The sequence below is a fragment of the Pseudomonas vancouverensis genome (genome assembly GCF_004348895.1).
Lineage (GTDB): Bacteria > Pseudomonadota > Gammaproteobacteria > Pseudomonadales > Pseudomonadaceae > Aquipseudomonas > Aquipseudomonas vancouverensis.
In genome coordinates this window covers 1-50,046 of the sequence record NZ_RRZK01000005.1, presented here as the reverse complement: position 1 = coordinate 50,046, position 50,046 = coordinate 1, and the positions used below count along the sequence as shown (strand labels likewise).

General features: G+C 57.2%; 78 protein-coding genes (1 of these 78 only partly in view). 50 read left to right on the top strand and 28 right to left on the bottom strand.

Going from position 1 to position 50,046, the window contains the following annotated elements:
• The 13 genes from EIY72_RS04035 to EIY72_RS03980 all read right to left on the bottom strand — a co-directional run.
• A protein-coding gene (locus EIY72_RS04035) for an Lcl C-terminal domain-containing protein (protein WP_093218106.1) crosses the window boundary here: on the bottom strand, positions 1-575 show its 5' portion. Its footprint begins 46 nt before the window's first position; only the first 575 of its 621 coding nucleotides appear in the window; it begins with the start codon at positions 573-575; the stop codon falls past the left edge of the window.
• A gap of 78 nt (positions 576-653) precedes the next feature.
• Positions 654-1,256, bottom strand: a complete 603-nt coding sequence (locus tag EIY72_RS04030) for an Lcl C-terminal domain-containing protein (RefSeq protein ID WP_093218108.1) — start codon at positions 1,254-1,256, stop codon at positions 654-656.
• A 22-nt stretch (positions 1,257-1,278) separates the two neighbouring features.
• A complete protein-coding gene (locus EIY72_RS04025) occupies positions 1,279-1,590 on the bottom strand; it encodes a hypothetical protein (protein ID WP_093218111.1) in 312 nt (103 codons plus the stop codon).
• A gap of 81 nt (positions 1,591-1,671) precedes the next feature.
• Positions 1,672-2,028: a hypothetical protein gene (locus EIY72_RS04020; protein ID WP_093218113.1), complete on the bottom strand. Its 357-nt coding sequence runs from the start codon at positions 2,026-2,028 to the stop codon at positions 1,672-1,674.
• A 1-nt stretch (position 2,029) separates the two neighbouring features.
• A complete protein-coding gene (locus EIY72_RS04015) occupies positions 2,030-2,464 on the bottom strand; it encodes a hypothetical protein (RefSeq protein WP_093218115.1) in 435 nt (144 codons plus the stop codon).
• A 7-nt stretch (positions 2,465-2,471) separates the two neighbouring features.
• A complete protein-coding gene (locus EIY72_RS04010) occupies positions 2,472-3,035 on the bottom strand; it encodes a siphovirus Gp157 family protein (protein ID WP_093218117.1) in 564 nt (187 codons plus the stop codon).
• Entirely contained in the window at positions 3,032-3,769 is a 738-nt protein-coding gene (locus EIY72_RS04005; RefSeq protein WP_093218119.1) for a hypothetical protein, read from the bottom strand. Before EIY72_RS04005 ends, EIY72_RS04010 begins: the two co-directional genes overlap by 4 nt.
• A 13-nt stretch (positions 3,770-3,782) precedes the next feature.
• Positions 3,783-4,088 carry a hypothetical protein gene (locus EIY72_RS04000; protein ID WP_093218121.1) on the bottom strand — a complete coding sequence of 102 codons (306 nt, stop codon included), beginning with the start codon at positions 4,086-4,088 and terminating at the stop codon, positions 3,783-3,785.
• Between the two features lie 400 nt (positions 4,089-4,488).
• Complete coding sequence (locus EIY72_RS30200) at positions 4,489-4,623, bottom strand: hypothetical protein (RefSeq protein ID WP_269457297.1); 135 nt, start codon at positions 4,621-4,623, stop codon at positions 4,489-4,491.
• Positions 4,620-4,847: a hypothetical protein gene (locus tag EIY72_RS03995; protein WP_093218123.1), complete on the bottom strand. Its 228-nt coding sequence runs from the start codon at positions 4,845-4,847 to the stop codon at positions 4,620-4,622. Before EIY72_RS03995 ends, EIY72_RS30200 begins: the two co-directional genes overlap by 4 nt.
• Positions 4,844-5,194 (bottom strand): hypothetical protein, encoded by a 351-nt coding sequence (locus EIY72_RS03990; protein WP_132680108.1) that lies wholly within the window; start codon positions 5,192-5,194, stop codon positions 4,844-4,846. Before EIY72_RS03990 ends, EIY72_RS03995 begins: the two co-directional genes overlap by 4 nt.
• A 207-nt stretch (positions 5,195-5,401) precedes the next feature.
• Positions 5,402-5,599 carry a hypothetical protein gene (locus EIY72_RS03985; protein WP_093218128.1) on the bottom strand — a complete coding sequence of 66 codons (198 nt, stop codon included), beginning with the start codon at positions 5,597-5,599 and terminating at the stop codon, positions 5,402-5,404.
• Positions 5,600-6,308: 709 nt separating this feature from the next.
• Positions 6,309-7,016: an XRE family transcriptional regulator gene (locus EIY72_RS03980; RefSeq protein WP_093218130.1), complete on the bottom strand. Its 708-nt coding sequence runs from the start codon at positions 7,014-7,016 to the stop codon at positions 6,309-6,311.
• A 106-nt stretch (positions 7,017-7,122) separates the two neighbouring features.
• Here EIY72_RS03980 and EIY72_RS03975 point away from each other — a divergent pair, with 106 nt between their 5' ends.
• From EIY72_RS03975 to EIY72_RS03965, 3 genes are read left to right on the top strand one after another with little or no spacing between them, the layout of a single operon-like run.
• A complete protein-coding gene (locus EIY72_RS03975) occupies positions 7,123-7,326 on the top strand; it encodes a transcriptional regulator (protein WP_093218132.1) in 204 nt (67 codons plus the stop codon).
• A gap of 30 nt (positions 7,327-7,356) precedes the next feature.
• Positions 7,357-7,560, top strand: coding sequence for a hypothetical protein (locus EIY72_RS03970; RefSeq protein ID WP_093218134.1), 204 nt, complete (start codon positions 7,357-7,359; stop codon positions 7,558-7,560).
• Positions 7,561-7,579: 19 nt separating this feature from the next.
• Positions 7,580-7,783 (top strand): hypothetical protein, encoded by a 204-nt coding sequence (locus EIY72_RS03965; RefSeq protein WP_093218136.1) that lies wholly within the window; start codon positions 7,580-7,582, stop codon positions 7,781-7,783.
• Between the two features lie 172 nt (positions 7,784-7,955).
• On the opposite strand, the gene EIY72_RS03960 is transcribed toward EIY72_RS03965, so the two are convergent.
• A complete protein-coding gene (locus tag EIY72_RS03960; RefSeq protein ID WP_093218138.1) occupies positions 7,956-8,156 on the bottom strand; it encodes a hypothetical protein in 201 nt (66 codons plus the stop codon).
• 138 nt (positions 8,157-8,294) lie between these two features.
• On the opposite strand from EIY72_RS03960, the gene EIY72_RS03955 reads away from it, so the two are divergent.
• The 38 genes from EIY72_RS03955 to EIY72_RS03770 all read left to right on the top strand — a co-directional run bounded on the left by EIY72_RS03955 (position 8,295) and on the right by EIY72_RS03770 (position 35,621).
• The gene (locus EIY72_RS03955; protein WP_093218140.1) at positions 8,295-9,164 is read left to right on the top strand and encodes a replication protein; all 870 of its coding nucleotides are present in this window, start codon (positions 8,295-8,297) and stop codon (positions 9,162-9,164) included.
• Complete coding sequence (locus EIY72_RS03950) at positions 9,154-9,960, top strand: ATP-binding protein (RefSeq protein WP_093218142.1); 807 nt, start codon at positions 9,154-9,156, stop codon at positions 9,958-9,960. Before EIY72_RS03955 ends, EIY72_RS03950 begins: the two co-directional genes overlap by 11 nt.
• The gene (locus EIY72_RS03945) at positions 9,960-10,178 is read left to right on the top strand and encodes a hypothetical protein (RefSeq protein ID WP_093218144.1); all 219 of its coding nucleotides are present in this window, start codon (positions 9,960-9,962) and stop codon (positions 10,176-10,178) included. Before EIY72_RS03950 ends, EIY72_RS03945 begins: the two co-directional genes overlap by 1 nt.
• A 91-nt stretch (positions 10,179-10,269) precedes the next feature.
• The gene (locus EIY72_RS03940) at positions 10,270-10,770 is read left to right on the top strand and encodes a hypothetical protein (RefSeq protein WP_093218146.1); all 501 of its coding nucleotides are present in this window, start codon (positions 10,270-10,272) and stop codon (positions 10,768-10,770) included.
• A complete protein-coding gene (locus EIY72_RS03935) occupies positions 10,767-11,333 on the top strand; it encodes a hypothetical protein (RefSeq protein ID WP_093218148.1) in 567 nt (188 codons plus the stop codon). Before EIY72_RS03940 ends, EIY72_RS03935 begins: the two co-directional genes overlap by 4 nt.
• Positions 11,330-11,731 (top strand): recombination protein NinB, encoded by a 402-nt coding sequence (locus tag EIY72_RS03930; protein ID WP_093218150.1) that lies wholly within the window; start codon positions 11,330-11,332, stop codon positions 11,729-11,731. Before EIY72_RS03935 ends, EIY72_RS03930 begins: the two co-directional genes overlap by 4 nt.
• Positions 11,731-12,312, top strand: coding sequence for a recombination protein NinG (locus tag EIY72_RS03925; protein WP_093218153.1), 582 nt, complete (start codon positions 11,731-11,733; stop codon positions 12,310-12,312). Before EIY72_RS03930 ends, EIY72_RS03925 begins: the two co-directional genes overlap by 1 nt.
• On the top strand, positions 12,309-12,911 hold the full coding sequence (locus EIY72_RS03920) for a hypothetical protein (protein WP_231985539.1): 603 nt from the start codon (positions 12,309-12,311) through the stop codon (positions 12,909-12,911). The genes EIY72_RS03925 and EIY72_RS03920 overlap by 4 nt, the downstream gene beginning before the upstream one ends.
• A gap of 220 nt (positions 12,912-13,131) precedes the next feature.
• Positions 13,132-13,371: a hypothetical protein gene (locus EIY72_RS03915; RefSeq protein ID WP_093218155.1), complete on the top strand. Its 240-nt coding sequence runs from the start codon at positions 13,132-13,134 to the stop codon at positions 13,369-13,371.
• A 124-nt stretch (positions 13,372-13,495) separates the two neighbouring features.
• A complete protein-coding gene (locus tag EIY72_RS03910; RefSeq protein ID WP_093218157.1) occupies positions 13,496-13,819 on the top strand; it encodes a peptidase M48, Ste24p in 324 nt (107 codons plus the stop codon).
• Position 13,820: 1 nt separating this feature from the next.
• Complete coding sequence (locus EIY72_RS03905) at positions 13,821-14,162, top strand: hypothetical protein (protein WP_093218159.1); 342 nt, start codon at positions 13,821-13,823, stop codon at positions 14,160-14,162.
• Positions 14,163-14,215: 53 nt separating this feature from the next.
• Positions 14,216-14,839: a putative metallopeptidase gene (locus EIY72_RS03900; protein WP_197678826.1), complete on the top strand. Its 624-nt coding sequence runs from the start codon at positions 14,216-14,218 to the stop codon at positions 14,837-14,839.
• Between the two features lie 31 nt (positions 14,840-14,870).
• On the top strand, positions 14,871-15,347 hold the full coding sequence (locus EIY72_RS03895) for a DUF2280 domain-containing protein (RefSeq protein WP_093218164.1): 477 nt from the start codon (positions 14,871-14,873) through the stop codon (positions 15,345-15,347).
• Positions 15,347-16,897 carry a phage terminase large subunit gene (terL, locus tag EIY72_RS03890; RefSeq protein ID WP_093218167.1) on the top strand — a complete coding sequence of 517 codons (1,551 nt, stop codon included), beginning with the start codon at positions 15,347-15,349 and terminating at the stop codon, positions 16,895-16,897. Before EIY72_RS03895 ends, terL begins: the two co-directional genes overlap by 1 nt.
• A 34-nt stretch (positions 16,898-16,931) precedes the next feature.
• Positions 16,932-18,290 carry a DUF1073 domain-containing protein gene (locus EIY72_RS03885; protein ID WP_231985540.1) on the top strand — a complete coding sequence of 453 codons (1,359 nt, stop codon included), beginning with the start codon at positions 16,932-16,934 and terminating at the stop codon, positions 18,288-18,290.
• 3 nt (positions 18,291-18,293) lie between these two features.
• The gene (locus EIY72_RS03880; RefSeq protein WP_093218172.1) at positions 18,294-19,109 is read left to right on the top strand and encodes a phage head morphogenesis protein; all 816 of its coding nucleotides are present in this window, start codon (positions 18,294-18,296) and stop codon (positions 19,107-19,109) included.
• Positions 19,110-19,134: 25 nt separating this feature from the next.
• Entirely contained in the window at positions 19,135-20,292 is a 1,158-nt protein-coding gene (locus EIY72_RS03875; protein WP_093218175.1) for a DUF2213 domain-containing protein, read from the top strand.
• 2 nt (positions 20,293-20,294) lie between these two features.
• A complete protein-coding gene (locus tag EIY72_RS03870; RefSeq protein ID WP_132680107.1) occupies positions 20,295-20,789 on the top strand; it encodes a structural cement protein Gp24 in 495 nt (164 codons plus the stop codon).
• 5 nt (positions 20,790-20,794) lie between these two features.
• Positions 20,795-21,823, top strand: a complete 1,029-nt coding sequence (locus EIY72_RS03865) for a DUF2184 domain-containing protein (protein WP_093218182.1) — start codon at positions 20,795-20,797, stop codon at positions 21,821-21,823.
• A gap of 11 nt (positions 21,824-21,834) precedes the next feature.
• Positions 21,835-22,221, top strand: coding sequence for a hypothetical protein (locus EIY72_RS03860; protein WP_231985541.1), 387 nt, complete (start codon positions 21,835-21,837; stop codon positions 22,219-22,221).
• Between the two features lie 42 nt (positions 22,222-22,263).
• Complete coding sequence (locus EIY72_RS03855) at positions 22,264-22,683, top strand: DUF4054 domain-containing protein (RefSeq protein WP_093218187.1); 420 nt, start codon at positions 22,264-22,266, stop codon at positions 22,681-22,683.
• On the top strand, positions 22,684-23,283 hold the full coding sequence (locus EIY72_RS03850; protein ID WP_093218190.1) for a hypothetical protein: 600 nt from the start codon (positions 22,684-22,686) through the stop codon (positions 23,281-23,283).
• A gap of 8 nt (positions 23,284-23,291) precedes the next feature.
• A complete protein-coding gene (locus EIY72_RS03845; RefSeq protein ID WP_093218193.1) occupies positions 23,292-23,651 on the top strand; it encodes a hypothetical protein in 360 nt (119 codons plus the stop codon).
• Entirely contained in the window at positions 23,648-24,193 is a 546-nt protein-coding gene (locus tag EIY72_RS03840) for a phage neck terminator protein (protein WP_093218196.1), read from the top strand. The genes EIY72_RS03845 and EIY72_RS03840 overlap by 4 nt, the downstream gene beginning before the upstream one ends.
• Before the next feature lie 17 nt (positions 24,194-24,210).
• Complete coding sequence (locus EIY72_RS03835; RefSeq protein ID WP_093218199.1) at positions 24,211-25,353, top strand: DUF3383 family protein; 1,143 nt, start codon at positions 24,211-24,213, stop codon at positions 25,351-25,353.
• 12 nt (positions 25,354-25,365) lie between these two features.
• Positions 25,366-25,773 carry a hypothetical protein gene (locus EIY72_RS03830; protein WP_093218202.1) on the top strand — a complete coding sequence of 136 codons (408 nt, stop codon included), beginning with the start codon at positions 25,366-25,368 and terminating at the stop codon, positions 25,771-25,773.
• Between the two features lie 3 nt (positions 25,774-25,776).
• Positions 25,777-26,178, top strand: coding sequence for a hypothetical protein (locus EIY72_RS03825; RefSeq protein ID WP_093218205.1), 402 nt, complete (start codon positions 25,777-25,779; stop codon positions 26,176-26,178).
• A gap of 156 nt (positions 26,179-26,334) precedes the next feature.
• On the top strand, positions 26,335-27,786 hold the full coding sequence (locus tag EIY72_RS03820) for a phage tail tape measure protein (protein WP_093218208.1): 1,452 nt from the start codon (positions 26,335-26,337) through the stop codon (positions 27,784-27,786).
• Positions 27,787-27,788: 2 nt separating this feature from the next.
• Positions 27,789-28,445, top strand: a complete 657-nt coding sequence (locus EIY72_RS03815; RefSeq protein ID WP_093218210.1) for a phage baseplate protein — start codon at positions 27,789-27,791, stop codon at positions 28,443-28,445.
• A complete protein-coding gene (locus tag EIY72_RS03810) occupies positions 28,445-28,753 on the top strand; it encodes a phage baseplate plug family protein (protein WP_093218213.1) in 309 nt (102 codons plus the stop codon). The genes EIY72_RS03815 and EIY72_RS03810 overlap by 1 nt, the downstream gene beginning before the upstream one ends.
• An 8-nt stretch (positions 28,754-28,761) precedes the next feature.
• Positions 28,762-30,165, top strand: coding sequence for a baseplate hub protein (locus EIY72_RS03805; protein WP_231985542.1), 1,404 nt, complete (start codon positions 28,762-28,764; stop codon positions 30,163-30,165).
• A gap of 94 nt (positions 30,166-30,259) precedes the next feature.
• Positions 30,260-30,868, top strand: coding sequence for a hypothetical protein (locus EIY72_RS03800; RefSeq protein ID WP_093218218.1), 609 nt, complete (start codon positions 30,260-30,262; stop codon positions 30,866-30,868).
• Positions 30,869-30,957: 89 nt separating this feature from the next.
• Positions 30,958-31,665, top strand: coding sequence for a Gp138 family membrane-puncturing spike protein (locus EIY72_RS03795; RefSeq protein WP_093218220.1), 708 nt, complete (start codon positions 30,958-30,960; stop codon positions 31,663-31,665).
• Complete coding sequence (locus EIY72_RS03790) at positions 31,662-32,009, top strand: contractile injection system sheath initiator (RefSeq protein ID WP_093218223.1); 348 nt, start codon at positions 31,662-31,664, stop codon at positions 32,007-32,009. Before EIY72_RS03795 ends, EIY72_RS03790 begins: the two co-directional genes overlap by 4 nt.
• The gene (locus EIY72_RS03785) at positions 32,002-33,222 is read left to right on the top strand and encodes a baseplate J/gp47 family protein (protein WP_093218226.1); all 1,221 of its coding nucleotides are present in this window, start codon (positions 32,002-32,004) and stop codon (positions 33,220-33,222) included. The genes EIY72_RS03790 and EIY72_RS03785 overlap by 8 nt, the downstream gene beginning before the upstream one ends.
• Positions 33,222-33,863 carry a baseplate wedge 1 family protein gene (locus EIY72_RS03780; protein WP_093218229.1) on the top strand — a complete coding sequence of 214 codons (642 nt, stop codon included), beginning with the start codon at positions 33,222-33,224 and terminating at the stop codon, positions 33,861-33,863. Before EIY72_RS03785 ends, EIY72_RS03780 begins: the two co-directional genes overlap by 1 nt.
• A gap of 1 nt (position 33,864) precedes the next feature.
• Positions 33,865-35,160 (top strand): hypothetical protein, encoded by a 1,296-nt coding sequence (locus EIY72_RS03775; protein ID WP_093218231.1) that lies wholly within the window; start codon positions 33,865-33,867, stop codon positions 35,158-35,160.
• Complete coding sequence (locus tag EIY72_RS03770; protein ID WP_093218234.1) at positions 35,160-35,621, top strand: tail fiber assembly protein; 462 nt, start codon at positions 35,160-35,162, stop codon at positions 35,619-35,621. The genes EIY72_RS03775 and EIY72_RS03770 overlap by 1 nt, the downstream gene beginning before the upstream one ends.
• A gap of 16 nt (positions 35,622-35,637) precedes the next feature.
• On the opposite strand, the gene EIY72_RS03765 is transcribed toward EIY72_RS03770, so the two are convergent.
• A complete protein-coding gene (locus tag EIY72_RS03765) occupies positions 35,638-36,765 on the bottom strand; it encodes an acyltransferase family protein (RefSeq protein ID WP_157720931.1) in 1,128 nt (375 codons plus the stop codon).
• 62 nt (positions 36,766-36,827) lie between these two features.
• On the opposite strand from EIY72_RS03765, the gene EIY72_RS03760 reads away from it, so the two are divergent.
• The 3 genes from EIY72_RS03760 to EIY72_RS03750 are packed head-to-tail and all read left to right on the top strand — an operon-like array spanning position 36,828 to position 38,240.
• Positions 36,828-37,361 (top strand): glycoside hydrolase family 19 protein, encoded by a 534-nt coding sequence (locus tag EIY72_RS03760; RefSeq protein WP_093218239.1) that lies wholly within the window; start codon positions 36,828-36,830, stop codon positions 37,359-37,361.
• On the top strand, positions 37,358-37,888 hold the full coding sequence (locus EIY72_RS03755) for a DUF2514 family protein (protein WP_093218242.1): 531 nt from the start codon (positions 37,358-37,360) through the stop codon (positions 37,886-37,888). Before EIY72_RS03760 ends, EIY72_RS03755 begins: the two co-directional genes overlap by 4 nt.
• A 10-nt stretch (positions 37,889-37,898) precedes the next feature.
• Entirely contained in the window at positions 37,899-38,240 is a 342-nt protein-coding gene (locus tag EIY72_RS03750) for a hypothetical protein (protein ID WP_231985543.1), read from the top strand.
• 293 nt (positions 38,241-38,533) lie between these two features.
• Here EIY72_RS03750 and EIY72_RS03745 read toward each other — a convergent pair whose 3' ends face one another.
• The 3 genes from EIY72_RS03745 to EIY72_RS03735 are packed head-to-tail and all read right to left on the bottom strand — an operon-like array spanning position 38,534 to position 40,512.
• The gene (locus EIY72_RS03745) at positions 38,534-39,646 is read right to left on the bottom strand and encodes a tyrosine-type recombinase/integrase (RefSeq protein ID WP_093218246.1); all 1,113 of its coding nucleotides are present in this window, start codon (positions 39,644-39,646) and stop codon (positions 38,534-38,536) included.
• Positions 39,646-39,858 carry a hypothetical protein gene (locus EIY72_RS03740; RefSeq protein WP_093218249.1) on the bottom strand — a complete coding sequence of 71 codons (213 nt, stop codon included), beginning with the start codon at positions 39,856-39,858 and terminating at the stop codon, positions 39,646-39,648. The genes EIY72_RS03745 and EIY72_RS03740 overlap by 1 nt, the downstream gene beginning before the upstream one ends.
• Before the next feature lie 36 nt (positions 39,859-39,894).
• Positions 39,895-40,512 (bottom strand): hypothetical protein, encoded by a 618-nt coding sequence (locus EIY72_RS03735; RefSeq protein WP_093218252.1) that lies wholly within the window; start codon positions 40,510-40,512, stop codon positions 39,895-39,897.
• A gap of 89 nt (positions 40,513-40,601) precedes the next feature.
• Here EIY72_RS03735 and EIY72_RS03730 point away from each other — a divergent pair, with 89 nt between their 5' ends.
• Positions 40,602-41,228 carry a DUF6680 family protein gene (locus tag EIY72_RS03730; RefSeq protein WP_093218255.1) on the top strand — a complete coding sequence of 209 codons (627 nt, stop codon included), beginning with the start codon at positions 40,602-40,604 and terminating at the stop codon, positions 41,226-41,228.
• Positions 41,229-41,307: 79 nt separating this feature from the next.
• Here EIY72_RS03730 and EIY72_RS03725 read toward each other — a convergent pair whose 3' ends face one another.
• Entirely contained in the window at positions 41,308-41,595 is a 288-nt protein-coding gene (locus EIY72_RS03725; RefSeq protein ID WP_093218258.1) for a hypothetical protein, read from the bottom strand.
• Complete coding sequence (locus EIY72_RS30070; RefSeq protein WP_231985544.1) at positions 41,592-41,963, bottom strand: hypothetical protein; 372 nt, start codon at positions 41,961-41,963, stop codon at positions 41,592-41,594. The genes EIY72_RS03725 and EIY72_RS30070 overlap by 4 nt, the downstream gene beginning before the upstream one ends.
• 47 nt (positions 41,964-42,010) lie before the next feature.
• Here EIY72_RS30070 and EIY72_RS03715 point away from each other — a divergent pair, with 47 nt between their 5' ends.
• Complete coding sequence (locus tag EIY72_RS03715) at positions 42,011-42,646, top strand: hypothetical protein (RefSeq protein WP_093218261.1); 636 nt, start codon at positions 42,011-42,013, stop codon at positions 42,644-42,646.
• Between the two features lie 12 nt (positions 42,647-42,658).
• Here EIY72_RS03715 and EIY72_RS03710 read toward each other — a convergent pair whose 3' ends face one another.
• A complete protein-coding gene (locus EIY72_RS03710) occupies positions 42,659-43,582 on the bottom strand; it encodes a DNA cytosine methyltransferase (RefSeq protein WP_093218263.1) in 924 nt (307 codons plus the stop codon).
• A 47-nt stretch (positions 43,583-43,629) separates the two neighbouring features.
• Between EIY72_RS03710 and EIY72_RS03705 the strand changes: the two genes are divergently transcribed.
• Both EIY72_RS03705 and EIY72_RS03700 read left to right on the top strand, forming a co-directional pair.
• The gene (locus EIY72_RS03705; RefSeq protein WP_132680106.1) at positions 43,630-44,121 is read left to right on the top strand and encodes a hypothetical protein; all 492 of its coding nucleotides are present in this window, start codon (positions 43,630-43,632) and stop codon (positions 44,119-44,121) included.
• Between the two features lie 122 nt (positions 44,122-44,243).
• Entirely contained in the window at positions 44,244-44,813 is a 570-nt protein-coding gene (locus EIY72_RS03700; RefSeq protein WP_132680105.1) for a hypothetical protein, read from the top strand.
• A 128-nt stretch (positions 44,814-44,941) separates the two neighbouring features.
• On the opposite strand, the gene EIY72_RS03695 is transcribed toward EIY72_RS03700, so the two are convergent.
• From EIY72_RS03695 to EIY72_RS03665, 7 genes are all read right to left on the bottom strand, one after another.
• Positions 44,942-45,757: a DUF2303 family protein gene (locus tag EIY72_RS03695; RefSeq protein WP_093218269.1), complete on the bottom strand. Its 816-nt coding sequence runs from the start codon at positions 45,755-45,757 to the stop codon at positions 44,942-44,944.
• Between the two features lie 26 nt (positions 45,758-45,783).
• The gene (locus tag EIY72_RS03690; protein WP_093218271.1) at positions 45,784-46,131 is read right to left on the bottom strand and encodes a hypothetical protein; all 348 of its coding nucleotides are present in this window, start codon (positions 46,129-46,131) and stop codon (positions 45,784-45,786) included.
• A gap of 91 nt (positions 46,132-46,222) precedes the next feature.
• Positions 46,223-46,684 carry a hypothetical protein gene (locus EIY72_RS03685; protein ID WP_093218276.1) on the bottom strand — a complete coding sequence of 154 codons (462 nt, stop codon included), beginning with the start codon at positions 46,682-46,684 and terminating at the stop codon, positions 46,223-46,225.
• Positions 46,681-46,914, bottom strand: a complete 234-nt coding sequence (locus EIY72_RS03680) for a hypothetical protein (RefSeq protein WP_093218280.1) — start codon at positions 46,912-46,914, stop codon at positions 46,681-46,683. Before EIY72_RS03680 ends, EIY72_RS03685 begins: the two co-directional genes overlap by 4 nt.
• Positions 46,911-47,273 (bottom strand): hypothetical protein, encoded by a 363-nt coding sequence (locus EIY72_RS03675; protein ID WP_093218284.1) that lies wholly within the window; start codon positions 47,271-47,273, stop codon positions 46,911-46,913. Before EIY72_RS03675 ends, EIY72_RS03680 begins: the two co-directional genes overlap by 4 nt.
• A 75-nt stretch (positions 47,274-47,348) precedes the next feature.
• Positions 47,349-47,732, bottom strand: coding sequence for a response regulator transcription factor (locus EIY72_RS03670; protein WP_093218287.1), 384 nt, complete (start codon positions 47,730-47,732; stop codon positions 47,349-47,351).
• Positions 47,733-48,094: 362 nt separating this feature from the next.
• A complete protein-coding gene (locus EIY72_RS03665) occupies positions 48,095-48,832 on the bottom strand; it encodes a S24 family peptidase (RefSeq protein WP_408003239.1) in 738 nt (245 codons plus the stop codon).
• A 102-nt stretch (positions 48,833-48,934) separates the two neighbouring features.
• On the opposite strand from EIY72_RS03665, the gene EIY72_RS03660 reads away from it, so the two are divergent.
• On the top strand, positions 48,935-49,165 hold the full coding sequence (locus tag EIY72_RS03660; RefSeq protein WP_093218289.1) for a transcriptional regulator: 231 nt from the start codon (positions 48,935-48,937) through the stop codon (positions 49,163-49,165).
• A gap of 199 nt (positions 49,166-49,364) precedes the next feature.
• Positions 49,365-50,046: helix-turn-helix domain-containing protein (locus EIY72_RS03655; protein WP_243701727.1), on the top strand; the 682-nt coding region annotated here is incomplete at its 3' end.

The window sequence follows — 50,046 nt, the reverse complement described above, 5'->3', positions numbered from 1 at the left end:
ACCTTGCCGAAGCTGTACTGACCGCCACCATCGAAGTGCATGACGAATGCGTCGTTGGCGGAGCGCTGCGAACTCGACCAGTACCAGGTGGGCTTGAAGGCTTCAGCGCCACCAACCTGGAAGGCTTCCAGCGTGGTCTGTGTTGGCGAATCTTCGGTGTGCAGCAGGCCAACAGGCTCGCTGTTTGGGTTGTCGCCGCTGCGCCCATACTGCCAGTTCGCTTCCGTGGTCGGTTTGAAGTGGCGGTACTGCAACTCCTGCTGATCGCGTGCCGGGATCGCCCAGTCATCGTAACCACCGATGCGCAGTGCCAGAGCCTTCTGAGCCAACTCGCTGCCAGCGGCGGCCATGGCCTCGGTATTGGCCCGGCCATTGGTGAAGCTGTCAGCGCCCTCGATCTTCTCGCCGTATTTGCCCCAGGCACCGATCAATTCGTGCTCGGCGCCGGCGGTGATGTTCAGATAGCGCTTGCCGGTGTCCGGGTCGCGGGTGATGCCGGAGAAGAAGCCGCCGCCATAGGGCTGGCCGATTGCGGGGAGGGTCACTACTGGTGCTGCTTGAGCTGCTGCGGTCATGGGTCTTTCCTCTTTTCGAAGGCAACAAAAAAGGCGCTGCTGCGCCCGGTGCCGGATCAAGAACGAATGAATGAAGGATTAAATGAAGAATCTGCGGACGGGGCGGACGCGGAGCTCGTTGCTCTTGCCGTAGTTGCCCTGAAGGCCATCACCGAAGAGCATGACGAATGCGCCGTAGGCGGAGCGCTGCGAACTCGACCAGTACCAGCAGTCCTGGGCGAACACCTCGGGACAGTTCAGCCAGCCCTGATACAGTTCGGCAGCGGCCGGCAGGAAGAAGTCGCTGTGCCCGTCGGCCGCGTAATCGTCAGCGGCATTTGCCGCAGGATGATCACCGTCGGCCAGTAGGATCAGGCTGTTTGCGTGGCCATCCGTCTTGCTGGTGGCGCCTGAATCCTTCCCGCGATTGCCCCATTCATGGTTGCCAACGTCTTTTTCGGCGAAGATCAGGTAGTGGGCGGGAACATCGCCGCGCGCTGAGACGAAACCGCCATTGATGCCGCCTTGGCCCGGCCAGTACTCGCCGACGGCGGGAATGGCGGAAGGCGCAATCGGCTGAACATTCGCTACCGGTGGCAGCGCCTGGGTGAGCAGGCCGGCGATCAGCAGTTGGGCCATCCGATCGGACGGTCCCTTTATCTTGAAGTCGTCAATCTTGATTGAAGCTGTTTTGGCTTTCATAGTGAAACCTCACAGGGTGAAATTATTCGTCATGGGCGATGCGCAAGGCTTCGCGGTCGTGGGCGAGTTTCAATTTCCGCGACACGTTTTCGGGTATCACGTATTTGTGTCGCGGCGGGGTGAGCAGGGGAAGGGATCCGCCCGGGCCAAGGCCGTGCAGGTGGTGAATCATTAGGGTGATGGCCTCGCCCTGTTCCTCGATGCCGCTCCAGGCCATCAGTTCAGCAAGGGCTTGGCGAGTGCCGGGAAGGCAGTGCAGCCTGATTTCCTCTTCGCCGCGCTCCTTCCTCTTCGCCGAGGCTTTCGCTGAGCGATCCGCATTGCTCTTGGCCATGGCCTGCCTCTTCAATTCCGTGGGCCGGTATATCCAGCCATGTCTGTCTTCGGCGCTGGCGCACCTGGTTGCTGATGCGCTTCATGCTGATGCCGGGAAGTCGAGCGAGAAGTCGGCGATCAACCGCCGGCACAACGTTTCGCTGATTTCCAGATGTCTGCTGGCCTTGTAGCGCGTCATGCCAGCGGCCTTGCACTCCATCAGCTGGGCGGCCAGCGCCGCTCTGTCCTCATCACCGATGACCCGGCCGCGCTTGCTCTTCTGCGCCTCGATCGTCCGGTAGCCGTAGGCTGGCTTTGGCGCCTGCACGACGCCCGGGCTGTCCTTGCCAACGCCGGTCGGAATCAGTTGAGCCTGGCCACCAGAGGCAAAAAAGGCAGCTTTCGCCGCCTCCAATGCACTTTGCCGCTCAAGGGCTTTTTCGATTGCTGGGTCCATATCAAGATGCTCGTGAGTTGAGGGTGATGCCGTGGTAGCGGGCGATGCGCCGCAGGACAATGCGACCAATGCCGAGTTGCTCGGCGATTGCCATCTGGCTCATGTTGGCCTTGGCCATCCGCCGAATGCGCGGTACCAGCTTCGCCTCTTCCTTGCGGCGCTCCTCCAGGGTGGCACTGGTGGGCGTGGCGAACTTGATGCCGTACAGCGCGGCGATGTAGTTGATGGTTCGGGTGGATTTGCCCAGGCCCTTGGCTGCGGCGCAGACGCCGAGTGTGGTGTAACCACGAATCGCGTCGACCAGGTCGGCATCGATTGGCGGTACCGCCACACATAAAGGGTCTGGATAGGCCCTGAAGGAATCGGCGATGACCTGCACCTGGCCGCCGGAGGCTTCGAACTTACTGATGGCTTGCTGGAGTTCGGCAGGGGTCATGGCAGCCTCACTTGATCCGGATCGAACTGTCGCCGCGCTCCAAGTGTGCGTAGGCAGGCTCTTCGATGAGTTCATGTTCCGCGTCTTCGCCGGCGGCCATGCGCTTGCGCACTGCTTCGTTGTGCTCGCGGATTTCCTTGAGTTTCGCGGCAATCGCGGTCTTGTCCGGGGCGATGCTGGACTTCACGACCGTCAGTTCATCTGGAACGGCGTCCTCGTTGTCGACGATAACTTTCTCGCGGCCGGCGGCAAGGGTGATGGTGAACAGTGGTCGCTTGATCGTCTTGATGTTCGCGGCTTCCATGTTCCGGCGCAGGTAGTCGCTGATCTGCGTGACACTGTTCGACTTGATGCGCTTGAGTTCGGCCAAGCGCTCGATCTCGTTGTCGATGGCGGTTACGTCGCTTTCGATGTTCCGGCGCAGCATGACGATGTTGTCGGCCTTCTCGTTGAAGTCGCCGGCGATCTCGTCCATGGCGTGCTGCAGGGCCTCTTTCAGGCCCTCATCATCGGTGTCGGCCATGGCCTGAAGTTCGGCGAGCTTGCCGGTGAGTGCGTAGAGCTGGGTCATGCTGCGTTCTCCTTACCAGCATTGAGCGATGCTTGTCGCTCTTCAAATGCGCGAGTTATCCGGGCGATGAAAGTCGGCTCATTGCGCCGAGTCGCCTCCCGGATGTATTTGACGTTCAGCATTTTCAGCTCATGACTAGTCACGGCCTTGCCGATTGTTTCGACTGCTGAGTTGAGCCAATCCAGACGCTCCTGCTTCTGACGCAGGATCTCGGCATCCTTGTCTGCGGCTTGCTCGATGGCCTGCTCCTCTTTGAGCTGGTCGACGTAGGTCTGGTCGTCAAACAGGCCAAGGAACACGTCGGCGCTGAAGCCGAGCATCGACAGGGCCTTCTTGATGGCGTCGGTCAGCGATTTCTTTGGCGCCTCGCCATCAGTCGTCATGCCGTAGCTGGTCTTGTACTGATAGCGGGTGCAGCCATACTGCTCGATCTCGCCGCGCTGGCCGTCCTGCATAAACCAAAGGGCAATTTTTACCGTGTGCCCGATCTCGCGACCGATGCATGCGCGCTTGTCGCCTTCGCCGGTGAAGATTTCGTGCCCCTCATCGAAGCGTTCTTCGATAATCTTCCAGCCCCAGCCGATGCCGACCGGACCAAACAGCTCGGTGGCCTTCATGACCATCGCGGTACCGCTCAGGCTGGTAATGTCCTGCCCGTTGACCTTGGCTTTCTTGGTGAACCGGGTGTCGGTCTTCTCGACCTGGCCCCAGATCCGCATATTCTGTTCGGACATGATTGCTCTCCAGTTACAGGCCGGTGCGCGCGCCATCCAGCTTTTGAGGCCAGAAGTCGAAGGCGAATGCGGAAAGGGCCATGTGCATTTTGTTGGCTTGCTCGCGACCTGGTCGGCGCAGTTCGTCTTGCAGGAAGCACCACTGCATCTCGCCGAAGCCGTACGCGTGCGGGCTGGATGCCTCGATGTGATTGGCGAGCGACTCGAAGAAGTCAGCCTGTTGCTGGGTGTCCATCCCCCAAAATGCTTTGGCGAGAATTTCCGGCGTGATCTCTACGGCAAAGTCGGAAACGGTTACTTCAACCGGTGAATTTTCCATGGGTGATCCTTGCCGCGACGTGCGCAGCGATTGAAGGTGTGAGTTATTGAGTGACGCGATCAGCCAAAGCGCTGATCAGCATCCAGATGGTGAAGAAGGCGATGGCGGGGAAGCTGCCGCGCCAGATCAGCAGCCGACGTGCACGCTGGTGACTGGTCATCGCGACACCGCCATCGGCAACTGGGCCTGCAAATGAATCTCGCGCATTTCGGCGTACATGCCCCACCAGAAGACAGTGAAGACAACGAGCAGCCAGTAGAAGGGCTTCATCAATCACCTCCCCAGTATTGAAGCGGGACGAACGTGTACTGCTCCTGACCGTGGTGGCGTACTCGCCAGTATTCGAGGTCAATACGGTTCAGCAGCTCTTGAAAGGTGTAGGAGCGGGTAGCCAGGCGCTTCACGACAGCCTCACAACCAGCATGCCGCGCCGGACCTGAACCTTGATGCGCTTTGGCAAATCAGTGACCAGAAAAAAGCCCTGACGATTCAGGGCTTCGGTCATTGCTTTGGCGTTTCTCGCGATGATGGTCATGACGCTCTCCCGAGTGCTTGTGCTCTGCCTTCTGATTGAGCCTCGTAGATTCGATTGAGGCGAAGATTGTAGGTGCGATGTTCGTCCATACAGATCGCGCCGAGTGAGTGAGCCATTTCAATGGCCATGCTCGTTTCGGCATGCAGGGTGGCAGTTGAGTTGCCGGCGTTCAGCGCCTCGAAGCGCGAATCAATCATGCCGACGGCGATATCATGCTTGCTCATGCTGCCTCCCAGTCGCCGTAATCGCGGTCTTCGTAGTCGCAGGCATCCTCCCGCTCTGCGGCAACTTGCTCCCACAGCTTTTCCTCGATCTCTTCGGCCAGGCGCTCGGCAATCGCAGCACAACCGTTCTTGCCGATATCCACGACGTTGTCGCTCTCGTCGTAGGTGTAACCAGAGACGATTTCGAACTCCATTTCGCTGTAGCCGTAGTAATCGTCCGGACTAGCCCAAGACGTTGGATCGCCCTTCACTGAAACGCAGTGCGTTACGTTGCACTGGAGGACGAACTCCTCGATGGTCACTTCGTAGGTCATGGTCGCCTCCAGATCGGCGGGGTGTTTATCCAAGTCCACTCGAAAGCACTCAGCTGCCCGCTCTATGCCGTTGGGCGCAGGGGTGAGTGCTTGCGGGTGAGGTGGAGGGGGAAGGGGATGCAGGGGGCCGCGTTGCGCGGTGTGGACTCTTCCGCATCGGTTTGCACTCAACCCAAGCTACTTATGGGCGGCCTGCCAGCCACGTTATGGCAGTAACGCTGAGTGCAAACCGATGCGCTCTCATAGAGAGGATCGGGCGGCAGCCTTGCAATCGGCTGCCGTCATTCGAAGTCCGTCTTCGCACTCAACAACACGCACGCCGCTGGTGAGTCCGCGTTCAGCGTTGAGCCTGTTCGCCTCTCGGATGCAGGCATTCAGGTCGGCGTCGGCGAAGACCTGCAGCTCACCGCGCAGGGTGATGTGAATGACCTTGTTCATCGTCTTGCTCCGGTTGGTTGATTTCCCGTCTGGCCCTATTGCGAAGGCCTATCGGTGAAATCCCGGTCACGCTACTGGCGTCAGACCGGGGTTGTTGCTTCAGCGGTGTTAGCCAGTTGCCCGCTGCTGATTGCAGGGCTGGCCGTCGTCTTCGTGGGTGGGCTTCGAGCTTCCTACCATGGTGTCAATCAGCATCTGTTCGCCATGGGTCACAGGTCCTTACAACATGCACGCTACAGCTCTGAATGCCCGATTGAATGGGGCAGGGTGCATGAGGTCCGGCGTTCCCAGCCGAGGCTATCGGGACCGCTAATTCTTGAATTCGGTGCTTCATCTCTCAGGCCCGGCTCGCTCACACCGGATCACGCTTCCCACATCGCTTGGGGCCTGCGTGCCACTTGGATGACAGCTTCAGGGCTGTCACACCTGATCGCAGCCGTCGCACTTGTTGTGCTGGCTGGCCTGCTATGCCTGCAGGCTCGGCGGTCTATCAATGTTAAAGAGCGGTCGGGGCTTCTTCAGGCCCTGGCGCCTCGTTGTTCTGTGGCGTTGAGACAAATCTACAACCTGAAGTTACAGCGCGCAAGTGTTTAGGTTGTAAATTTTTCGAAGAAAAGTTGTAGTCATGAAAAATCAGTAACTTAAAGTTGTTTTTGAGGGCGAAAAAAAGCCCGCTGGATGGCGGGCTATCGCTGAAATGGAGGCTACATCAATGAAATCCGCCAGACCAGAAGACCCGGCCGAGTACGACAAGCTCCTGATCCTGCACCTGCTGTGCCGTGTACTCCTCGTCTGGGTGCTCGTCACGATTGAAGCTGCGCAACCGAAGGCCACCACCAGGGAGTCGGTACAGCTGCTTCACCCGTAGCTGACCAGCGTGGTCAATGGCGTACATGTCGCCGTCTAGAACGCGCGTATTGCCTGTGTCCACCGCCACGGTAGAGCCATTGCGCAATACCGGCTCCATGCTATTCCCCGCGACCGTTACGCATTTCGCGCTTCCCGGATCGACACCCTTGTTTCTGAGGCTTATCCGGCCAAACCGCAGCTTACGGTTCGAGGATTCCTGAACTGCCGTCCTGCCGCAGCCAGCCGACAACTCTACTTCCTTGAGGAACGGCACATAGACCTCGTCGTCTTCCAGCGGGGTGCTGTCATCCCAGACATCGATGGGGCCGAGCATTTCTGCGTTGGAATCAATGGTTGGTCTTGCAGGGGCATCCCCAGTAACGAGAAACCCAACTGTGGTTGATAAGGCCAAGGCTATCTCATCCAGCCGCCGGCCGCGCGGAACGGACACTTCAGACTCCCATTTCTGAACAGCCTGAGGGGATACAGAAAGGCGCCTCGCCAGCTCTGACTGGTTCAAGCCTGCTTGTTCTCTTTTGCGCGCAATGCGCTTGCCTAATGTGCTCATGCGCCAATCATGCAACCCGCAGTTGTGGTTTTCACTGTGAATGTAAGTTGTGGTTTTTCCAATCGTGCGATAACCTCTGGTTGTAACTGTAACTTTGAGGTTCAAAATGGAAGAGCTACCGATCTGTAAGGCAGCCAAGGCTGCTGGCGGCCAATCCGCCCTTGCTCGCCTCCTCAAGGTCACTCCTCAGGCGGTGCAGAAAATGTGCGCCTCTGGGCGTGTGCCTGCCGAGCGAGTTCTCGAAATTGAAAAGGCTACTGGCGTCTCCCGCCATGAGCTTCGCCCTGATATCTACCCCGTTGCCGCCTAACCAAATTTCAACCACGCAAGGAATCACTAAATGGCTTTCGTAAATCCAGAGCACAAGCGCATCAAGGATCGCAAGGTCCGCTTCAACAGCACGCTTGATCGAATTCTCGGCCGCGCCGCACAGCGCGCAGAAAGACAGCACGCCACCTATCTGTTTGAGGTGATCGAGTGGGCAGTCGAGAACGGTGTGATCGAAGCCCTGAGCAAGGACGAGAAGAAGTCTAGCGCGGCTTAACGGCCCTATGGAGGGCCAAATGCCTGAGTTCGATTACGAGGGGCTCAGCCCCGGCGCAAAAACAAAGATTGCTGCCCTGGCCCTGAAGAAGGGCTGGAGCATTGAGCAAGCCATTGAGGCTATTGGGATTGAATTCGTCGCCATGGGCGGCCCGACCCTGATGTATCGACAAAAAGGGAAGCTGTATCAGCTGGCCCCTAAAGAGACCCTCGATAGGTCCTAAATAGCGCAGGAGAAGGGTATGAAAGCCACAAGGCAACCAACAGCTTCAGAAATTGAAACGCTTCGTGAGGTTCTGGTGCTGAGCCTCTCGAAGGCCTGCCAGCAAGACATGAAAGACCTGGCCATTGAATGCGCCAAGTCTATCAAGGCTGCCTTTGATGAGCTTTACGGCGTTAGCGAGTCAAGCCCTGAGAAATGTTCATAGGAGCCTTCTTGATGGACTCGAAATGCTCCGTCAGCTGTTTGTGGACATCGATGATCGTGCTGGCCTTTTCATCGGCAACGCTGAGCTTCAGCTCCCCCGCACGAATTAGCTCGATAACAACTTCCAACGCCGCAGTTGCTGACTGTGTAGCGAGACTTTTGTCTGTCATGTCCGGCCTCCAAGGCCTTCGTTTGTGGAAATTCGAAACTACCACGGAAGCGCCGGACACCTATAGCGCCTGAATTTCAGGCACAAAAAAGCCACCGGGCATGGTGGCTGATTCGTTGACGCTTTGAGCGAGGTAACTATGACAAACATCATTCCCATTGACAAGTCCAGGGGGTTCACCCGAATGGACAACAGCCTCATGGAGTCGTTGGCCACGGTTGATCTGCCTGCGCGAGACCTGCGCGTTCTGATGGCCATTGCGCGCCAGACGATTGGCTATCAGCTGGACACCAAGCGTCTCACTGCCGACGAGATCGGCAAGCTCACCAACATGCGCCGGGATGTCACCTCCAAATCGATCAGTCATCTGCTCGAGCGCCGGATCATCTACCGGGTCGGCGGAAGCCGTGGCGACATCGGTATTTCCCCCATCTCCGAATGGTCGTTTTTCGAAGAGAAAGCACCTCGTCTCACTGAGACCAAAACGTCTCACTCAGCCCAAATCGTCTCACTGAGATCAGATGCGAGTGAGACCAAATCGGCAACTTGCCTTCTTTATACAAAGAAAGAACCCCTATTAACTCTTCCTTCGGAAGAGATTAATCCGCCCCAAGCAGAATTGGCTGAGCCTGGTGCTGAAAAACCAGCACGCAAGAAACCTTTCGGGCTCAAGCAGATGATCGCCGACAACCCGCACGCCATCCCTGAGCAACTGCTCGTTGACTGGCTATCCCTCCGCAAGACCAAGCGCGCAGCGACTACTTCTACGGTCTGGGATTCCCTGAATGCTGAAATCGCCAAGTGCCAATCTGAGTTTGGTATCGACGCCACCACCGCGATGACCGAAGCGCTGTTGGCTGGCTGGCAAGGATTCCGAGCCGCCTGGATTGCCAAGCGTCTTGCTGAGGCTTTGCCACAACCTACCACACAGTCCCGGCACGCCGGATTCGATCAACGCGACTACCACGCCGGCCTGATCCAGCGTGAGGACGGTTCCTATGCGTTCTGAGCCAGCCGTATCCCTTGTGGAAAACGCCCCGGGCGAGCGCATCCAGCCTGCGGAGTGTGAGACCCATGGCGCATTCGAGCAGAAGGTCATCGTGATGCTCGGCCGTGAATTCAAAATCGGATGCCCTGAGTGCTCCCGCATTCGTGCCGAAGAGGAAGCCGAGCGCAAGCAGGCTCAGGAAGCAATGGTGGTGCGGATGCGGATGGCTGAGAAGCTCGGCGCCGCCCTGATCCCGAAACGCTTCGCCATCAAGACCTTTGAAAACTACATCGCCGAGAGCGCAGGGCAAACCAAGGCACTCGCAAAGTGCCAGAGCTACGCCAAGTCCTTTGGCGAGCACTTCAAGGCTGGTCGTTGCATGCTGCTGCTGGGCAAGCCAGGCACTGGCAAAACGCACCTCGCCGTGGCGATTGCAAACGAGATCATGGCCACCAGTTCGGCTACCGCCGTTTACCGAACGATAGGCTCGATCTTGCAGGCTATCCGGGCCACCTATGACCACTCCAGTGACCGCACTGAAGCCGGGATCTACTCCAGCCTCATAGAGCCATCGCTCCTGATTCTTGATGAGATCGGCGCCTCCAAGGAAAAGCCCAGCGAGTTCGAGCTGTCGACGCTGTTCGCCATCATCAACGGCCGGTACGAAGAACAGCTACCGACCATCATTGTTTCCAACCTCGGCGCCCAAGAGCTGCCGGCCGCCATCGGCGAGCGCTGTGCTGACCGCTTGCGCGAGGGCGGCGTGATCGTTCTGCCATTCACCTGGGAATCACAACGCGGCAAGGAGGGATTCTGATGGCCAATCCAGCACAGAAAACAGCCATGGCCGCAGAAGACCTTGTGCGCCTGCGCGATGAGATCGCAATGCACGCCTTGAACGGCTTGCTGATCAATGCGCAATGGGGCTACACGAATAGCGAAGGCATTCGGAAGGTTTATCAAACACAGCAGGAATATACCGATCAAGCGTATCGCCTTGCCGATGAAATGCTGGCTTCTCGGGAGCGCATCTGATGATTCCTCAATCAGCAATGACACTGCTCTGCACCCTGGCCGGTTTTGCCATAGGTGTGTTCTGCGTCCTGATCACAATGGCGGTGACAGCATGAGCGATTACAGCGAACTGAAGTTATTGGCTGAGGCATTCCCGGCCGACCTGGATTGGGACAGCAACACCGAACCATTCTTTAACGGTCCTTCTGGCGAATCGCTTGGTGGCGGCGCGACTGGTTTTTACTCCGTCTACGGCAAGCCATTCCGTCTCGAAGGTGATGACTATGACTACGACGGGCCTACCTATGTCGAGGCATGCAACGCTGATTTCGCCAAGTTCATGGTTGCTGCGCGTGATGGCGTGCTGGCCCTGATCAAAGAACTGGAATCGCACAAACGTATGCTTCTGGCGGTTGCTTGCGACATTGGCGCGATTGGTAAAGCACTCAAGGCCGATATGAACGCTGACGGCGATGAGTTGCTTGGCATGGTCATCGACCTGAAAGCACAGAACAGCCGCATGCTTGGCTGGGTCAAAGACATCAGCAAAACATCTGGTGACAAGGGTGCCGTCATGGGCGCGCGCCAATTGCTCAAGGAGTTCGCCGAATGAATGACTTCCGAGACTTGAAAGCGATTGCCGAAGCGTGCCAGCAGCACCAGACGCTGCGCTTCATGCCCAGCCACGGCGCGCTTTACATCCGCAACGACAACGGCATCGTCTTTGACGTGCATCAGAACCGGTCATTCCCCGAGTTCATGGCGCAGAACAAGGACTATGCGGACCTGATACTTGCCGCTAGTCCATCGATCATTCTGGCCCTGATCGCCGAGAACGAGCGGCTTCAAGACTGTGAAGACGTTCTGCGACAGCTCGCCAGCTACGTTGGCGCCGGAGGCTACAACGCGCCAGAAGTAGACCCTGAAGTCTTCGCCCGAAAGATCCTCGACGGAATCAACATCCTGAACGATCCACTTGCCCAGTTGGTGATCGAGAAAGGTGAGCGGATCGCTCAGCTCAAGGCCGAGTGCGAGGCGCTGCGCAATGCCGCGGTAAAAGTGATCGAGATGAACCGACAGCATGCCAAAGATCAATACGGTGATGCAGAAAAGGCTGAGTCATGGTCATGCGTCACTGTATTGCGCGCCGCCATAGGCAACGGGGAGCAGTCATGAATCCCGAATACACGATCCGCGACCTGCGCGACGTCAACCGCCTTGCGGGTGTGCTGCATACCATCGACCTGACGAAGCCGAAGGTGGTGGTGATCCGCGACGAGAAACGCCCGGACATCTGCAACCGGAAGATGTGGGCGATGCTCAAGGACGTCTCCAACCAGGTCGAGTGGTACGGCAAGAAGCTTTCGGACGAGGACTGGAAGCACGTTTTCAGCTCCGCACTGATGAAGCAGGACGTGGTGCCAGGTATCGATGGTGGCTACGTCGTCTTAGGCGTATCGACCCGCAAGCAGTCGCAGAAGTGGTTCAGTGATCTGTTCGAGCTGATGCACGCCTTCGGCGCCGAGCATGGCGTGCGCTGGACCGAGCAGGACAAGTGGGGAGGGCGGTACTGATGCGCGTAGCCCCCAAACCGCCGCGACCGAAGAAGTGCAAGAACCCTGAGTGTGCATTGGAATTCATCCCGTTCAGCACCACGCAGAAGGTGTGTCACTGGAAGTGCGGCCTTGCCATCAAGGAAGTGAACGAGGCGAAGGCACGCAAGGCCATCGCCGACCTCGGCCGTAGGGAGATCCGCGCAGCCCGGGAGCGAATCAAGACCCGCGGCGACCACACGAAGGAAGCCCAGGCTGCGTTCAACGAGTGGGTCCGCCTGCGTGACGCTGCGCTGCCATGTATCAGCTGCGGCCGGCACCACCAAGGCAAGTACGACGCCGGGCATTACCGCACTGTAGGGAGTAATCCTGCGCTGCGATTCGAGCCGCTCAACTGCCACAAGCAGTGCGTGCCGTGTAACCAGCACAAGTCTGGCGACATCGTGAATTACCGAATCAACCTGTTGCAGCGGATCGGCGCCGAAATGGTTGCATGGATCGAAGGGCCTCATGAGCCCCGGCGCTACACCATCGAAGAGTTGAAGGCCATCAAGGCGAAGTATCGGGCATTGACCAGGGAACTGAAGGGAGCGCAAGCATGATGAAACTCAATTCGGCGCGGGCAGCTTGGCATGATGCGCTCTACACCCCATGGGATAGCCAGGGCTCCCACGTCGAGCAGATTGGCCTGCTCGGTTGCTCGGTGCAGAAGACCGAGAAGTCGGTGAACAGCCGGCACGCTATGCAGCAGTCCGTTTCGGCTCGGATTCAAATCGCCATCGCCTCGCTCCCTGACGACCTGCGTGCATTCGGCAACCACATGTACAGCCCGCTGGCCACGGACGACGAAAAGGACGAAGCGGAGGACCTGTTGTTTCAGGTTGCCTACCAGAACTCCTCGCGGCTCGCGGTGATGTCAGCCGCCAAGATGATGCGGGCCCGGTACGTGTGCGCCGCCATCCTGCACCGGTACCGCCAAATCAATCAGGGCGGCCAAGGGGAGGGCATCGATCCACTGCCCACCGTGTTCAAGCTTCGGGTGTGGATCTACGACACCTACGGTATCGAGCTACCAGGTGACCAATGGGCGCGTGATTGGGGGGATTTCGTGGAGCATTGTTTCGACGCATGCAACTGGCTGGACAAGGAGGCGCTTGTGCCAGTTTCCGGCGCAATCAAAATGATGAAGGAAGCTGCTTGACGCCATGTCGGCGTTTTGGCACTATTTCGCCACTGTTAGAGTTTTGCCTACGGCAACTTACTCGAATCATTCAAAAAGCCCAGCCATCGCGCTGGGCTTTTCCGTTTTCGGCTCCACCACACCCATTGCTCCGAGCTGGGAGTGCTGCTGGAGCTGATTCAATCCGCAGGCGAAAGACCGGAAAGACCCTCCTGCCTATTCGACATAAGAGGATCTACCGATGACTCACATCATTCGCTGCAAAATGACTCTGCGCTCCAAAGGCCTTGTTCAGGGCTCGTCGGAATCACTGACCCGTCTGCACTTCGGCGCAGTATGGTCAGCCAATCCGACCGAAGAAGACGCGATCTATGGCAAATACACCCCTTACGGCGAATACGTCGTGAACGTGGCTGCAGATCGCGCCGAGCATTTCGAAGAAGGTAAGGACTACTACTTCGACATCTCGCCAGCTTTCTGAATTCTGCGCTGCTCCGTGCTGCACTTGGCCGCCACCTGACGGCCCTTTTATTCGGGCTCCCTCGACAGAGATAGCCACGCTTTAACCGGGTCTCAATAGGCCCTCATATTCCTCGGAGACTCCAATGGCTGAACCAGCAAGCACTGCTGCCAGTGTTCTGGTGGCGAAATACGGCATTGTGATTGGCGCCTTCCTTGGAGCGATCCTTTCCCTCGGCTTCCTGAAGGACCTCACCCGAGGCCAGGCGGCCTTTGCCGTATTGACCGGGTTCTTCTTCTCGATCTTCCTCACGCTGCCTGTGAGCAGTTGGCTCGCCCCTAGGCTTGACCTCCCGCTGGATGACTACTTCCTCTGTGGAGTGTCATTCGTGCTTGGCCTGACGGCGATGAACATCATCCCGGCCATCAAGGCGGCAATGGGCGCCTTTGTAACGGCGCGAGGTGTTTGACATGAGCACTATTCTCACTGCAATCGATGCACTGCTCTGCGTCCTGGTGGTGCTGGCAGCACTGGAATACTTGCGTGCGGTCGACTTTATGAAGCATCCGGTGTTGGCCATCGCGTTCTACCTCGTAGCTATTGGTGCCTTCGGCCTGCTCGTCGAAATGATTCGGGGTAGCAGCGCTTCATTTTTCTCCGTGACCCTGCACTCGGGCGTCGTCCTGTACGCCTGGGCACGCCGCCAGTACATCTTCACTCAGGACTGGAGCTGGAAAGGGGAAGAGCGGCGCAACAGCTATGAGTCTGTTGGCCTTATCCAAAACTCAAAGGCGCCAGGTCGCAATCCCTAAGCCGCGACACGTTTCGCGAAACATAAAATTGTGTCGCAACACTGGAGGTGTTTGTGGATCGGCCCATGCCTCCAGCTTCACTGCTTAAATTGTCGGATCTATCGGACTTCGGCATCCGGCTCGCTCCTGCGCCTGAAGTGTGGGAGTGGCTGAGCGCCGAGATCCTCGCCGACACCGGCAAAATTCACAACGAAGACCATGCGCACCTGTTGGATGCAGACATCCAGATCATGTGGGCGTCATCTCATTTCGAGAAGCAAGGTCGTACGGTCCTCGGTCAAGCCGAGCAGGTCGCATTCCGTGCAGGTGGCTGGCAGAAGGCCCGGATGGAACAGCAGATGCGTGACTGGTTCGGCGGTGTGCCGGCTTTCATCATCACGCTGGCTGCCGACTACTGCGATCAGTGCAGCGACCTTGAGTTCTGTGCCCTGATCGAGCACGAGCTCTACCACATCGCCCAGGCGACGGATAAGTACGGCCAGCCAGCTTTCACCGAGGAAGGCATGCCCAAGCTCAAGATACGTGGACACGACGTGGAAGAGTTCGTCGGAGTGGTTCGCCGCTACGGTGCGAGTCATGACGTTCAAGCGTTGGTGGATGCAGCGAACAGTCCTGCCGAGGTGGGGAAATTGAACATTGCGAGGGCCTGCGGAACCTGCCTGCTGAAGCTGGCCTGATATCAGACAGGCATCGGACAGGTGAGAATCTATGGCAGTCCTCCAGCGTGAGGTGAAGGCTTTTATCGTTCAGGCCTTGGCGTGCTTCGACACACCTTCCCAGGTGGCTGAGGCAGTCCAGAAAGAATTCGGCTTGACGATCACTCGGCAGCAGGTCGAATCACACGACCCGACGAAGACATCAGGGAAGTGCCTGGCCAAGCGCTGGGTGACCCTGTTCCACGACACCCGCCAGCGATTCCGAGACGACACCGCAGACATACCGATTGCCAACCGGGCGTTCCGTCTGCGTGCCCTTGGCCGAATGGCTGAACGCGCTGAAAGCATCAAGAACCTTGCACTGGCCGCACAACTCATGGAGCAGGCAGCCAAAGAGACTGGCGGGGCATACACGAACAAGCAACAGGTGGATTTGAGTTCCGCTGATGGCTCGATGAGTCCCAAGGCGGCGCCAACCGGAGTAGATGCGGCCCTCGTTAAGGCCCTGGTAGACAAGCTGGTTGACTGATGGCTATCAAACCGATCGAGTGGGACACGCTTTCCGTTGACGAGCGTGCCGCCTTGATCGCAGCGGGCGAGCATAGCCCTCTGGCCTTCACCAGCCTCTGGTTCAACATCACCCAGGGCGACAGCTTCAGAACGAACTGGCACCACCACTACTTCGACTACGCCGCCCGTAAGATGCTTGCCGGCGAAGCGCAGAACATCGTCGTCAACATTCCACCAGGTGGCACCAAGACCGAGTTCTGGTCGGTGCACCTGCCGGTCTACACGATGGTCAAGCACCGCCGGGTGCGCATCCTCAACACCAGCTACTCCAAGAACCTGGTCGACGAGAACAGCGAGCGCAGTCGCGCCCTGGTCAAGTCCTCCGAGTTCCGCGAGTTCTACCCCTTCGACATCGAGAAGGACAAGGTAGACGACTGGACGCTGGCCAAGGATGGGAAGCGCGTACACCAACTGTTCAGCCGCTCGAGTGGCGGCCAGATCACGGGTGTCCGTGGCGGCTACATGGGCGACGGCTACACCGGCCACATCCAGGCGGATGACTGGGACAAGATCGACGACCTGTTCAGCGAGGCCAAGCGGCGCAAGTCTCACACGCGCTTGGTGAACACCCTGCGCAGCCGGAAGGCGCACAGCGGCACGCCATTCGTTGCGATCCAGCAGCGTGGACACGTCGATGACTCGACCGCGTTCCTGCTATCCGGCGGCATGGGCCTGAAGATCGATCTTCACATCAAGATCCCGGCCCTGGTCAATCAGGAGTACATCGATAGCCTGCCTGACGGCATCCGCGAGCGCTGCATCAAGTGCGTATGCGGATCGGAGCAGGTGGACGGCTACTGGTCGTACTGGCCGGCCAAGGAAAACGTTCACGACCTGATAGCGCTGCGCACGGCTCACCCGTACACGTTCAGCAGCCAGTACATGCAGAACCCCGACACGCTCGACGGCGGGATCTTCTCGGCTGAAGACTTCCAGTACTACGGCGACGTAGATGCCGGGGCCGATCTGCCTCTGCCGGAGAAGTTCGACTATCGCTTCATCACCGCAGACACCGCCCAGAAGACCAATACTTGGAACGATTGGACTGTGTTCGGGGAGTGGGGCGTGGCCGAGGGACGCATCTACCGACTGAGCATGAAGCGCGGACGTATGGATGCGAAGACCCTGCGCCGCGAGTTCGAGGCATTCGTCAAAGGTGCTTGGGCCAAGAACGGGAAAGCCAACGGCATCCTGCGTCGGGTCTACGTCGAGGACAAATCAAGCGGTACCGGCCTGATCCAGGAGATGGAGAAGCGGCTGCCGCTCAAGGTGACGCCTGTCCCTCGGGATCGCGACAAGCTGACCCGCGCACTCGACGTGCAGGGCTTCCATGCTGCCAAGCTGGTCTGCCTTCCATACGACGACAGCCAAAACTACGAGTTCGTGTGTGAGGTCGCATCCTTCACTGCCGACGACAGCCACAAGTACGACGACCAGACCGACGTGATGATCGACGCCTTGTCCGAGGTTTACATCAAAGGCAAGCGCTCAATCCGCGACCTCCTATAACCCAATCGGTGACCCCATGAGCAAGAAGGGCTTAGTGCCAGCAGACAAAAAGCTGGGCAAAGCCCTTGTTCGGGCTGCTCAGAAGTACGAGGCGCAGATCAAGTCGTCGAGTGACGGCCTGGTGAACGTCGTGTCGGGTCTCGGCACTCAGAAGGCAAAGCGCTCACACAACCAGTTCCAGTACGGATTCCTCAACGACTTCCAGCAGCTGGACGCGGCCTATCAGACGAGCTGGCTTGCTCGGGCGATCGTGGACTATCCAGCCGAGGACATGACCCGCGAGTGGCGCACCCTCAAGTGCGACGACGCGGATGTGATCCGGGCTGAAGAGGATCGCCTGAACCTGCCGGCCATGGTCAGCGAGGCAACCAGCTGGGCGCGCCTGTACGGTGGCGCTGGCATCCTCATGCTAACCAATCAGGACCTGACCAAGCCGCTCAAGCCGGAAAAGATCAAGAAGGGCGACCTGTACCGCCTGCTGGTGATCGACCGCTTCGACATGACGGCGATGGACCTGAACCAGACCAACATCCTGGCCGCGAACTATTTACAGCCGGAGTTCTACACCATTTCCGCAGGTGCACAGCAAATCCACTGGACGCACTTCGCCCGGTTCGCCGGTGCCAAGCTGCCACGTCGCCAGCGCGCACAGACGCAGGGGTGGGGCGACTCAGAGCTGCGCAAGTGCCTCGACGACGTCATGGACATCGTCGCCAGCAAGGACGGCATTGCCGAGCTGATGCAGGAGGCGAACGTCGACATCATCAAGCGTGTCGGACTCTCGGATGAGTTGGCCAGCGATCAGGACGAAGCCATCACGGCGCGCTACGCCCTGTTCAGCATGATGAAGTCCTCGATCAATTTGGCGCTTCTGGACGACGAAGAGACCTATGACCGCAAGACGCTTGACCTGTCCGGTGTGGCGCCGGTGCTCGACCTGCTGATGACGTGGATTGCTGGCGCTGCCGGCATCCCGGTGACTCGCCTGTTCGGCGAATCTGCGAAGGGCCTCGGCAACACCGGAGAGGGTGATGACACCAACTACCACAACCAGCTGTCCTCGAAGCGCTTGACCCAGATCGACCCAGGTCTTCGCCAACTCGACGAAGTTCTGGTGCGCTCGGCTACCGGGCAGTGGATCAACGACTTCAACTACGTCTGGAACCCGTTCAAGCAGCCCGACCTTGTCCAGATCGCCCAAGCCAACAAGGCCAAGGCCGAGACCGACATCCTGTACAAGGACGCCGCCATCGTCACCACCAGCCAGATTCAGCGCCGGCTGCAGGCCGAAGAGCTCTATCAGTTCGACGACGACAAGATCGCCGCCCTGGAAGAGGACGAAGACCTGACCATGTTCAACGACCCGCCAAACGATGGCGATAAGGACGAATGACGCATGGACATGATCGGCATCCAGTACAACGCCAAGCTGCAGCGGCTGGTGAAGCAGGTAAAAGCCGATATCTCGGCCGAGATCATGCCTCTGGTCCGCCAGCTTGCCCCGGAGTATACGCAGGACGCAGTGGTCACGACTGATGCCTGGTCTGACCTAATCCTGAGTGCGATGTCCCGACTGATGCAGAAGTGGCAGTCGGAATGGGTCAGTGCTGGCGCAAACCGGATAGCCGCCGAGTTCGTCCAGTCGTCGCTGAAGAAGTCCGAACGAGACCTGAAGAAGTCGGCCGGCATCGACGTGTACAGCGGCAACAGCGCATTGCAGGACTACCTGAAGGCATCGGCCCAGCAGAACGCCCAGCTGATCAAATCCATCCCCGCCAAGTACCTGGAAGAGGTGCAGACGCTGGTGATGGCGAACATGCGCTCAGGCATGCGCCCCGGCTACATCGAGAAGGCGTTGCAGGAGCAGTTCGGGGTGACGCAGCGCCGGGCCAAGATGATCGCCCGCGACCAGACGTCCAAGATCCAGGGTGAGCTGGCCGAGAAGCAGCAGAAAGGCGCCGGCTTTGAGTACTTCCAGTGGATCGACTCCGACGACCGCCGTGTGCGTCACCGGCACCACGAAATCGCCAACAAGGTCACCGCGTACGGTAAAGGGATCTACCGCTGGGACGACCTGCCGCTGAGTGACGACGGCAAGCCGATCAAACCCGGTTCCGACTATCAGTGCCGATGCATCGCGCGCCCAGTGAGCGCACGCGAGGTCAAGGCCAATCAAGACGCCGGACGCACAGCGCCTGGCGTACTTCGCTAAATCATCCAATCCGCGAGGCCGCAACATGAAGTGCACGGTTTTCGACCGGGCTGGGTATCGCATCACCCAGCGAGAGTACACCGACGAGGGTTTTCTCAAGGTTCCGGGTCGGGTTGCCCGCACCGGCATTCAGGAGTACCTGGCCCGCGAGCTTGGGCTCGATGGCGACCCTAACCGCATTGTGCGCGTGTACAGACCGCCCGAAGAGGTTTTTGCGCCCGATTCGTTGAGCACCTACGACGCCAGCGACATCACCAACGACCACCCGAAAGAACTGGTCACGGCGCTCACTTACAAGGGCGTTGCGGTTGGTGTGGTTCGAGGGCCTGGGCGCCAAGACGGGGATTTTGTTGCTGCCGACCTGATCGTCAAAGACCAGAAGACCATCACCGACATTAATGCCGGCAAGTGCGAGATCTCCGCCGGCTACACCGCAATTTACGACGAAGCACCAGGCGTCACCGAAGACGGCCAGGCGTACCACTACATCCAACGTGAAATTCGAATCAACCACGTTGCGATCGTTGATAGAGCAAGGGCGGGCGCCAATGCCCGCGTTTTTGACCACAACCCAGGAGGCAACACAATGCCTGTACTTATCACCACCGATAGCGGGCGCAGCGTTGATGTTGCTGATCCTGCGAACGCCCAAGTGGTCGCCGACTCGTTCGACCGACTGTTGAAGCGTGCAACCGATGCGGAATCCAAGGCTGATAAGGCCCAGGCTGCCGCTGACTCTGCCACTGAGAAACTCGGCGAGGCGGTCAAGGCTTCGAGCGACGAGGCCATCAAGGCTCGCGTCACCGCGATCTCCAGCACCCACGCACTGGCCCGCAAGGTCGCTGGCGACAGCTTCACCTGCGACAGCCTCGACGTGATCGAGATCAAGCGCGCCGCGCTGGCCGTGGCCCTGCCGAAGCGCGACTGGTCGGACAAGTCCGCCGGCTACGTTGAAGCCGCCTTCGACGCTGAGTCCGACAAGGACGAGGAAGAAGAGGAAGACGACGACAAAGGCGAAAAGAAACCGAAAGCGCCAACCGGTGACACCGCCGCACTGTTCGCCCAGTTCGTTCAGCTGGCCAAGGACGGTGCAACCACCCCCGCGACCACCGATGCCGCACCGACCCCGTACCAGGCGCACAAGAAAAGCTTGTCCGGCGCCCACAAACAGAAAGGAGCCTAACCATGCCAGTTCAAGGTGGTAACGCAATCAACCACGGCGTCGCGTACGCGGGCATGGTCGCTGATGGCGAAGTGTCCAACGGCGTCTCCAAGGTCAACAAAGGCACTGTCAACATCGCTTACGGCCTGGGCGTGGTGAGCGACGGTGACGACGGCGCCAAGCTGCCTGTAGCCGCTTCGACCGCCGCTCAGTTCATCGGCGTCGTGAAGCGCGAGCTGAACCGTGCCTACACCCAGGCTGATGTCTTCGGCGCAGTCGCCAAGCGCGACATGACCGTCGAGACCATGGCGTCTATCTGGGTGACTGCTCGCGTAGCCGTTGCCAAGGATGACCCTGTGTACCTGGTCGTCGGCGACGGCACCGGCACCAACCAGGGCCAGTTCTCCAACGTGGTCGGCGCTGCCGCCACCCTGGCAGTCCTGATCCCGAACGCCAAATGGGTCAGCACCGCCGGCGCCGGCGCACTGGTTAAAATTTCTCTGAAGGTCGGGGGCTAATCGACATGACTCAGCTTAAGAAAATCGTCGTAGCCATCGATGCCGCTATCGCGCACCAGATCGGCCGCGATGCGTACCAAGTGACCTTCAACGACGGTCTGCCGACTCTCGATGACGGCCTGGCGTTCTACATCAGCCAGTTGGCTAGCCTGGAATCTCGTATCTACGAGGCCAAGTATGCCGCTATCAACTACATGGAGCTGATCCCGGTCGACACCTCTCTTCCTGAGTGGGTCGATCAGTGGGACTACATCAGCTACGACGGCGTGACCATCGGCAAGTTCATCGGCGCCAGCGCTGACGACCTGCCCGATGTGACGGTCAACGCGAACAAGTCGGTTGTGCCGATCGGCTACGCGGGAAACAAGTACAGCTACAGCCTGGATGAACTGCGCAAGTCGCAACAGCTTCGTATCCCGCTGGACACCACCAAGGCACGACTGGCCTTCCGTGGCGCCCAGGAGCACACCCAGCGCGTGGCTTACTTCGGTGACGCCGCTCGCGGCATGACCGGCCTGTTCAACAACCCGAACCTGGCACTGTCGAACTCCACGCTGAACTGGTACGACCCAGCAACCACTGGTGACCAGATCGTCGCTGACCTGAATAAGATCCTGGTTGATGTCTACATCAATTCGGCCACCGTTCACGTCCCCGACACCATCATCTTGGATGCTGCCCGCTTCGCGTTCATCTCGAATAAGCGGATGGGCACCATCACCGACAAGACGATGCTGGAGTACTTCCGAACCAACAACCAGTTCACCGCTCTGACTGGTCGTCCGATCAACATCTTCAGCCGTCTGCAACTGTCCGCTGCCCAACTGGCCGCCGCCGGCGTGTCCAACGGTAACAAGGACCGTATCGTCGCTTACGAGCTGAACGACGAGAACCTGGGCATGCAGGTGCCGATCCCGTGGCGCTCCCTGGCTCCGCAGATGTTGAACCTTAAGGTCAACGTGCCGTGCGAATACAAGATCAGCGGCGTTGAATTCCGCTATCCGTTCTCTGGCGCATACCGCGACCAGTTCTAACCAGACGATCCATGGCCGCCTCTGCTATGCCCGGGGCGGCGGCCAATGATTCCGGGCGAGGATTCGACATGTTCCTGAAGAACGAAGCAGCACGACTGATCACCATCAACCACCTGGCGGATGGCGTTGAAACCAGCTACCCGATCCTGCCAGGTGAAAACCCGTCGGTCGAAGTGCCGGACGCAGTGGCCAAAATCGATTTCGTGAAGGCTCTGTTGAATAGCGGTGATCTGCGCCGCGTTGGCGCTGATGAGCTTGAAAGCGAAGATGATGATGAAGGCGACGACGACATCGAGGCGCTGCGCGAACAGGCAGGCCGAGCCGGCGTAAAGGTCAACAAGACCTGGGGCAAGGCTCGCCTGCTGGAAGAGATCGCCAAGGCCTCCAAGACCGAGTAATACCCGGGCGCCTGGCGCCCACCCATTCAAACCGGAGAGCCCATGTTAATCACCCCCGAGATGATTGCGGCTTTTCGCAGCAATCCCGTGCTGAAGGCGTTCGCAGATCCCGCGAAGTGGCCAGACGAGTACATCGTCGAGGCCCTTTGTGAGGCTGGCACCGAAACCGGCTCAAGCCGCTGGGGTGCTCTCGAACTGACCTGCGACAACTTCAAGTGGCGCGGCATGCAGTACTTCGCCGCTCACTGGCTGGCTACCAACTTTTCCACCCTCGGCTCAACGGCACCGCCAGGCTCCGATGCGCGTCTCAACGTGGCCCAGAAGTCGGTCGGTGATGAATCGATTGCCTACCGCGTTCCGCAAATGATGGACGCTGGCACCGACTGGCTGACCTACACCAACTACGGCCAGCAGTTCTACAGGCTCAAGAAGCGCGCCGGGATGGGTGCCAAGGCGGTTTAGATGATTACTCTCGACATCCAGGGCTTTCAGGAACTGCAGGACGAGCTGGCGAAAGAGCTGGACGCGCTGAAGTCGAACAAGGTTGTCACCGTCGGCATCCATGAGGAAGCCGGCGACGTTGAGTCGGGCGACCTGACCATGGCCAGCCTTGGCGCGATCAACGAGTTCGGCGCCGACATAAAACACCCAGGCGGAACGTCCTACGGCTACGCCAGCAAGGCTGCTGCCGACCGCGATGAGGTTCGCTTCCTAAAGACCGGCAAGGGCTACATGGAACTGGGCATTACCCAAGCGCACACGATCAACATCCCGGCCAGGCCATGGCTTGAACCGGGGGTTGCGAGCGCAACGCCTGAGGTACTGCTGACCATCCAGGATGGCATGGAGGCCGGTCATTCGATGGATCAGATCCTTGAAGCGGTCGGCGTGGTAGCTGCGGGCAAAGTGAAGGTCTACATGACCGAACTGAAGACCCCACCCAACGCGGCCGCGACCATCCGTAAGAAAGGCAGCTCAAACCCGCTGATTGATACCGGCGCCATGCGCCAGTCGGTCACGCACAAAGTGTCTATTGGCCCGGCCGAGGAGGGATTAGATTGAGCCTTTCAATGGAAGGCCACATTGATGACGTATTCGTCAGTGTTGCCGCAAGCCGCACTGTGGATATCGGTGGTGGCTGGGTAGATGGCATATGGACTCCTGGAGTGCCTGACACCAAGCCCTACGTCGTCAACATACAGGCCGCCAGTGACCGCGAAGTCGATTTCATCCGCCAGGGCGGCGAGCGGATCACCGACTTGCGCCGGATCTACATCAACCAGGGCGACATGCAGCTGATCGACCAGACCGGCACCTGGACGTTCCTGGGCCAGCAGTGGAAGGTCGTCAAGTGCGACAACAGGTATTGGCGGAACTACTGCAAGGTTCTCGTTATGAGGATTGACGATCAGTCGGGCGGCCCAGCATGACCAACGAAGAGCTGTTCAAGAAGCTGCGACCGATTGTGATGCTGGCTACCGGCGTGCCCGAGTGCTTGCTGGCCGATCAGGTCGGTCCTGGCAGCATGCCTGCGCCAAAGGGTGCCTACGCCACGATCACGCCCAGGCAGTCCGTCAGCGAGCGCGGCCAGGCCAATATCGTTTCGCGCAACGTGCCTGGCGAATTGGTGGAGGTGGATGTGCGAGCGCAGATCATGTGCTCGGCCAGCGTCAACTTCTACCGCGGCGAGGCCCTGATGTACGCCGAGCGCCTAAAGCAGGCCAACAAGCGGCCCGACGTGAGCATGATGCTGTTCAAGTCCAAGATCGGCTGGAACAGCACGGACGCCGTCAACAACCTCACCAGTCTACAGTCGGCCAACTTCGAGCAGCGGGCGCAGATCACCATCCGCCTGATGTACGAAACCAGCAGCCTGCCGGTTGTGAACAACATCCAGAGTGTCGAAGTGGCGCTTGAGAACGAAAAGGCACGGGTCCTTGAGACCTTCACCGTCGAAATTGACCCCGCATAACCATTGGAGCTCTCGAGATGAGTTATCCCGCCTCAGAAATTATTCGCATCAACGCAAGAATCAGCCCTGCCGGACTGGGCACTGCGAACTTCGCCAGCGCCATGCTGTTCGCGCCAGAAACCGAATTACCGGAAGGATTTGATCCTGATACATACCGGACCTATTCAACGCTGGTAGCGCTGTCTACTGACTTCGCAGACACAACCGAGACCTACAAGGCGGCTCAGCGCTGGCTTGGCGGCACACCGGCAACGCGCCAGATTCAGGTTTGGGGAACAGCAACAGCAGACGCAACCCGCGCCGCCACACTGAACAAAGCCCGCAACATGCTCTGGTGGTATTGGACCATGTGGACAGCAGATGTTCTTGCCGTGAAACTGGACGTTCTCGCGATCGCAAGCTGGTGTGATGAAAACACTAGCATGTTTATCGACAACCAGACCGGCGCTAATGTGGCTGAAATTCGCGACCCTGCCGAAGACGAAGATATCGCCAGCGGCCTAACGGCGCTAGGGTTCCGCCACGCTTACACCGCCGCACACGCCACCGACGCCTATTCCGGCTCGGCCCTGGCCAAGCACTTTGCAGCGGTGAACTACAGCGCCGATCGCTCGACCATCACTGGTGAGTTCAAGAAGTCGCCCGGTGTGCTCGCTGAATCTTTGACCGGTACCGCTTATGCGGCTATGCAGAGCGATACGAAGAAGGCCGTCTTCTACACCATAGTGGACAACCAAGGATCTACTGATTCTGGCCGGTGGCTGAACACGCTCACGCACAGCTTTTACGGCGAGTTCATCGACGATGTGGTGAACCTTGATGCGTGCATCAACTTCCTGACCACGTCGCTCTACGGCGCAGTCGCCAACCAGACCACCAAGCTTGCTCAGACCCCCGTCGGCCAAGCGGTACTGATCGGCGCTGCGCGGGCGACCATGCAGCAGTTCATCAGCAACGGCTACCTGGGTCCGCGGAACTACATCGACCCGGACGATGGATTGGAAAAATACACCGCCGGCTTCGAGATCCTGACCAAGCCTGAGGACATCCTCGACCTTTCGGACGCTGACCGTGACGCTCGCAAGTCCGCACCTCTGCGAATCCGACTGTTCCGCGCTGGCGCCATCCATGTGGTTGACGTTGATCTCGACGTTTATTGATAGGTGATCTGAATGTCCCTGAATAATTTCTCTAACGACCTGACCGTCGTCACCATCAATGGCCGGCAAATCCAGGACTGGGGCGACACTGCCACCCCATACACAGATGCGCCGATCGATCCTCGCAGTCAGCTGCGCCGTGGCCAGGGCGGCAACGCTGTCCGTCTCGATCGCCAGAACCCAGGCCGTGAGGTGAACGTCTACCTCAATCCGGGCTCATCCGACTCAGCATACGTGCAGGGCCTGCTGAACTCGAACGCCAACATCACTCTGACCTTCACGCAGATCGGCACGCTCGAAACGGCCCTTGGCTCGGAAGGCGTGCTGGTGAACGACGGCCAGCGTGGTCGCGCCGGTTCAACCATCACGGACGATCAGTTCACGATGCAGTTCAACATCTGGGAAGCGACAAGGGGCTAATAGATGAGCGTGAAACCATTCACCATTGGCGGTGTGCAGTACAACGCAGCCATGGCCAGCGCTGTCGATCAAGACCGGCTCATGTCCATGTTGTCCGGCGCCGTGCTTGAGCGATTTGCAACGGCGGCGCATGCCGGCTTGGAAGTTGACGGCCAGGTCCTCTGTGCGATGTTCATGTCGATGCGCCAGGACGTGAAGGCTCAGGTCTCGCAGATGCTCATGGGAAAAGTCCTCATCAACGGCACCGAGCGCCCGGTAACTGTCGCTGACTTCGGCGGCAGGATGGTGCAGTACAACCAGTTGCTCGCCGAACTGCTGCTATGGAACCTCTCCGATTTTTTCGACTGGCTGCCCAGCGGCGCAAAAGACGCTCGGCAGGACGAGGTGGTAGGCGCAGCGCAATAAATTGGTTCCTGATGCGCCCATGCGTCGGTATTACCGGAATCTGCCCCCCACTGTGCACATGGTCCCAACTGGCTGATGGCTCTCTGTCTATCGCAGATGTGGAGCGATTTAACCAGGCCATGGACGAGATGTGGGATCAATACGAGGCTGTGAAGAATGGCTAGTAAGGTTCTGAAGTCGTTCCTGATCGGCATCGGCTACGACACCAAAGCCCTGGATGCGGGCGACAAGAAGATTAACGCCAGCCTTAACGGGATCAAGTCCAACGCCCTCGGAATCTCAGCGGCACTGGTCGGAGCATTTGGGGCTGGCGCCGGGGCAATCGTCGGTGTAGCCAATCGCGTAGACAAGCTGGCCATGTCCACACAGAACCTGCGCACCTCGCAGGCTGCCGTATACAACTATGGCAACGCCCTAAAGCTCATGGGTGGCGATGCAGCGGACGCTGTCGAGACCTTGGCGCATTTCGAAGAGATTCAAAATAATCTCCGACTCAAAGGTGATGCTGGTCCAATCAATGATTTGGCTACGGCTGGCATTGATGTCAGCTCGCTGTATAAGACGAGCACTGGTGAAGAGTTCATGCGCGCCCTCGCAAGCATGATTCCAAACCTCGACGAAGGTCAGCGCGCACAAGTACAAAGCTCGCTCGGGCTATCTGACGGTGTGTTCCGCTCGCTGGCCGGCGGGGTTGATAAGCTCGACGATGCGATGAAGCGCGCCAGCGGCCTCACTGGCAGTGTCGATCAGTTGACTGACAATGCACGGAAGCTCGCGGAAAACTCCGCAGAGTTCAGCCTGATCCTGGAAGGCATCAACAATGAGCTTTCTGAGAAGTTCATGAAAAGCCTGGTTGGGGCTGGTAGTGCGCTGAACAACTTCCTCAAGGACCACCGCGAGAGCGTGAGCGGCGTTATTGATTACGCCTCAGACAATCCGGTCGCTACAGCGACATTGGGTACTTCCGCAGTTGCAGCCGTCGTTGGGGCAACATTTGCGAAACTTGGTCTTGCATCGATTGGCGGGCTGGTCAGCAAAACTGGAACCGCTGGCGTTGCCATCACCGGTGGCGCGATTGGGTCAAACCTGATCAACAGGTCTCTAAACGAATATGTGCCGGGTTACGGCGATGCTGCTCGCGGCTTTGATGAACTTCTCAAGGATGTGACCGGCTTAGATCGAATCAAAGGGCCGATGGAGCTTATGTATGGGGGGGATGGGAATGCAACCCAGAGTCGAAGCGATATCAGGTATGAAAAGCCGCAGGAATATACGGGGAAAGTAATCCGATCACAGAAAGACATCGACTATCTGAATCGACGAGACGAACCTCCGGTCGAGGTCTCTCGGCCCGCAGAGTCGGTCTACGGCGAAAGGTCAGCGGCAGACATCATCCCGCCGGCCGAAGCAACCAGTCGCGAAGATGAGCGAAATGCGAATGCCGATGCACTTGCAGGCGCGCTGAGTCGTACTCCGATCAAGGTGCAAAACCAGCTTGGCGTGACGCTTCAGTTGGACGGGCAGGCGCTTGAGTCGAAAATCACGCAGGTCAACGAGCGGCAAAACTACGAGACCCTTGGCGACCTGAAGACCACTACGGAGCGATAGCCTTGAGCATCATCAACATCTTCACGCGCCAGGCTCCGACCATCGCGGGCTACTCGTTTGACGCGGTGCTGGAAGATACGTTCGAGGCCACGGTAAACATCACGTCCTTCCCGATTGAGTCAGGCGTGAGGATTTCGGATCACCGAATCCTTAACCCGTTCAAGTGGACAATGACCGGCGCAATCAGCAATAACCCGGTAAAGGTCCAGCTGACCGACTTTCTAGGTGGTGCACTCTCCAACCTCACCAGCAACCCGATCGTTTCAACGGTAGCCGGTCTTTCAGCCGGTTTCTTGGCAGGCAGCGATGAAACACGGGCAAGCTCTACGCTCGAGTTTCTTGTCTGGCTGATGCAGTCCTATGACCCGTTCGATATTGATGCTGGCGACATCCTGCTCAAGAACATGGCGATCACGCGACTATCTCGAACCAAGGAGCCGCGGAACGAGGGTGGCCTTGAGTTCGTCGTGGAGCTTCAGGAAGTTATCGAACTGGACCGAATCGCCCGTGATGCAGAGTGCTCGATTCCTCAACTCCGGGATGGCGACCCGTCACAGAGTGCTCTTGCCCGTGCGATCAGGCGGGGGCAGGCCATTGCCAAGGAGGCAACGGATACTGTGGCGAGTGCAGTGAACAACGTTCTTGATGGGGTGGTTTGATGTTCGTGATTCCGTTGCGCGCCGGCGCCGAAAATGCTCATCAGCGATTTGCTGTGCAGCTGGGTGACAACCTGATCGACTTCGAGGTGGATTTCATCTCGTACCTTGATTATCCGGCCTGGTCGATGAACCTGGTGCGAGACGGAACCCGTCTTGTGGCAGGCGCAATGCTGGAGCCTGGTAGCGACGTGATTCAGAGCTACCGGACCGCAATAGGCCAAATGGTTTTCACGGGTGCAGATGTCACGCTGGACAACCTGGGCGTCGAAAACTTTCTGGTCTGGATTCCCCCTACGGTGGACACATGAGACAGCGAGTGTGGTCGGTCGACATAAACGGCAATCCATACATCAGCCAGCAGGCCGGGCAGCGTCAGTTCAGAATTCAATTCAACGTCGATATCTCGCCTGGTGATGCGGTCTCATTTGCCGACATCCGCCTCTACAACATGAACAAGAGATCAGCCATCGCCCAGCGATCCAGCATTGTTCTGCGTGCCGGATACAGCGACAACATCGATGCGATTTTCACAGGGTTTGTGACCAACACCCTGCGCGAGCGTGAGCCTGGATCGCCTGAGATCATTACCCGCCTGATTTGTCGCTCTGGGCAGCCAGCGACTGATCGATTATCTGCACAGCTTTCATTCGGGGTCGGCTCTCGTGTTGAAGAAGTGATTCGGGCTCTGGCAAGGGCGTGGCCCCTGCCGGTTGATATCGATAATGCTCAGTTCGCCGACACTCCAGCGCTGACATCAGGGTTGGTTGTTGATGGCGATATCCCTTCCGCCATGGCTGATCTGGCTTATGCCTACAAGTTTGAATGGATGCAGGATCGTGGGCGGATCGTGGTTACCAAGCCAAATATGCCACGCTCAACCACCATCGTTCAGGTTGACCAGTTCAGCGGAATGATCGGTATTCCCGAGGTTTCTCGCGGTCCTGATGGGCTTGGCGTATTCGTGGCAGTCCAACTGAGCCCATCGCTGCGTATCAACGGGAAAATCAACGTAGAGAGCGAGTTTGCGACGTTCAACACAGGGAATCTGTTCGTCTCCGAGCTGAGCGGTGACGCCACTGCGAACGGTGAGTACAACGTGCTCGCAATGAAGCATTCCGGGGATTCGCATAGTGATCAGTGGCGCACGGAGATTGATGGCCTCCGGGCTGGTACGGCGCCAGCGGCTACCGAGGTCGCCACCTCCGAGAACGGGAAACTCATCTGGGGCGCCCGGGTAGAACAGGCGTTCCGGGTCAAGGTGCGGGAGATTTCCGGAAACTTGTCCATAGATCCCAACTGGCTGATGGCCGTGATGGGGTTCGAAACCGGATACACGTTCAGTCCCGCCGCACGAAATCCAGGCAGCACAGCAACCGGGCTTATCCAGTTCGTTGAGTCGACGGCTAGGAGCCTTGGCACGTCCACAGCGCAACTAGCGCGTATGACCGCAGTGCGGCAGCTGGATTATGTTGAGGGCTATTACCGCCCATATAACGGTCGCATCCGTAACCTTGGCGACGCCTATCTCGCTGTCCTGTGGCCGTCAGCGGTTGGCAGGCCGGATTCCTACGTGATGTGGGAGCGTGACTCCGGGCCTTACCAGCGCGAGTATGCCGCCAACTCCGGCCTCGATGTGAACCACGATGGTGTCATCACCCGTGGAGAGGCAGTCTCATCGGTGAACACGTCCTACATGCGCGGACAGCAGTTCATGCGATAGGCCCTTGGTTGAGCTCAGACCAACTGATACATTTTTCACCTGAATTCAGCTTCTGTTTGGCTGATAATATGTTTTTAACCCGCGGACTGGTGCGATGAAAAGTTATCTAGTGGCTTTGATTTTTTTGATAGTTACTCCGGCTATCGCAGCTTCCGATAATGCTAAAAATCAAATAGATTTTCTCGATACGCCCTACGCGGTAACGCACCTAAGTGATTTTGATATCGATTGCGTGTGGACAAAAGACGATCAAGGAAGGCTGAAAAGTGAGGCGATGGGGCCAGATGGTCCGGGCGTGTGCTGGGACAAAAAATCAGTTGATCAGGTTAGAAAACTGGATGAAGAGGGTAAGTTAACCTGGCATAACCCGACCGGCAGCGACCATACAGGTGGAAATGAAAGTGAACGAAGGGTCGAGTTCGGCGGGTATGTTGCTACTAAAAATAATCTACTCGGATCCGTGTTGCTTGCCTGCTACACCGGCAGCTTAGACAGCGACGGCCTGCTGGTTTCTAAAGAAGAGCAAGAAAATAGATATATGGCTTTGCTGGGTTTATACGAAGGCGAGCCATCGAGCATTAAAAAAGTAACTAATGCGTATAGTTTTGCACGCCGAAATCTTAGTGACCGTTACCCGCTAGATACAAGGGGTCAGTATCGCGCCGCTGTTTGCGATCAGATGGTAAAGAAGGGAAAGCTTTAAAGATTCCCGTATGTGATAGATAACCATGAATTAATAAACAAACCCGCTCCGGCGGGTTTTTTATTACCTGCGGTAAATGGAGAGCCTTAATGCTTGAATCAGAAGGCCGCGCAAAGCAGGCGAAACTGATCCGCGATGCATTCCGCGAGGTCATGAAAGGTGTGAGTACTTCGATACCTGGGCACGTTCTTACCTTCAGCCCGTTGACCCAGCTTGCTCAGGTACAGCCAGGCATTGCGCGGGTGGACATCAATGGAGCCGAGTTCAAGGTGCCACCAATCATCGAGGTTCCGGTCTATTTCCCGGGAGGTGACTTCTGTGTCGAGTATCAGATTGACCCCCAATGCGAGGGCGACATCCTGTTCTCTCAACGCTGCATCGATGGATGGATCCAGAGCGGCGGAATTGCTGCAAACCCGATCGGGCGTTTCCACAACATGCAGGACGCAATGTTCCTTCCTGGCTTCCGCTCGCAACCGAATGTGTTGCCGGAGTTCCAAAACAACGGCGTGCGCATGCGCAACAAGGCTGGCACGCAGTTCGTCTGGCTGAAGAACGACAACAGCATCTCCATGGATAACGGGGTCGCGAAGTTTGACGTGCTGGCGGACGGCACAACTCTGATGCAAAACGGCGCTGGCAGCTTTCGGTTGCAGGCAGACGGATCGTTCCTGATCAACGGCCTGAAGATTACGCCTGACGGCGACGTGATCACGGCTACCGGCATTTCCCTCAAAAATCACAGAACGTCCGGTGTTACGCCTGGATCTGGAACAAGTGGAGTGCCAGTTATATGACCGTGCGCAAATTGGACGACAACGGCGACATCGTGACTCGTGGCCAGCAGTTCCTAGGCGGAAAAGAAGAGATCGCCCAGACGGTGATGACCAGGCTTCGGTTGTTCCTCGGCGAGTACTTTCGCGACATCACGGACGGCACGCCTTGGTACGAGCAGATCCTCGGCAAATTCGCCAGCCTCTCTGCTGCCGAAGCCGCGCTAAGGGCAAGGATCGCCAACACTCCCGGCGTCATCCGCCTCACCAGCTTCTCCGCTGACTTCGACATCAACGCCCGCCGTTACAGCGTGACCGCTGGAATTCTCACCGCGTTCGGCCTGGAAGAGGTAACACTGGATGGCTAGCCTGACCGCAAATGGCTACGTGCTGCAGACGCAAAATGACTGGTTCGCGCAGGAGCGGCAGTTCTACCTCGATATCGACCCGCTTTGGAATCTTGACCCTTCCACCCCTGACGGCTTGAAGATGGCGCATGACGCCGAGATCTTCTATTCGTTGGATGAGACCCTTCAGCAGGCCTACAACTCGAAAGACCCTAACAAGGCGAAGCGCACGGATCTGGATATCGTCTGCTCGCTGACAGGGACAACCCGCTCGAATGGTTCTGGTTCCAGCGTACAGCTGACACTAACGGCCACCGCAGGCACGGTGATATTCGCGGGAAACCGCTTTGAGTCAACCGTCACCGGTAGCCGCTGGACGACAGATCAGACGGTTACAGCGGACGTATCTGGTCTCGCCATTATCAATGCGACCTGCACCGTGGTCGGGCCAACGCAGGCCGATACGGGCACCATCACTCGCATCGTAGACGTGGTCGCTGGCCTGTCTGCCGTCACGAACGCGGCCCCAGCTACGCCAGGCATCGACGCGCAGACCGATGAGCAACTGCGCGTGACCAGGGCAACCGCCGTCGGCAGACCTGGCAACAACCAGATCGATTCGATGCTTGGTGAGATTTTCAGCGTCGCCGGCGTCCGAAGGGTAAAGGTCTACGAGAACGACACGAACAGCGCGGCGGTTTCTTCGGATAACCCATACGGGCTTCCGGCTCACTCTATTGCGCCGGTAATCGACGGCGGTGTTGACGCTGATGTGGCCATGGCCATTTACCTGAAGAAGAACCCAGGTGCACTGCTTTTTCAGGCCGGCACCCCATTTTCGGTTCTGGTGACATCGCCGAAGTATCCCAGCAACAAGAAACTGATCAAGGCCAGTCGCCCGGTCTATGTCGACGCCATCCTGAATATCACCCTTGTCAACGACGGAACGCTCCCGTCAACGATCATCCAGGAGATCAAGGACGCGGTTGTCGAGTTCGGTCAGGGCGAGCTCATTCCGGCAGATGTCGGATTCAAGATCACCGGCTTCGATATCGGCGAATCGGTCCCGTTCAGCACGGCACTTACGCCTGTCAACAAGGTGATCGGCTCGTACGGGAATAGCTACGTCAATATAGCCTCGTCGAACCTGAACGGATCCACAGGCACGCTGGCGATTGCCTACAACCAGATGTCGCGGTGGACCTTGGCCAACGTCAACGTGACGGTGACTTGATGAACATTCCAGATCGGGTCTATGCCCAGTATCAGAACAAGCCGAAGGCGGTCGCGTGGTTCTCGATCGCTCGTTCACTCGGAGGCGATATCGAAGCCGCAACCGAAGCGGTCCGCAAAAGCTACGACATCGATAGCGCCGAAGGAGAGGTGCTCAACGTCATCGGGCGTATCGTGGTGGCCCCGCGCAGTTTCCTGGGCGCGGTCGATATGAACCCCGGGTTTTTCGATCTTATAGACGGATCTGAGTTTGGCGACGAAGACGCGATGTTCAGCCCTCTGAGCATTGATCAGGACGGAAAGCTTTCCGATGAGCTCTACCGCTTGGTGATCAAAGCCAAGATCGTCAAGAACAATGGCGACGCGACAATAGAAAACATCCTTGAGGGGATAAATTTCCTTTTACCGAACGCCGACGTGTTGCGCGTCACTGACGGTGAAGACATGTCGTTCAGCATCGAGTTCTATGGAGAGATTTCCGATCTTGAGCGATTTGCTCTGCTCAATGCCGGCCTTGTACCGAAGCCTCAGGCAGTCCAGTTCAATGGATTCCTTGAGGGATTCGGAATGTTCGAGTTCGGTGATACAGATGCCGAGTTCGGTGATGAAAGCGCAGAATTTGCAGGATACATAGGGGCTTAACATGTCACTGAAGCTTAACGAACGCTACCCGGGTCGATTCAACAACCCATCCGCTGACTACCCACAGGGCTATTTCAAGAACAGAACAAGCCCCACCGCGAAGGACGGTTCGTATCTTGAGCAAGATTGGGCAAACGATAAGGAAGGTTTCTTTCAGTCCTTGATTTCTGTGGCAGGGTTAGTCCCAAACGGATTGGTCGACAAGGTCGGTGCATCTCAGTATTACGATGCCTTGCTGAACGTTCTGTACGCCGCAGCCCGGAAAACCCCTGTTCTAAACGACACCGGAACTGCTGGCGTCTACGCAGCCGCGAACACCCCGGCACTTACTGCATTGCCGGCCACCGGCTATATGCAACGGGTGAAGATCGCCAACCTTAACCCAGGGGCGTCCACCTACGCACCAGACGGCCTTGCCGCTAAACCGATTTATGGCCTTGGCCTTCAGCCACTTCAGGGCGGTGAGCTTCCCGCCGGTGTGGCAGTTCTTATGTACCTGGTGCAAGCCGGCGTAAACGGCGGTAACGGGGCGTGGATTATTATCGAGTCCCTTGGCGGGGCCCAACAAGTTGCGGCGGCTACCAAGTCCCAGCATGCCATGCAGTTCGGCCAAGCCACTGGACGGCTGTTGCGCACCACGATCTACATCAACAACGGCGGTACCCTGCAAGCATCGGTCGATGGCGGTGCGTTCGCCAACGTCAGCTCAACCTTCACACCACACCCATTGGCGTTAACCGCCGAAGGTGAGGTCCAAGGGGGTGGTGGAGGTGGGGGGAATGCCGCATCCACTGGCGCTAGCCAAGTGTCCGCCGGAGCTGGCGGTGCCGCTGGAGGATACGCGCGAAAGCGTGGAGCGATCGCCTCATTCGCTGGACAGACTATTTCGGTTGGCGCCGGTGGCTCCGCATCAGTAGGCGGGTCCAGTGCTATCGGGTTATTGGTCTCCGCTTCAGGTGGCGGGCTTGGTCAAACCGGCGCAGCAGGCTCAGCCACGAATAATCCCTTCGGCGGATCAAATGGAGGGGTTGGGACTGGCGGGGACTTAAACGCATTGGGTGGCGGTGGAATATACGCGCTCTATGCCACTGCTCCTATTAGCGGAAAGGGCGGGGCTTCTCTATTCGGTGATGGTGGCCCACCTACAGGCGGTCCGCCAACCACAGGCAGCCCAGGGAACGCAGCTGTAAGTTATGGCGCTGGTGGTTCTGGAGCGGCTAATGGTGCCTCAGTGGCCACGAATAGTTTTGGCGGTGCTGGAAAAGGTGGCTTAGTAATTATTCGGGAGTACGCATAATGTTTAAAATTTACGCGCGGATTGATAATGGTGTGTACGTGGAGTTCATCGCTCCAGCGGACCCATATGATACTGAGGCCCCGGACTGGGAAGAGGGTGAGCCAAGCCGGATAGGGACTGAGCGACCAATTGAAGTAAGGTTCCCGGCTGAAATCGTCGCGACCATGGTCGACATAACAGGCATGGATCCCATGCCGCAGCCAGGTTGGACGTATAACGACGGCTTGTTCGCCGGTCCGGCAACACCAGTGATTGACTACACAGCAATAAATTCGGCATTCCTGCAGCAACTTAGCATGCAGGCTTCGCAGTCCATGACGCCTTATTTTTTGGCTTTGAACCTTGGAAACGCTACGGATGAAGAGACGTTGAAAGCCAAGGAATGGCAGATGTATTACCGAGATCTTCAGGTCGTTGATATCACCGAAGAGTCGCCGGCATGGCCTGTACCACCCACTTGATGGAATAGCAGTATCTTCATTCCGCCACAGTTTTTGCCTTCTGAGTTCTGCCGATTCGAATTATTCCGTTCAGGTAATCACGGCAGGGCTTTTCTACGGCCAGATGTAATCCAATCGACATCGTTATTATCAACCCAAGAAAAAACAATTCAAATGCTATGTTCGTTAAAAGTGAGCCGGTTACTTTGCTGTCGAATATCGGCCGTGCGATAAGATGGATCATATAGAAAGCGAACGAAGATTCTCCCAGGAACACTATCTTTTTGTTGGAGAGCGCAAGGCTCATCAGGCTTTTCTGATCCATAGCCAACGAAAAAATAAGTAAGGCGAAAACCAAGGCGTAGGCAGCGTCCCAACTATAAGCAGAGTAGAAGAGATCCTTTGAGGTCATTATCAAAAAAACGGCAGCGATGCTTACTAGTGATATCAACCGCCATACTGGTTTTTTATCGCCAGACTTCGCGTGCCTGCAAAAAAATATGGCAGCAAGCACGCCGAGGCCAAAGTCAAATACTCGGAACAATGGAAAATTATAAAGCCAACGGTGTGCAGAGTCTGGATTGGAAATCGCAAGATCATTCCGCGGCGGTAATGACAGGTAGGCTGCAAGAGAAAATTGAACAATCACAAACAGTATCGCAAGGCCAATTATTCTGAATTTAGATTTCATAATCCCTATTTTTGTAAAAAAAACCATGATAAATGGAAATGAAATATAAAGGAAAAACTCTACACTTATGCTCCACGCAGGGCTATTAAGACCGCCGATCACTGGTATGTCTGGGTGCCAAGCCTGTAATGCGAACAAGTAAATAAGGATTGGGCCGTCGGCACCTTGTAGAAACCAAACGAAAGCCATTGTTATAAAATATACTGGGTATACCCTGCTAAATCTCGCCCATAAATATTTCGGAGTTTCGGCTACTGGGCTGATTTCAAATCTATTTGAGTAGTTATAAGCAATGATGAAGCCAGACAGAACGAAAAAGAAAGTAACCCCAGAGTAGCCTGATGCAAAAAATATGCTGAAGCTGTCATTAACGCCGGCAATTGGATAGTGCGAAAAGAAAACCATCAATGCCGCGAAGAAGCGTAGGCCAGTAAGAGCCGGAATAGCTTCGATTCGGTTTAATGCTGTCGGCATCATGCCCTCCTTATTTTCGCGGGATTCTACAGCAATTCGGATTTAACAAAACGGAGAACCGTATGCCCATCAATGCGCAGCAGCTGCTTCAGATTCTCCCGAACGCCGGCGCCAAAGCCGGCGTTTTTGTTCCTTTCCTCAACACGGCAATGCAGCGGCACCAGATCGTCGGCAGCAAGCGCGTTGCCGCGTTCATTGCACAGATCGGCCATGAGTCCGGTCAGTTGCGCTACGTCCGTGAGATCTGGGGGCCGACCCCGGCCCAGACGAAGTACGAGGGGCGTGCGGACCTGGGCAACACAGTAATCGGCGATGGGTTCAAGTATCGCGGTCGCGGCCTGATCCAGGTGACGGGCCGGGCGAACTACGCCGCGTGCGGCGAGGCGCTGGGCGTGGACCTGGTCAAACAGCCTGAGCTGCTGGAGCAGCCGCAATACGCCTGTTTGTCGGCCGCTTGGTTCTGGGCGACGAAGGGGCTCAACACCCTGGCCGATGCCGGCGATTTCGAACGGATCACCCGACGTATCAACGGCGGGCTCAATGGACAGGCTGACAGGCTGGTTCTGTGGAAGAAAGCCACTGAGGTATTGGCATGACCTCGATCTGGCTGCGAGCCCTTCCTTATATAGTCGCGATCGCGTTGGTGCTTGGCGCGCTGTTTGCCGCCTATCAACACGGCGTGACGGTCACGGATAAGAGTTGGCAGGCCCAATGGAACGACCGCAACACCCTGGACGCCAAGGCACTCGCCGCGCGCGAGACGGCGGAGCGGGCAAAAGAGCAGGCCTACCAACAATCAATCAACAAGGCGGTACAGGATGGGCAACGCAACATCGATCAAGCGACGGCTGATGCAGCTACCGCTCGCGCTTCTGCTGACGGCCTGCGCGGGGCAGCAGACAACCTTGCCGCTCGGCTCGCAGCCAGTGAAGCCAGCGGTAATTCCTGCACTGCCGACGCAAGCAAGGCAGCTACCCGCGCCGCCGCAGTGCTCGCCGACGTGCTCAAGCGCGCTGATCAGCGAGCGGGCGATCTGGCTGCAATTGCTGACCAGGCCAGGGCCCGGGGAGTGACCTGCGAGCAGGCATATGATGGACTGATCCGTTCGTCAGCGCTTCATTGATCGGCTGCATATGGATTACGATACTGTTTATTTATCCAGTATCGAGCGGGACATGTATTTCACCATTACGCGCATGAGAGACAAGGGTGTTGCCAGGGACTGGAAAGCGATCAAGCAGACGCCAGGCATCCGCGCCGACATCAACATCAGAAACGAGATGTGCGAACTTTTGAACCGAACCAGCGACATTGCCCGGCTTCGGCCGCAGGGAATGCCGCTCGACGCGGTCCCTATCCCGCCGCTGCTGGATGCCCGAGTTTCAGGCATGGCAACCAACGCTTTCACGCTGAGCGGCCTTGAGGAAATCGACGGCTGCCTGTATGCGCAGTCGTGGTGGTGCAGGGATGTTTGAATTTCGGCAGAACGCCGCAGGGCAGGGACTTTCTCGACGAAAGCCTGTAGGGACTTTTGCGGGGAAACGTGAAACAAAGCTGAACCACGTTGAGCATCGATTGCAGTGGGCGCCCACGTAGAAGGTTGTTCTTTAAAGCATTTCAGCGCCCCTGCAAGCATGGGGTGCTAGGGGTCGAGTGTTCGAATCACTCCGTCCCGACCATTATTCCTGAGCAAAATCAGACACTTAAGCCGATCAACTAGATCGGCTTTTTTGTGCCTGCGCAAAACCCGCGCAAAACTGGCGCAAAACTACCCGGTGATTTCGCTGATATTCAGATCCGGAATTGCCTCGGACCAGATGACTTCTGCGTGGTCCCGCTGGTAGTTTTTGGTCATGCTCTCGCTGGCATGTCCGGCGATCTTCTGCCCGTCCTTTCCGGCTTTCTGATACAGGTGCAGCGACAATGCTCGCACTTCGTGGAAGCCCGGCATTTCTTCTTCCTTCCATCCCTTGTAACAATCCGCCGCCTCCCGAGCCTCTTTGAAGGCCCGTGTCAAATATCGCTCTTCAACCTGCGTCCAATGATCCTTCGTCTGCGCCTGTTTCTGTTTTTTGCGGTCAGGCCGGCGGTGGACCAGGTACGGGGAGACGATGTCATCCCGGCACCGGCTAATCACGGTCTGGAGTTCATCGGTCACTTTGAACCGTATCCACGCCGCATCACTGGCCTTGGCCGTCTTCTGCTGCACCACATACAGAAATCCCTCCCGAACCCCATCGAATCGCATGTTGAGGATATCTGTGCGGCGCTGCGCGGTGATCAGGGCCAGATCGATAGCGTTCTGCAGCCAGGCCGGCGACTTCTCCCGAATAGCTTTCAAGCCCTCGATGGTGTGCCGCTTGCGCTGCTTCTTCTCGATCCGGTTAATGGTGCTGGCAGCCGGGTTGTCTGGGCACAACCCCTTCGCTGCGGCATGGTTGAATATGTCGATCAGTAGGGCGCGGCACTGGTTCGCCGTGCGCGGGGTGAGGGCGTCCAGCATCTCCGCGATCATGCGGATCGTGATCTGGTCCACGGCCTTGCCTTCGAAGTGCTTCCGAAAGCGCCGGAAGTGCACCGCATACAAGCCCAAGGTGCCCTTGGCCAACTCCCGCGGCGGAAGGACGTCGCGCTCGTAAGTGTCGAGAAAACCGGTGAACAGGTCTGATGTGTTGCCCATCACAGAGCCAACCAGGTCGGCGCCACGCATGAATTCAAGATTCAGCTGTCTCGCGGCATCAATGGCTTTGAGGCGGTCGGCGCCGAACGGAAACCACTTCCCGTCGGTTGGCCGCCGGTAGCGATAGGTCGAGCGCCGCGCGTCGAAGTACAGATTCTGCGGAAGTCCCTTGTTCGCAGGGTTGCGCGGCCGTGGCACCATCATGCGGCTCCTTTCAATACCATTGCGACCAGGTCGTTGCCATTCGAGCGGCTGAATGCGTTCCAGTCAACGTACCAGAGTTTGCCGATCTGCTCGCCCGGCACCTGGCCGTTGCGTATGTGGTTGCGGATTGCCTGCGAGCAGAGCGGAGTGCCGCCTCTGCCCCAGCGCCGGCGTTGAAACTCGCTGATCTTGATCAGTTCTTTTTTCATTGGGTGCTCCATGCCGCGCGTGGCGACAGTGGGTGGTTATTCGGTGGCTTTTGCGATCGCGGCCCGGGCTTTCGATATCTCGGCGAGTTCGCGTTCATGCTCGGGGGTTGTGTACTTGAACTCGTTTGCCAGCAGAGTCCAACGCTCAATGGCGAACTCAAGGGCCGAGACAAGCTTTTCCCGTTGGTTCTCTAGTTTCTTCAGCGCCAGGCGGATCTGGTCGGCGTCTTCCGCCAATTCATAAGCCATGATTTCGAAGTGTTCGGCAGGCTCCCAAGGTGAGGGGATAACGTTCGTTACCCAGTCATGCCAGTGTTCAACGCTTTCACCTTGAGCGATCCGTTCCTGCTTTATACGCTCGCCCATATCGCGCAGCTCATGTGCTCTCTGTTCGGCATCTTCCTTATTAAGGCAGGGGTACTCTTCACCCGGGCCGACGCTATGGATTGCCCAAAGCTCAACCTTCGGCTCCGCCAGTACCTGTCGGAAAACGCAGACCTCCTGACAGAGTGAGGGGCCACCCTGGGCAATATCTGGATGGCTTTCCAGCAAGATCAGCGCCCGCTCGACACTGTTTCGGTCGAGGGTAATGACCTCGGCAGCCGGCGGAGGCGGTGCGGTCAAGGCTTCGATGATTCGTTCTATTCCGGACATGCGAAATCCTCGCCCGCCTACACCGGCAGGCTCTTGTGTGGGGTAGGGGTTAGGCTGGGCGCTTAATTAAGATTGGGAGTTCTTTCACCATGCTACGCTCCATGAAAATAGAGAAAATTTGGGGTGGGGATATGGCCGGCCTAGAACTGACCATTTCGGATTGGATGATTGTTACCGCCACGTTGCTGGGGCCAATACTTGCGGTGCAAGCACAGAAGTGGATCGAAAGATCCAGAGAGAGCAGAGCTAGGAAACTTCAGGTATTCCATACGTTGATGGCGACGCGCGGCGCACGTCTTTCCGCCGATCATGTTCGGGGGCTGAACATGATTGACCTGTCTTTTTACGGCTCTGTTCGATTGGGAAGGAGGTGGACCTCAAGCCGTGATCAATCCGTTCTCAATGCATGGAAGGAATATCACGATCATCTAAGCGATTCTTCCAACCTGAATTTGAGTATGGAGGCACTTTGGGTTCAGCGCGATGAGCTGTTTGTGAACCTTCTTTTTGCGATGGGGCGGTCGCTTGGTTATCAGTTTGATCGGGTCCAATTGAAGAAGAGCTGGTACTCGCCAAACGCACATGTTCAAAACGAAGTTCGAATGGATAATCTTGTTACAGCCGCGACTGGAGTGCTTGAGGGCAGAACCCCGATACAGATTGTGCCAGGTAAATTGGAGCGCCCGAGTGGTGACGCGAATGCGACCACCCCTTGACAGCCAGGGCGGCTGACTTTGAAGGGGGAGGGAGTAGAGTTGCGGGCGGAGTATAGATGTACTCCTATGCGGCTGGCGTTCACTTTTGCTCATGCTCCAGCTCAGAAGCGATCGCCGCTACCTCGGCGAACAGCTTCTGCTGCTTCAAGTTTCGCTCCTCGTAGATGGCTTTCAGGCTGCGATTCAAAGCGGCCAGTGCCGAAACGCGCGAGGTGTGAACCTGACTTTCATGGAGCATGTAGGTCCGGCCTGGGCCTTGGTAGCACTTCGGCCCTAAGCGGCGATTCTGATCGGCGCGTTGGTGCAATCTGATTTCCTCGACTCGCCGCATCCGGACGTTGATCATCCAAAGCCCGGGGCTGCTCACGGCTTCACCATTTCGTCGGGATCGAATCCGAACCGCCGGCAGAGCGCATGCGCGACGCCGGATCCACAGCAGAAAGCGTCCTTCATCACTACCCAGCGCTGCGTGCCGCGCCGGCTGGTGCCGGTCACCATTCGAACGGCTGTACGGATAAGTTCGTGTTCGCTGAACTCGCAGCCCGACAGGGTGATTACGCGGCTTTCGGCTTGCTGCGAGGTCAGTTCATCAATCCGCTGATCCGCTGCGTTCAGGCGCAGTTGCAGGGCGTCATGCTCACGGATCGCCTGGGTATGCTTGTCTCGCCAGTACAACACCGCGTCGAGTTCTTCAGCCGCTGTGACTGGTGCTGCAGGTTTGTTTTCTGTGGGCATGTGATACCTCTGCGAGTATATTCGTGTCCCGACGTAGGGAGCTGTGTATGGATCGAGTGATAGTTTCTGGTTGTGTTTTGTTGGTCATCTTCGGAGTTACACTCGGTGTTTCGATAAACTTTCAAAGTGGTGCAAGCGAAACAGTAAAAAGCATTTTGGATACAACCGCAGCTATTGCAACGATAATTGCTGCAGGAGTGGCCGTATATGCTCTTACCTTGTGGAAATCAGAGTTCAGGCACGGTAAAAAATTTGAAGCCCTTGCAAGGCTTAAAGCTGCCGTTGATAGCCTAGGAGTCGCTCCGAGATTTATGCGCTACTCCATGATGCATGGCGTGCACAGTGCGAGAAGAAGAGCCCCGGAGTCACTTTTTCTAAATGAGGCTCTGAAAGGTGCTCGGGAAGCATGGAATTTAGCAGAGTCTGAATGTTTAGCTGCAATCGATGAATGCGAGTTCTTTATTGATGATTCAAAATTTCGTGAGCTTGTGATCCTGCAAATTGAACTGTATGGTTTGGTAGTCGGTTTTAAAGATGAGATGTTAGATTTAATGTTTCGAGAGGAAGAAATCGATGAGGCTTCTATACGGCAGCAGTACGCTATTGCTGAAAAGGAGTGCAGTTTTCGCATTGAGTATTTACATGATCTTGTTAAGAGCTTGCGTGCGGGATTTCGCAAATAAGTTAGGTCAGATTTACGCCGCTCGTATTAAAGCCTCAATTATCCGCTGCCCGGCTAACGGCGGAACCGCGTTCCCGGTCATGTGCATTGTCAGGCGGTGATTGTCCGGCCGAAGGGTATTGGCAGGAAAAGATTGAGCGGCCATCGCCTCGTTGGCAGTGATCATGCGCATCATGTCGCCGTCGACCACTGCCCAACGGTCCAGAGTGGTGATAGTGCCGATCGGGCGGTCAAGGCTGCGCCCGGTTAGTCCAGATCCTGAGCCGTAATAGGGCATGACGAAGCGTTCGCCGAAGCGTTCGCGACCATTCTTCACACGGGTCATCGTTGACGCGGCGCGGCCTGGTTTGTTGATCGGCGACCACTTACCGGCGTCGAAATCGATAATCTCGCGGGCTGGCACGTGTTGGAAGCGGGGCAATTGCAAGTGCAGCGGTGCCCTGCTGCGCGAGCAGACCATGAACAGGCGTACTCGGTGCTGCGGGACGCCAAGGTCAGCGCAATCCACTATGTGCGGGGCCAATGCGTAACCCAAGCGCTGCATCGCGTCTGCCCACGCTGGGTATAGAACCCAGTCCATGAACTCCGGAACGTTCTCGATCACGGCGAACTCAGGCCGATTCACTTCGGCGTTCCCCACTGGGGCCCAAGCTGTCGATCGTGAGTTATCCCGTTTTGGGTCAGCTTGCGCCAGGCCGCGGGCCTTCGTGTGCCCTTGGCAGCATGGGGATGCCAGCATCACGTCATGTTTCGGCACTTGCGACCAGTCAGCCTGGTGGAGGTCCTGGCACGCGTGAATGGTGTCCGGGTTGTTGCGGGTGTGCCACTCAACTGCCTCGGGCCAATGGTTTGCAGCCCAGAGAACATTGAGGCCTGCGTTGCGGCCGCCCTTAGTCCACCCGCCGAAGCCGGAGAACAAGTCGATTGCTGATTGCATAGGGGATCCTCGCCGGTATAGTCACGGGTTTTAAATGGGGGTGGGTTGTGAGTTGGGAAACAGTTTCTTGCTGGATCGAAAGTCACCCAGGACTGGCATCATGGGTGCAAGCGGTGGGATCAATTTTGGCAATACTGGCAGCAATTTGGATCGCGAATAGGGATTCGAGATTCAGGCGAAATGCCGACAGAGAAGCAAGGCTCGGCGCTCTTGTCCGTGCTATAACCGCTGTAACAGATGCAAAAAAGCGAGTCGTAGCCGGATTTGAAGGGATGAAAGAAATAGGCCCGTCGCGGGAACTTGTTGCCGCTATCAAATCTGATCTCCAAAAATCTGAGGAGCACCTGAAAGAAGCCATGTCGATTCATGGGGTGGATTCAGAAATCTATGTACATCTCTATGATGCTAGGATTGCCGTCGAATCTTCGGCTCAGATGCTGTATCTCGTCTCTTCCGGGGGGACTACGGGTGAAATTACGCTCGCAGGCCTAGATGCAGCACTTGATTCCCTCAAAAAAATGCAAATCGCAAAAGGCTAAATCTACATTATTCTCAATGAAGCCGACGCCCGAAGTTTGGTGAGCCTGGCACCGATTGGCGTGATTCGTTGAAGTGGTGTATTTGTGTTCTGCCCGGCATGGGGCTAGTAAGGGGGAGTGTGGTGGATTTGATTAGTGGGTTTAGCTCTGTTTTAACAGCAGCGCTGGGCGGGTTGATATCGTCGGGCGTGATCACATATGTTTTAGGTGCTCGACGGGCAGAGAGAGAAGTGCTTCGGGGTAAACTTGAGTCGTTGTATACAGAGTTGTCTAAAGATATGCGTCTAGTGCATGTTAGAGCCAACGCTTGCGTCGACGATGTCCAGAAGTTAGAACAGGATCAGTCTATTGATTCAGATGTTCCGGATAGCGCAAAGAATACTGAAAGTCAGCTGCCTTTTGACAGGTATTCATCGCTCATTAATATTTATTTTCCTAGTGTTGTTCCTGCCTATCAGAATTTTTTTTCAGTGTACCAAGCCGTCAATGCGCTACACATTAGAACTCAGGTTGATCTGTTGTTGAATGGAAAAACATCAGTATCTAGATTCGATGACATTCTAAAAAAAGCAAGTGAACTAGGTCCGTGTGCCATGGCCGTACATAGCGCGCTTCTATATGAGGCTGACAAAATTAATTGCCCATTATGGCGAAGACCATTTTTAAAGAAACGTCACGATCCGACCGTATGACATTTAACAAACTCAACGGATCTTTCTTGGGGTGGAACTCCAAGGTAAGACCAGTTTGACGCGAATAACTTCGCCGATTGGCAGTGGGATACTCGCGGTAGAACAAGCCGGTCGCCCGGCCTGATTAATTACTTCGGATCGAACGCACCGAGGGAAAGCGATGCGTTGGTGCCAATCTTGTCCTGCAGCACTGTCTTGAACTCCTGCGCTATGTCTTCGCGCTGTACCTCTTCACCAACCCAGCGCAGCTTCAACGCCGGCACTGCGCCGCTGGTGATCACCGAAATGCGCAGATTGATCTGCTGCTCGGTCAAACCCTCGTAAGGGATGGTGCTGAACAACAGGGCCGCCGGCAGCGTTTCTTTGCTGCGAGCCTCAATCTGATCCATGGCGCTACGGCTGGCGCTGGTATCGCCGACGGTGGTTTCAGATTCGCTGGATGCTTTGACTGTGATGGTTCGCACCGCCGCGATGGCCTTTGCAACGGGAATCGCTTTGCCTTCGTCATCCACCGGCGTCAGGTACTGGTGCCAGTCTTCGATCCAGTCGCTCAGATCCTTCTGCGTCATGGCCCGTCCGCCGATGGACTGCGCGGCTTTGTAGCCTGCTGATGCCTTCAGCTTCAGCACAGCGCGGTCGTCGGCATGGCCTGGCTCGGAATCGTCACCCAGATTGAACAGCAGGGTGCAGGTCATTTCGTCCTGGTCGATGAAGCCCTTGGCGGTGGCGATCGCCCGATCAGCGACGTAGGTGCTGAAGTCGGCCAGCGAATGGGTGGAGTAAATGCCGCGGAAGCGGCTGCGACCGGACTGCCATTTTTCCAGGCTGACAACCTGGCAACCTTCCGGCAGAACCACTGTCGGCGTCAGGGTGTCCAGCGGCTTGCCGCTCGCTTCGAGCGCAGTGTCGGTGATGAGCTGGATCGCTTCTTTGGTCAGAGACATTGTTTAGGTCCTTGGTGGTTAAGCGGTTAGGTGCGAGGGGTGATGGGAGCTTGTTCGCGGCTGAAAAGCTGGTCGTGTTTCTCCGCGAAGAGGGTGATCTTGCCGCCGGTACCAACGTGCATCGGCGTATCCAGGCTGGTGTTCTCGCTGCGGGTACCGCGCTTAGTCGGCACCTTGTAGTCGAGCTTGTGCTTGATCTTCACTTGGCTGGACTCGCCGATCTGGCTGAAGTCCAGGGTGATCACCAGCTTGCCGGTCTTGCCATGGTCAACAACCCCGGCGGCAACTTCGGAAAGGGCGTGGCCGATCTGGCTGGCAAATGCGCCGCCGTTCAGTTCTTCGAGAAACTCGGCGGTGTCGGTTGGGGTTGGCATGGCTGTTTCTCCGGGATGGCCAAGAGGCCGCTGGGGGGAAGGTTGAATTGCGACTGGCGAAGGCGCTGGCGCACCTGGGTATTGATTCGTTTCACGCGGCGACCTTCACTTGGTGCCAGGCGCCGGCGGCGTAGAACAGCTTCGCGGCCTGTGCCTCGTCGAGCGATACCTCGGCAGGAACGGCGATCCAGCCCGACGCCACCAGGTGGTTCGGGTTGCAGCTGTCTCGCAGCTCCAGGTAGTAATGCTCGATGGCATCTGTCAGGCGCTCGACCTTGTAGATGCCCTCGGGCGAGATCTCTACCGACTTGACGTACTCGACGCCGCGATCATCGCGGCACATGGCGCTGAGGTAGATCGTCCAGCGGTAGGAGAAGTCGAACAGCGCGTTTGCGATGGCCAGGCTTCGGATCTGCCGGCAGCTCTTCCAGTTGGCCATGATCTGCGCGCCGCTGGGGTCAATGTTCACGACGGCGACGTGATTGGTCCTGAGCAACGCCCGGCAGTTTCGTTCGGCACGGGCGAAGCCATTGTTCGGCTTGCGCTTGCTCATAGCGCCTCCGTGATTCGTCGCAGTGCGATCCGTTCGGCGTGGGATGGGGAAGGCCGCCGGCGTTTCAGTACGGTGTCCGGGTCGATCTTGTTGGAGCGGGAAGGGCGGGGCTCAGGCCTGAAGGCCGCTGCGGCTTCAGCCTTCCCACCGGCACCGAAGAACTCGGCGATTTTGCGTTCGATTTCGGTCAGTACCGCGGTGCGCGGGTCTGGCAGAGGACCGGTGTTCATCGTGAGACTCCCATGAAGGCGAATCCGGCGAGCATGACGGCGGACACGAATGCCCAACGGGTCATCAAGCGCGCCACGTAAGCGACGGTGCGCTGCGTAGTTTTGGTAGCGCGAGCCGCGCTTTCGAAATCCTCAGCCGACCGGCAGGCATTGAGGTGTCCGGCGATTTCGGCACGCTCGGTACCGGTCTGGCGATCAACTACGCCAAACAGATTGTTACCGTGTGGCACTACGGTGAAGCGCGGCGAAGCCACGGCGGCTGTAATCCCTGCCTTTTGGTAGAACTCGGCGGTGGCCAGGGTGGCGCGTTGACGCAGTCCGTCAAGGATGGCTCGGCTCAGTTGGATTGTCGGGTTCATGTCCTTTCCTCAGTTCATTCGACAGGAAAAACTTTTCCGGTTAGGTGCAAAATGTTTCCGATGTGCTTACACCACCTATGCATGGAGGTCGTAGGCCTCGGCGCGTTTCGCCGTCCGTACCTGGGCGATTCGACGTTCAGGGACTCGGCGATCACGTCGCATGGAATCGCCATCAAGCATTGCGTGCATGGCGATCAGCGCTGCCAGCACGAAGCACATCGGGGAAATGATTTGCCGGCGCATCGCCTCGGCTACCAATGCGGCGCGGCGGGTGACGCCGAGCTTGAACATTGCATTGGTGAGGCGTTTCGCGACGGTGGCCGGTGAAATGCCGACCTCTCGCGCGATTTCCTTGGCGGTCAGCCCGAGGGCTACCCACAGAAGGAACTGAAGCTCTCGCGGCGCCAGGCCACGACCGAGGTGACCCTTCCATGTGCCATTTACGATTTCTGTTTCCATCGCGTTGACTCCCGGTTGTTTTCCCAATGCACCCGGGTAAGCAGGTGCATCAGTGAAAAACTCTGTGTCCCTTCGGCGCTGCTGGCGCGGTACGGGCTCAATCAAGTTGTTCGTCCGACCGCGACTCAGTCCGCCGGATAACTGTTTGCGGTGCTTTACGCTGCACACCTGGGTCAGTTGCCAACCCTCTGAACCATTGAGGCTGGTTCATCGCTGCCTTTCATATGGCCGGTTGTTATCCGGCAATGATGCAACATTACCCATGGGTAACATTATTGGTCAATACCTGTAGGTAATTATTTTTCTCGCGGGCGAAAAAAAACCCGCTGGAAAGGCGGGTTTTTTGAGTGGCTTGATAGCGATTAGAGAAGAACTGAGTACCAGAAGACCTTACCGATCACGATGATGTCTTTTTTTAGCATTTCCTCTGCGCTGTATTCTTCGTCCGGATGCTCGTCTCTGTTGTAGCTGCGCATTCTGATGCCGCCGCCAGGTGCGCGGTACAGGGTCTTCACCCTGAGTTGGCCTCCGTGATTCAAGGCGTACATTTTTCCATCAGTTATCGATGTGCAACCCTGGTCAACGCCAACAGTACTTCCATGAGGCAGCACCGGCTCCATGCTGTTTCCGGCCACGGAAACACATACCGCTTCGCTCGGCTGCACGTTCTGTCTACGAAGTGTTTGCTTGCCAAAACGCAGCTTTTGCTTATGCGATGGCTCTACCACGGTCTTTCCGCTACCTGCGGATAGTTCTACTTCCTTGAGGAACGGCACGTACACCTCATCATCATCCAGCGGTGTGTCATCGTCCCAAACCGAGAATTGGCCCAGGTATTCGGCGTTGCTCTCAACTTTCTCCGCAGGTTGCATGCCCTGACGGTCAAGCTGATAACGCTCTAGGTTGAGCTTCGTCTCAATGTCCCGAGCGAAGTCTTCCCCGATGTTTTTGCTACCGGCTGAGGATGGCGCAGTCGAGAGGCAGCGGGATATGTAGTTGGCACTCTTTCCCAAAGCATCGGCCAACCTGGCCTGCTTTCCGTCAAAGCGCTGCTTCATGAGTGCCCGCAAATTTTCGCGGCGAATATCTGAAATTTCCATCCGCAAATCATCCATCACGGTTACCAATAGGTAAATTCCCTGTGGGTATTGCTTTGAGATTACCTAGAGGTAATACTTTCTACGTCTACAAGGAGGGCCCGCATGCGGACCAAAAAACCACAACTTCTCGTGTGGCTGAAAACTGCAAGTGACGCGGACGTCCTCAGTACTGGGACTAGTCGCGCCTATTTGCGCCTGATCGCCTACGGCCATAAGACCGCTTCAGCCGAAATAGCTGCTCGCACTGAGTCAGCTACAGGGGGAAAGGTAACCAGAAAGGACCTTCGACCCGATGACTGGCAACAAATCTGGCCAGAGCTTTCTGGGGCTTGAGCGTGCATCGATTCCCGTTTCGTTGAACCAATTATTCGGGAATTTGCATTTTGAAGCAGTACACCGTGCATAGCTGTTCATTTATACAGCGCATAGGACATGGAGGCAGAAGGACGATGAAATCTAAAAGTGGCAACTCGCCGGAAAAACGCCTTGGTCACCTCAAGGCATCGCCGGTTTCTGTCCAGGATGTTTCCGTATGAGCACCGTCATCATGAGCGCGTGCTGGCCACTGCTCGGCATGAGCCCGGCTCAGAAGGCAGTCCTGATCTCTTTGGCCGACAACGCCAATGACGAGGGCGTTTGCTGGCCTTCCATTGCGACAATTGGAGTGCGCACTTGCCTGTCTGAGCGTGCGGTTCGCAACGCCTTGCGTTGGCTGGAGGAGGCGGGCGTGTTGGCGAGTAACCAACGTTTTGGCCGTTCGACCTGGTATTCAATCACCCCGGCAGGATATGCCCCCGGCAGCAAATGCCCCCCGGCACCAGATGCCCCATCACCCCGGCAGGATATGCCGGACACCCCGGCACCAGATGCCCCCAGAACCGTAAGGGAACCGTCAATTGAACCGTCACAGGGTGGCAATCGCGTTCCGCGCTCGCCGTCTTGCCCGGTTCAGGACATCGTTGATTTGTTCAACCGACTGCTCACACCAGCTCTACCGACCGTAGTTCTCGTCTCCGAGGCACGCAAAAAGCAAATCCGTGCACGCTGGAACCAGAGCGACGTTCACCAGAATCTTGAGTTCTGGACGGAGTACTTCGCCACGGTCGCCCAGTCCGATTTCCTGATGGGCCGTGCTTCGGGTAAAAACGGCGGCGCACCTTTCCGGGCCAGCTTCGACTGGCTGATCGCCCCGAGCAACTTCGTCAAGGTTGTGG

What these genes read in the sequence shown, in the direction of transcription:
- EIY72_RS03950 (WP_093218142.1), top strand. Translation starts at nt 9,154, where the DNA reads ATGCGTTCTGAGCCAGCCGTATCCCTTGTGGAAAACGCCCCGGGCGAG.
- EIY72_RS03680 (WP_093218280.1), bottom strand. Translation starts at nt 46,914, where the DNA reads ATGAACACCGGTCCTCTGCCAGACCCGCGCACCGCGGTACTGACCGAA.
- EIY72_RS03745 (WP_093218246.1), bottom strand. Translation starts at nt 39,646, where the DNA reads ATGGTGCCACGGCCGCGCAACCCTGCGAACAAGGGACTTCCGCAGAAT.
- EIY72_RS03840 (WP_093218196.1), top strand. Translation starts at nt 23,648, where the DNA reads ATGACCAACGAAGAGCTGTTCAAGAAGCTGCGACCGATTGTGATGCTG.
- EIY72_RS03790 (WP_093218223.1), top strand. Translation starts at nt 31,662, where the DNA reads ATGACCGTGCGCAAATTGGACGACAACGGCGACATCGTGACTCGTGGC.
- EIY72_RS04020 (WP_093218113.1), bottom strand. Translation starts at nt 2,028, where the DNA reads ATGGACCCAGCAATCGAAAAAGCCCTTGAGCGGCAAAGTGCATTGGAG.
- EIY72_RS30200 (WP_269457297.1), bottom strand. Translation starts at nt 4,623, where the DNA reads ATGACCATCATCGCGAGAAACGCCAAAGCAATGACCGAAGCCCTGAAT.
- EIY72_RS03955 (WP_093218140.1), top strand. Translation starts at nt 8,295, where the DNA reads ATGACAAACATCATTCCCATTGACAAGTCCAGGGGGTTCACCCGAATG.
- EIY72_RS03910 (WP_093218157.1), top strand. Translation starts at nt 13,496, where the DNA reads ATGGCTGAACCAGCAAGCACTGCTGCCAGTGTTCTGGTGGCGAAATAC.
- EIY72_RS03930 (WP_093218150.1), top strand. Translation starts at nt 11,330, where the DNA reads ATGAATCCCGAATACACGATCCGCGACCTGCGCGACGTCAACCGCCTT.
- EIY72_RS03945 (WP_093218144.1), top strand. Translation starts at nt 9,960, where the DNA reads ATGGCCAATCCAGCACAGAAAACAGCCATGGCCGCAGAAGACCTTGTG.
- EIY72_RS03940 (WP_093218146.1), top strand. Translation starts at nt 10,270, where the DNA reads ATGAGCGATTACAGCGAACTGAAGTTATTGGCTGAGGCATTCCCGGCC.
- EIY72_RS03770 (WP_093218234.1), top strand. Translation starts at nt 35,160, where the DNA reads ATGTTTAAAATTTACGCGCGGATTGATAATGGTGTGTACGTGGAGTTC.
- EIY72_RS03715 (WP_093218261.1), top strand. Translation starts at nt 42,011, where the DNA reads ATGGATCGAGTGATAGTTTCTGGTTGTGTTTTGTTGGTCATCTTCGGA.
- EIY72_RS03855 (WP_093218187.1), top strand. Translation starts at nt 22,264, where the DNA reads ATGTTAATCACCCCCGAGATGATTGCGGCTTTTCGCAGCAATCCCGTG.
- EIY72_RS04005 (WP_093218119.1), bottom strand. Translation starts at nt 3,769, where the DNA reads ATGTCCGAACAGAATATGCGGATCTGGGGCCAGGTCGAGAAGACCGAC.
- EIY72_RS03750 (WP_231985543.1), top strand. Translation starts at nt 37,899, where the DNA reads ATGGATTACGATACTGTTTATTTATCCAGTATCGAGCGGGACATGTAT.
- EIY72_RS03870 (WP_132680107.1), top strand. Translation starts at nt 20,295, where the DNA reads ATGCCAGTTCAAGGTGGTAACGCAATCAACCACGGCGTCGCGTACGCG.
- EIY72_RS03825 (WP_093218205.1), top strand. Translation starts at nt 25,777, where the DNA reads ATGAGCGTGAAACCATTCACCATTGGCGGTGTGCAGTACAACGCAGCC.
- EIY72_RS03780 (WP_093218229.1), top strand. Translation starts at nt 33,222, where the DNA reads ATGAACATTCCAGATCGGGTCTATGCCCAGTATCAGAACAAGCCGAAG.
- EIY72_RS03860 (WP_231985541.1), top strand. Translation starts at nt 21,835, where the DNA reads ATGGCCGCCTCTGCTATGCCCGGGGCGGCGGCCAATGATTCCGGGCGA.
- EIY72_RS03925 (WP_093218153.1), top strand. Translation starts at nt 11,731, where the DNA reads ATGCGCGTAGCCCCCAAACCGCCGCGACCGAAGAAGTGCAAGAACCCT.
- EIY72_RS03915 (WP_093218155.1), top strand. Translation starts at nt 13,132, where the DNA reads ATGACTCACATCATTCGCTGCAAAATGACTCTGCGCTCCAAAGGCCTT.
- EIY72_RS03865 (WP_093218182.1), top strand. Translation starts at nt 20,795, where the DNA reads ATGACTCAGCTTAAGAAAATCGTCGTAGCCATCGATGCCGCTATCGCG.
- EIY72_RS03875 (WP_093218175.1), top strand. Translation starts at nt 19,135, where the DNA reads ATGAAGTGCACGGTTTTCGACCGGGCTGGGTATCGCATCACCCAGCGA.
- EIY72_RS04025 (WP_093218111.1), bottom strand. Translation starts at nt 1,590, where the DNA reads ATGGCCAAGAGCAATGCGGATCGCTCAGCGAAAGCCTCGGCGAAGAGG.
- EIY72_RS03755 (WP_093218242.1), top strand. Translation starts at nt 37,358, where the DNA reads ATGACCTCGATCTGGCTGCGAGCCCTTCCTTATATAGTCGCGATCGCG.
- EIY72_RS03905 (WP_093218159.1), top strand. Translation starts at nt 13,821, where the DNA reads ATGAGCACTATTCTCACTGCAATCGATGCACTGCTCTGCGTCCTGGTG.
- EIY72_RS03920 (WP_231985539.1), top strand. Translation starts at nt 12,309, where the DNA reads ATGATGAAACTCAATTCGGCGCGGGCAGCTTGGCATGATGCGCTCTAC.
- EIY72_RS03965 (WP_093218136.1), top strand. Translation starts at nt 7,580, where the DNA reads ATGCCTGAGTTCGATTACGAGGGGCTCAGCCCCGGCGCAAAAACAAAG.
- EIY72_RS03765 (WP_157720931.1), bottom strand. Translation starts at nt 36,765, where the DNA reads ATGCCGACAGCATTAAACCGAATCGAAGCTATTCCGGCTCTTACTGGC.
- EIY72_RS03980 (WP_093218130.1), bottom strand. Translation starts at nt 7,016, where the DNA reads ATGAGCACATTAGGCAAGCGCATTGCGCGCAAAAGAGAACAAGCAGGC.
- EIY72_RS03795 (WP_093218220.1), top strand. Translation starts at nt 30,958, where the DNA reads ATGCTTGAATCAGAAGGCCGCGCAAAGCAGGCGAAACTGATCCGCGAT.
- EIY72_RS03895 (WP_093218164.1), top strand. Translation starts at nt 14,871, where the DNA reads ATGGCAGTCCTCCAGCGTGAGGTGAAGGCTTTTATCGTTCAGGCCTTG.
- EIY72_RS03985 (WP_093218128.1), bottom strand. Translation starts at nt 5,599, where the DNA reads ATGAACAAGGTCATTCACATCACCCTGCGCGGTGAGCTGCAGGTCTTC.
- EIY72_RS03785 (WP_093218226.1), top strand. Translation starts at nt 32,002, where the DNA reads ATGGCTAGCCTGACCGCAAATGGCTACGTGCTGCAGACGCAAAATGAC.
- EIY72_RS03685 (WP_093218276.1), bottom strand. Translation starts at nt 46,684, where the DNA reads ATGAGCAAGCGCAAGCCGAACAATGGCTTCGCCCGTGCCGAACGAAAC.
- EIY72_RS03710 (WP_093218263.1), bottom strand. Translation starts at nt 43,582, where the DNA reads ATGCAATCAGCAATCGACTTGTTCTCCGGCTTCGGCGGGTGGACTAAG.
- EIY72_RS03995 (WP_093218123.1), bottom strand. Translation starts at nt 4,847, where the DNA reads ATGAGCAAGCATGATATCGCCGTCGGCATGATTGATTCGCGCTTCGAG.
- EIY72_RS04030 (WP_093218108.1), bottom strand. Translation starts at nt 1,256, where the DNA reads ATGAAAGCCAAAACAGCTTCAATCAAGATTGACGACTTCAAGATAAAG.
- EIY72_RS04010 (WP_093218117.1), bottom strand. Translation starts at nt 3,035, where the DNA reads ATGACCCAGCTCTACGCACTCACCGGCAAGCTCGCCGAACTTCAGGCC.
- EIY72_RS03735 (WP_093218252.1), bottom strand. Translation starts at nt 40,512, where the DNA reads ATGTCCGGAATAGAACGAATCATCGAAGCCTTGACCGCACCGCCTCCG.
- EIY72_RS03775 (WP_093218231.1), top strand. Translation starts at nt 33,865, where the DNA reads ATGTCACTGAAGCTTAACGAACGCTACCCGGGTCGATTCAACAACCCA.
- EIY72_RS03670 (WP_093218287.1), bottom strand. Translation starts at nt 47,732, where the DNA reads ATGGAAACAGAAATCGTAAATGGCACATGGAAGGGTCACCTCGGTCGT.
- EIY72_RS03880 (WP_093218172.1), top strand. Translation starts at nt 18,294, where the DNA reads ATGGACATGATCGGCATCCAGTACAACGCCAAGCTGCAGCGGCTGGTG.
- EIY72_RS03850 (WP_093218190.1), top strand. Translation starts at nt 22,684, where the DNA reads ATGATTACTCTCGACATCCAGGGCTTTCAGGAACTGCAGGACGAGCTG.
- EIY72_RS03820 (WP_093218208.1), top strand. Translation starts at nt 26,335, where the DNA reads ATGGCTAGTAAGGTTCTGAAGTCGTTCCTGATCGGCATCGGCTACGAC.
- EIY72_RS03665 (WP_408003239.1), bottom strand. Translation starts at nt 48,832, where the DNA reads ATGGAAATTTCAGATATTCGCCGCGAAAATTTGCGGGCACTCATGAAG.
- EIY72_RS03830 (WP_093218202.1), top strand. Translation starts at nt 25,366, where the DNA reads ATGTCCCTGAATAATTTCTCTAACGACCTGACCGTCGTCACCATCAAT.
- EIY72_RS03960 (WP_093218138.1), bottom strand. Translation starts at nt 8,156, where the DNA reads ATGACAGACAAAAGTCTCGCTACACAGTCAGCAACTGCGGCGTTGGAA.
- EIY72_RS03760 (WP_093218239.1), top strand. Translation starts at nt 36,828, where the DNA reads ATGCCCATCAATGCGCAGCAGCTGCTTCAGATTCTCCCGAACGCCGGC.
- EIY72_RS03975 (WP_093218132.1), top strand. Translation starts at nt 7,123, where the DNA reads ATGGAAGAGCTACCGATCTGTAAGGCAGCCAAGGCTGCTGGCGGCCAA.
- EIY72_RS03695 (WP_093218269.1), bottom strand. Translation starts at nt 45,757, where the DNA reads ATGTCTCTGACCAAAGAAGCGATCCAGCTCATCACCGACACTGCGCTC.
- EIY72_RS03935 (WP_093218148.1), top strand. Translation starts at nt 10,767, where the DNA reads ATGAATGACTTCCGAGACTTGAAAGCGATTGCCGAAGCGTGCCAGCAG.
- terL (WP_093218167.1), top strand. Translation starts at nt 15,347, where the DNA reads ATGGCTATCAAACCGATCGAGTGGGACACGCTTTCCGTTGACGAGCGT.
- EIY72_RS30070 (WP_231985544.1), bottom strand. Translation starts at nt 41,963, where the DNA reads ATGCCCACAGAAAACAAACCTGCAGCACCAGTCACAGCGGCTGAAGAA.
- EIY72_RS03660 (WP_093218289.1), top strand. Translation starts at nt 48,935, where the DNA reads ATGCGGACCAAAAAACCACAACTTCTCGTGTGGCTGAAAACTGCAAGT.
- EIY72_RS04000 (WP_093218121.1), bottom strand. Translation starts at nt 4,088, where the DNA reads ATGGAAAATTCACCGGTTGAAGTAACCGTTTCCGACTTTGCCGTAGAG.
- EIY72_RS03675 (WP_093218284.1), bottom strand. Translation starts at nt 47,273, where the DNA reads ATGAACCCGACAATCCAACTGAGCCGAGCCATCCTTGACGGACTGCGT.
- EIY72_RS03740 (WP_093218249.1), bottom strand. Translation starts at nt 39,858, where the DNA reads ATGAAAAAAGAACTGATCAAGATCAGCGAGTTTCAACGCCGGCGCTGG.
- EIY72_RS03845 (WP_093218193.1), top strand. Translation starts at nt 23,292, where the DNA reads ATGGAAGGCCACATTGATGACGTATTCGTCAGTGTTGCCGCAAGCCGC.
- EIY72_RS03970 (WP_093218134.1), top strand. Translation starts at nt 7,357, where the DNA reads ATGGCTTTCGTAAATCCAGAGCACAAGCGCATCAAGGATCGCAAGGTC.
- EIY72_RS03800 (WP_093218218.1), top strand. Translation starts at nt 30,260, where the DNA reads ATGAAAAGTTATCTAGTGGCTTTGATTTTTTTGATAGTTACTCCGGCT.
- EIY72_RS03690 (WP_093218271.1), bottom strand. Translation starts at nt 46,131, where the DNA reads ATGCCAACCCCAACCGACACCGCCGAGTTTCTCGAAGAACTGAACGGC.
- EIY72_RS03730 (WP_093218255.1), top strand. Translation starts at nt 40,602, where the DNA reads ATGCTACGCTCCATGAAAATAGAGAAAATTTGGGGTGGGGATATGGCC.
- EIY72_RS03835 (WP_093218199.1), top strand. Translation starts at nt 24,211, where the DNA reads ATGAGTTATCCCGCCTCAGAAATTATTCGCATCAACGCAAGAATCAGC.
- EIY72_RS04015 (WP_093218115.1), bottom strand. Translation starts at nt 2,464, where the DNA reads ATGACCCCTGCCGAACTCCAGCAAGCCATCAGTAAGTTCGAAGCCTCC.
- EIY72_RS03810 (WP_093218213.1), top strand. Translation starts at nt 28,445, where the DNA reads ATGTTCGTGATTCCGTTGCGCGCCGGCGCCGAAAATGCTCATCAGCGA.